Source organism: Streptomyces sp. NPDC050085, from assembly GCF_044460595.1.
In the GTDB taxonomy this organism is placed as follows: Bacteria; Actinomycetota; Actinomycetes; order Streptomycetales; family Streptomycetaceae; genus Streptomyces.
In genome coordinates, this window is the sequence record NZ_JBITJZ010000001.1 from 1,785,897 (window position 1) to 1,843,138 (window position 57,242).

Genomic DNA, 57,242 nt, shown 5'->3' on the forward strand with positions numbered 1-57,242 from the left:
TAAGTGATCCGCAGCGATTTCCTCCAGCCGCTGGTCCGCATTGCGCGATTCGTCATCCCACCGTGCAAGACGTCTCGCAGCGGAACTCCATCTACCGCCGTTGGGCCCTTTCCACCGCGTCGATGTGCCCACGACGCCCCCTTCGCCGACGCGCCCCCGCCGCTTTCAGACATGGCATCAGACGCGCGGAATCCCAGGTAGAGCGGGACTCGGCCAGAGTGGCTCATATGGTCGGCGGAGCACAGGCCGCTACGGTCAGGTCATGCGGCTCACACGTGCCACAGCCTTGACGCCAACGGACGCCGAAGCCGCCAGCACCGCGGCAGAGCCGCCCACAGCTCGCAGATCTCACCAAGGGTCGGTAAAGCCCAGTTCCTTGCAGACCTAATCCGACCCGGCGTCACCTGCACGGAAGGTCACCTGACATCCCATCAGAACGAGCGTCAAATGAGCGTCACGAGCGTCATTCCAGCGTCAAGATATCGCCCGTAACGCCCACACCGCACATAACGCGCACCGGAAAAACAGCAAGTCAGGAGCCCTTAGTGACCGGCTCAAGGATCGCGACGCACTCCACATGATGCGTCATCGGAAAAAGATCGAACGCCCGCAGCATCCGCACCCGGTACCCGCCCTCCCGGAAGTACCCCAAGTCCCGCGCCAGCGCCGCCGGATCGCACGCCACGTACGCGATGCGCCGCGCGCCCAGCGTCGCCAGGTGGGCGACCGTCTTCTTGCCGGCGCCCGCGCGCGGCGGGTCGAGGACGATCAGGTCGACCTCGGTGATGCCGGTGCGCGGCAGGACCGAATCGACCTTGCCCTGTTCGATGCGGACGCGGTCGAAGGAGGCCAGGTTGTGGCGGGCGTCCTCGACGGCGCGCTTGCCGGACTCGATGCCGAGCACCGCGCCCTTCTCGCCGACGCGGTCCGCGAGCGCGCCCGCGAACAGGCCGACGCCGCAGTACAGGTCGAGGGCCGTGTCCCCCTTGCGCGGGAGCAGGCCCTGCATGACGGCGCGCATGAGCGTGTCCGCCGCCTTCGGGTGGACCTGCCAGAAACCGCCGCTGCCGACGCGGTACGTACGGTCGTCGGCGCGCTCGCGCACGAAGGCGCGGCCGTGGACGCGGTGGACGCCGCCGTCCTTCTCGTCGACCCGCATCACCGACACCGGCTTGTCCAGCTCGACGAGGGGCAGGCGGGCGCCGGGCTTGGGCTCCAGGATCACCATGCGGTCCTGGGACCCGCTCGCCGCGATCGCGTCGACGGACGCCATGCCGGACCAGTCGCGCTCCTCGATGCCCAGCTCGGACACGCCCGCGGCGGCGATCATGCAGTGCTCGACCGGCTCGACCTCGTGGGAGCGGTGGCGGCGCAGGCCCGCGTTGCCGTCGGCGTCCACGGCGTACTGGACGCGCGTGCGCCACTGGGGCACCTCGCCCGCCGGCAGCTTGTCGCCCTCGGCCGGTACGACCGTGCCGTCCCAGCCGGCCTCCTCGGGCGTGAGGCCCGCGAGCCGCTGCAACTGCTCGGCGATGACCTCGCCCTTCATGCGGCGCTGCGCGCCCGGCTTCGCGTGCTGCCAGTCGCAGCCGCCGCAGCGGCCGGGGCCGGAGTACGGGCACGGGGCCTCGACGCGGTCCTTGGACGCGTCCAGGACCTGCACGGCGTCGGCGCGCAGGAAGCGCGCGCCTTCCTCGCCCTCCGTGACCCGCGCCAGGACCCGCTCGCCGGGCAGCGTGTGCCGGACGAAGAGGACCTGGCCCTCGGCCGTACGCGCGATGCAGTGACCGCCGTGCGCGACGGGCCCGACCTCGACCTCGTACTCCTCCCCCACCAGTGACTTCTTCGGTTCTGCCTGCATGGCGGGAGCTCCAGTACGTAAGGGGAGGCCGCAAAGGAAAAGCGGCCGGACAACAGCCCACCAGTCTACGTGGCTGTCGTCCGGCCGCTCACCACGAGTCGGCCGTCGAGGACGCGGCTACTTGGAGCTCGGCTCCTTGGACCGCTTCTCCACCGGTCCGCGGCGCACCGCACCCGGCGCGCTCCACTCGGAGCGCCTGCGGGCCCGCTTCTTGGCGGCCTCGGAGGACTCCAGCTGGTAGGGAACGGACGTCACCATGATCCCCGGGGTGAAGAGCAGGCGGCCCTTCAGGCGCAGGGCGCTCTGGTTGTGCAGCAGGTGCTCGTACCAGTGGCCGACCACGTACTCGGGGATGATCACGCTGACGGCGTCGCGCGGCGACTCCCGGCGCAGGTTCTTCACGTACTCGATGATCGGCCGGGTGATCTCCCGGTAGGGAGAGTCGAGGACCTTGAGCGGGACGTCGATGCCCCGACGCTCCCACTCCTCCCTCAATGCCTTCGTCTCGGCCGGATCCACATTGACGCTCAATGCCTCGAGCGTGTCCGTACGCATCAACTTGGCGTACGCCAGCGCCCGCAGCGTCGGGCGGTGGATCTTCGAGACGAGCACGAGCGAGTGGACGCGCGACGGGCGCACGCTGTCGTCGGACGGCGTCTCGGGCGCGGCGATCTCCTCGGCGACCCGGTCGTAGTGCTTACGGATCGCGGTCATCGTCGCGTAGAAGATGCACATGCCGAGCAGCGCGACCCAGGCGCCGTGCGTGAACTTCGTGACCAGGACGACCACGAGGACCAGGCCGGTGAAGAAGGCGCCGAACGCGTTGATCGCGCGGGAGCGGATCATGCGGCGCCGCTTCTCGGCGTCGCGCTCCGCGCGCAGGTGGCGGTTCCAGTGCCGGACCATGCCGGTCTGGCTGAGCGTGAAGGACACGAACACGCCGACGATGTACAGCTGGATCAGGCGGGTCGAGTCCGCGCCGTAGATGACGACGAGCAGCATGGCGGCCCCGGCGAGGAGCACGATGCCGTTGGAGAACGCGAGGCGGTCGCCGCGGGTGTGCAGCTGGCGCGGCAGGTAGCGGTCCTGCGCGAGGATCGAGCCGAGCAGCGGGAAGCCGTTGTACGCCGTGTTCGCGGCGAGGAAGAGGACCAGCGCCGTGGCCGCCGCCAGGATGATGAACAGGAAGCTGCCCTTGCCGAAGACGGCCTCGGCGACCTGCGAGATGACCGGGTTCTGGACGTAGCCGGTGCCGACCGCGATGCCGTTGTGGATCAGGTCGGTCGCCGGGTTCTCGGCCATGCGGACCTTGGTCGCCATGGCGAGGCCGATGATGCCGCAGAACATGGTGACGGCGAGCGCGCCCATGAGGGCGAGCGTGGACGCCGCGTTCTTCGACTTCGGCTTGCGGAACGCCGGTACGCCGTTGGAGATCGCCTCGACACCGGTGAGCGCCGCACAGCCGGAGGAGAAGGCGCGCAGCAGCAGGAAGACGAGCGCGAAGCCCGCGAGGCCCTGGTGCTCGGCCTTGATGTGGTAGTCGGCGGTGGGAGCCTTCATGGTGTCGTCGAGGACGATCCCGCGGAAGGCGCCCCAGGCGATCATGATGAAGACGCCCGCGACGAACACGTACGTCGGAATGGCGAAGAGCTTGCCGGACTCCTTCACGCCGCGCAGGTTCATCAGCGTCAGCAGGACGATGACCACGCACGCGCAGAGCACCTTGTGCTCGACCACGAACGGGACCGCGGAGCCGAGGTTCTCGATGCCGGACGCGATGGAGACGGCGACGGTGAGGACGTAGTCGACGAGCAGGGCGCTGGCGACGGTGAGCCCGGCCTTCGGGCCGAGGTTGGTGTTGGCCACCTCGTAGTCGCCGCCACCGCTCGGGTAGGCGTGCACGTTCTGCCGGTACGAGGCGACGACCGTGAACATCAGCACGACGACCGCGACCGCGATCCAGGGGCTGAAGTGGTACGCCGACACGCCCGCGATGGACAGGACCAGCAGCACCTCGCCGGGCGCGTACGCGACGGAGGAGAGCGGGTCGGAGGCGAAAACGGGGAGTGCGATGCGCTTCGGCAGGAGCGTTTCTCCCAGCCGGTCACTGCGCAGTGCGCGCCCGATCAAGATCCGTTTGGGCACGTCGGTCAGTTTGGACACGCAGAGGATCGTAAGCGTTCGAACGGGGGGCGGCACACCCACCACCCCGAATCTCCACTCAGGCCACCGCCCGGCCGGCCTTCGCCCAGTTCTCGTGCAGCCGGTCGAGATAGGAACGGGCCTGGCTGCCGGGGCTCGCGCCACGGGCGAAGGCCAGCATGTTCCCGGCGCCCGTGTTGTAGCCGAGGGCCAGCAGTTCTTCCCTGTCGAAGGGGCCCGGCCAGTGCGCCGGAAGCTGTGCGTCCAGGTCGTGCAGGTGCCAGGCGGCGGCCTCGATGGCGAGGTCCCGGTCGTCGGGCAGTTCGTCCCAGCGACGGTGGGCGAAGTCACGTCCGCTCCGGGTCTCCTCGAACGCGGCCCGATGCATGTTCGCGATGCCGAAGGCCGCTTCCGGCTTGTATCTCTGCCAGGCCCGCTCGAGCGCGGGGTCGTGCGGTTTGTACGCCTCGTTGTAGAGGATCGCCATCACCAACCGGGCACTGACACCGGCCTGTTGGGCCCGGGCCTTCACCTGGGGCGCGTAGTCGGCGGGGTCGTAGCCGCCGCCCGTGGTGCGGGACGGGGAGGGGGCCGCCTTCGTGGACGGGGGTGACGGGGGTGACGGGGGTGACGGGGGTGACGGGAGTGACGGGGGCGCCGACGAGGCCTTGGCCGAAGGCGCGTGCGAGGGCGTCGTCCGCTCCCCGCCCGCCTGCGAGGGTGACGGGCCCCCGCGGGACAGCACGCCCCACACCACCACCGCCGCCACGACCGCGGCGAGCCACCCCCACCGCGTACGCCGACCGGCCACGCCCGCCCTCCTCGCACCCGCAGGTTCCGTGGCCGCCAGTCTAGGAAGCCCGGGACAGGGGGCGCGGGAGCGATCTAGGGGCCGACGCGAAGGACGAGTTCGAGCACATTGCCGATACGGTGGTCTTGACGCGGGCCATACGGGGCCCGCATCGTGCCCGAGATCGAGCCGCACGGGCTGGACCGAGCCGCGAGAGAGAGACATGAGCAGGACGTTTACGCAGGTCAGTGGGCCTATGAGGAGTGCGGGGTAAGACCGTGCATATCGTGATCATGGGCTGTGGCCGAGTAGGGTCCCAGCTTGCCCAGACCCTGGAGCAGCAGGGTCACACGGTCGCCGTGGTCGACCAGGACCCCACGGCCTTCCGCCGTCTGGGCTCCGGGTTCGGCGGCCGCCGTGTCACCGGGGTCGGCTTCGACCAGGACACCCTGCGCGAGGCCGGCATCGAGGAGGCGGGCGCCTTCGCCGCCGTCTCCAGCGGTGACAACTCGAACATCATCGCCGCCCGCGTGGCCCGCGAGATGTTCGGGATCGAGAACGTGGCGGCGCGGATCTACGACCCCCGCCGCGCCGAGGTCTACCAGCGCCTGGGCATCCCGACGGTCGCCACGGTCCGCTGGACCGCCGACCAGATGCTGCGCCGCCTGCTGCCGTCCGGCGCGGAGCCGCTGTGGCGCGACCCCACCGGGGGCGTCCAGCTGGCCGAGGTGCACGCGTCGGAGGCCTGGGTGGGCCACAAGATCAGCCGCCTGCAGGAGGAGACGGGCGTCCGCGTCGCGTTCCTCACCCGGCTCGGCGAGTCGATGCTGCCGACGTCGCAGACGGTGCTGCAGGAAGGCGACCTGGTCCACGTGATGATGCGGACGGACGAGGTCGAGAAGGTCGAGGCGGCGTTCGCCGAAGGCCCCGAGGAAGGCGGTCACTGATGAGGGTCGCCATTGCCGGAGCCGGAGCGGTCGGCCGCTCGATCGCGGGCGAGCTCCTGGAGAACGGTCACGAGGTCCTGCTCGTCGACAAGGCGCCGACGGCCATCTCGGTCGAGCGCGTCCCGCAGGCGGAGTGGCTGCTCGCCGACGCCTGTGAGATCACGTCCCTGGACGAAGCGGCGCTGCAGCGCTGCAACGTGGTCATCGCGGCCACCGGCGACGACAAGGTCAACCTGGTCGTCTCCCTGCTCGCGAAGACCGAGTACGGGGTCCCGCGGGTCGTCGCCCGCGTCAACAACCCCAAGAACGAATGGCTGTTCAACGAGTCGTGGGGCGTGGACGTCGCCGTCTCGACCCCCCGTCTCATGTCGGCCCTGGTCGAAGAGGCGGTCAGCGTCGGCGACCTGGTGCGCCTGCTCCGCTTCAGCCACGGCGACGCGAACCTGGTCGAGCTGACGCTCCCGCCGGAGTCGGCCCTGGCCGGCACGCGCGTGGGCGACGTCCAGTGGCCGCAGGACACGTCCCTGGTCACGATCATCCGCGGCACCCGCGTCCTGGCCCCCAGCCAGGAGGACTCCCTGGAGGCGGGCGACGAGCTCCTGTTCGTCGCAGCGCAGGCGCGCGAGGAGCAGCTGGAGGACCTGCTGTCGGTCCGGCGCGAGGACGCGTAGAAGAGCAAGAGCAATGGGCGAGGGCCCCACGAGCTTTGCTCGTGGGGCCCTCGCCCATTGCTCTTGGGGGCGCGGGGAACTGCGCGCCCAGCCACACACGACGCGCACCCGCGAACGTCGCTCAATCCTCACGGCGATGCCGCGCAGACCCCCCGGACGAGACCTCCCCGGAAGAAGCCTCCCGCTCCTTGGCGGCAGCGTCCTCCGCCTCCATCTCCGCGAACACGTCGATCGGCGCGGGCGCCTTCGCCAGGAACACCCACGTCAGCCACACCGCCAGCAGGAACGGCGGGATCTTCAACGCGATGAGCACCCAGCCGAACTTGGTGGTGTCGGCCCACCAGTACATCGGAAAGAGGATCGCGCACTTGGCGAGCAGGATGAGCCCCCAGGCCCAACTCGCCTTCGCGTACGCCTTCTTGCGGCCGGGGTTGCGCGTGCGCCATGACAGGTTCTCCTTGAACACCGGCCCGAGAATGAGCCCGATCAAGGGAACGCCGCACAGCGTGGTCACGATGTACGCGAGCGCGAGGCCCAACGTGTAGAGCATGCCCGGGAGATAGAAGTCCTTGGCGTTGCCGGTCATCATCGCGAAGACGACGCCGAACGCGACCCCGAAGACCCCGCTGAAGGCGTGCTTGACCGTGTCCTTCATGACCAGGCGCACGACGACCAGGACCAGGGACACCGCGAGGGCCGCGATGGCCGACATGTGCAGGTCCTTGTTGATCGTGAAGATGGTCACGAAGAGGAGGCCGGGCACGACGGTCTCCACCATGCCCCGCACGCCGCCGAAGGCCTCGAAGAGCGCGGCCTCCGTCACCGCCCTGTCCGCGACTTCCTGGTCTGCGTCTTCGCGGTGGGTCGGCTTGTCGAGGGACGTCACCGGCTACTCCCGTCCGAGCGGTCTGAGTTCGTACTTCGGGTTGAAGAGCACCCTACGGCCCCGGCTCATCGAGACCCGGCCCGAGGCGATCAGCTTGCGTCCCGGCTCGATGCCGACGATCGAGCGCCGACCGAGCCACACCACGTCCAGGGCCGCCGAGCCGTCGAACAACTCGGCCTCCAGGGCCGGGACTCCGGCGCGTGGCCGCAGGGTCACGGTGCGCAACGTACCAGTAACCGTGACTATTTGCCGATCGTGGCAATCACCGATGCGCGTACAGCCCGTGGTCTCCGCGTCCTCGCGCAGCTCCTCCGACTCCAGGTCCTCCTGCGAGGTGGACAGTCGGTCGAGCATGCGCCGGAACCGGCCCGCCGGTTTGCCGGACGCCCTGTCGGCCCTGTCGGAACGAGGAACAGCACTCATACACGAAGCGTACCCGGGGGCGCCGACACGAACGTAGGGCCTACTTCTCGAACCGGTACCCCATCCCCGGCTCCGTGATGAAGTGCCGCGGATGCGACGGGTCCGTCTCCAGCTTGCGGCGCAGCTGCGCCATGTAGACCCGCAGGTAGTTGGTCTCGGTGCCGTACGAAGGCCCCCACACCTCCTGAAGCAGCTGCTTCTGGCTCACCAGGCGTCCCGTGTTGCGCACGAGCACCTCCAGCAGGTGCCACTCGGTGGGCGTCAGACGCACGTCACGGCCGCCCCGGTTGACCTTCTTGGCGGCCATGTCGACGGTGAAGTCGTCGGTCTCGACGATCCCCTCGTCCTCGCCGCCCCCGGTGGGCTCCGCCCGCCGCACGGCCGCGCGCAGCCGCGCGAGGAGTTCGTCCATGCCGAACGGCTTGGTCACGTAGTCGTCGGCGCCCGCGTCGAGCGCCTCGACCTTCTCGTCCGAGGAGTGCCGGGCGGACAGGACGAGGATCGGCACGCGGGTCCAGCCGCGCAGTCCCTTGATCACCTCGACGCCGTCCATGTCGGGCAGGCCCAGGTCGAGGACGACCACGTCGGGGTGGCGGGCGGCGGCGAGCTGCAGCGCCTGCGCGCCGTCGGCGGCGGCGTCCACCTCGTACTTGCGCGCCTTCAGGTTGATGACGAGGGCGCGCACGATCTGCGGCTCGTCGTCGACCACGAGCACCCGGGTCATGCGTGCCTGCCTCTCTGAGTTACTGCGCTCAATGATTGATCGAGTTGATCAAGTTGATCGGGCGTGGGCGTCACTGCCTGCAGGGTGAGCACCATGGTGAGCCCGCCTCCTGGAGTGTCCTCCGCACTGAGTGTGCCGCCCATGGCCTCGACGAAGCCGCGCGCCACCGCGAGTCCGAGCCCGACTCCGGCACCGCGCGGGGCGTCGCCGTAGCGCTGGAACGGGGCGAAGATGCGGTCCTTGGCCTCGTCGGGGACGCCGGGTCCGCGGTCCACGACGCGCAGTTCGACCCGGTCGCCGAGCGTGCTGGCGGCGACCAGGACCGGCTCGTCGGGCGGGCTGTACTTGACGGCGTTCTCGACGATGTTGGCGACGGCCCGCTCCAGGAGTCCCCGGTCGACAAAGACCATGGGCAGCGACTCGGGGATGTCGAGCTCGACGCTCAGCTCCGGATCCGGTACGCCGCCCAGCGCCATCGGCACCACCTCGTCCAGGTCCGTCTCCCTGATGAGTGGCGTGACCGTGCCGGTCTGGAGCCGGGACATGTCGAGCAGGTTCCCGACGAGGTGGTCGAGCCGGTCGGCCCCGGCCTCGATCCCGGCGAGCAGCTCCGCCTGGTCCTCGGGCGACCACTCGACGTCCTCGGAGCGCAGGGAGGACACGGAGGCCTTGATGCCGGCCAGCGGGGTGCGCAGGTCGTGGCTGACGGCGGCGAGCAGGGCGGTGCGGATGCGGTTGCCCTCGGCGAGCGTGCGGGCCTGCTCGGCCTCGGACTGCAGCCGCTGCCGGTCCAGGACGACGGCGGCCTGTGCGGCGAACGCGGCGAGCACCCGGCGGTCCTCCGCGGGCAGCACGCGGCCGGACAGGGCGAGCGCCATGTGGTCGCCGACCGGCATGTCGACGTCGGCGTCCTCGGGCCGTCCGTCGGGCCGCGGTCCGACGCTGCCCGCGCAGGTCCAGGGCGCGGTGTCGCTCTCGCGCTCGAGCAGGGCCACGGACTCCATGGCGAACGTCTCCCGTACGCGCTCGAGGAGCGCCTCCAGGCTCGTCTCACCGCGCAGCACGCTGCCCGCGAGGAACGACAGGACCTCGGACTCGGCACGCAGCCTCGCGGCCTGGTGGGTGCGCCGTGCGGCCAGGTCCACGACGGAGGCCACCGACACGGCCACGCCCACGAAGATCACGATGGCGACGATGTTCTTCGGGTCGGCGATCGTGAACAGGTGCAGGGGCGGCGTGAAGAAGTAGTTCAGGAGCAGGGAGCCGACCGCCGCCGCGGCCAGGGCCGGCAGCAGCCCGCCGACCAGCGCCGCCGCGACGGTGAGCGACAGGAACAGCAGCATGTCGTTGGCGAGACCGAGATCGGAATCGACGTGCGTCAGGATCAGTGCGAGCAGCGCGGGCCCGCCGACGCCGACGAGCCAGCCCCACAGGATGCGGGAGCGGCCGAGCCGGGCGCCGCGCGCGACGGGCAGTCCGCGCCCCTTGGCGGCCTCCTCGTGCGTGACGATGTGGACGTCGAGGTCGGGGCCCGACTCCCGGGCCACCGTCGCGCCGACGCCGGGCCCGAACACGTACTGCCAGGCCTTGCGCCGTGACGAGCCGAGGACGATCTGGGTGGAGTTCACGCCGCGCGCGAACTCCAGAAGGGCGGCGGGGATGTCGTCGCCGATGACGTGATGGAACGTTCCGCCGAGGTCCTCGACCAGGGTGCGCTGGACCGCCAGCTCCTTGGGCGAGGCGGCGGTGAGCCCGTCGCTGCGGGCGATGTAGACGGCGAGGACCTCGCCGCCCGCGCCCTTCTCCGCGAGCCGCGCCGCCCGCCTGATCAACGTACGGCCCTCGGGTCCGCCGGTCAGTCCGACGACGATGCGCTCGCGGGCCTGCCAGGTGGAGCGGATGTTGTGCTCGCCCCGGTACTGCTGGAGGTACTCGTCGGCCCGGTCGGCGACCCAGAGCAGGGCCAGCTCCCGCAGGGCGGTGAGGTTCCCGGGCCGGAAGTAGTTGGACAGGGCCGCGTCGACCTTGTCGGACTTGTAGATGTTCCCGTGGGCCATGCGGCGGCGCAGTGCCTGGGGCGACATGTCGACCAGCTCGATCTGGTCGGCGCGGCGCACGACCTCGTCCGGGACGGTCTCACGTTGACGTACACCGGTGATCGCCTCGACCACGTCACCCAGTGACTCAAGATGTTGAATGTTGACGGTCGAGACGACGTCGATGCCGGCGGCGAGGAGTTCCTCGACGTCCTGCCAGCGCTTGGCGTTGCGCGAGCCCGGCACGTTCGTGTGGGCGAGTTCGTCGACCAGGGCGACGCCGGGTGCCCGGTCCAGGACCGCTGCGACGTCCATCTCGTGGAAGACGGAACCGCGGTACTCGATCTCCTTGCGCGGCACCTGCTCCAGGCCGTGCAGCATGACCTCGGTGCGCGGCCGGCCGTGGTGCTCGACGAACGCGACCACGCAGTCGGTGCCGCGCTCGATGCGCCGGTGCGCCTCGGACAGCATCGCGTACGTCTTGCCGACGCCCGGTGCGCTGCCGAGATAGATCCGAAGCTTGCCGCGTCCCATGGCCCCATTGTCTTCCTGTCGCTGCCGCACGCAGCCCACTGCTCCACGCAGCGTCGACCTTACGGTCAGCAATTCTGGCAAATGGGACAGATGCCTGGTGGGGAGACGTCTTTGACAGAACCCTGATGCGCCCGCGCGGCGTCTCGGGGAAGACGCCGCGCGGGGACCTTCCCGTCAGCTCAGCTGGGGTTCTCCGCGTGGGTGAGGGTCTCCCAGGCGACGAACAGGTTGTTGGAGCCCGCAGGCCGCTGCTGCTCGGTCAGCTTCTGGGTGTTGGTCATGGCGGTGCCCAGGCGGGTGTGCAGCGCGTTGTAGCCGACCTCGGTGACCGGTCCGAGCCCCCGGTTGACGCTGCCGCCGCACAGCCAGCTCGGCGGCGCCTCGCCGAGCTCGTACTTCGACTGGAAGCCGAGCGCCTGCCGCAGCCGCTCGCCGACGTCCGTGCCGTAGAGGTCCTGCCCCTGGATGCGGCTGGTCTCGGCGATGTGCGAGATGGCGGAGATGCCGTATCCGGTGTGCGTGAGGTCCCTGCACGTCTCCTGCGTCAACCCCGTCACGAACGTTGACTGACCTTGCCAATAGTTGACGATCTTCGCCGTCGTATCCAGATTCTGGCTCGGCACGGTCTTGGGCACCGCGCCGTCCGAGGACAGGTAGACGTACGCGGCCGTACGCGTCCGGAACTTGGCCATCGCCTTGTCGTACGAGGCCTTGTCCTCGAGGAAGACGGAGATGCCGACGGCCGCCTCCATCATCGACAGTTCCCAATTGCCGTTGGAGTTCGAGCCGTTGATGACCTTCGGCAGGTAGACGTCGCGCAGCATCGTCTTGAAGCGGCTCTCGTTCGCCCAGCCGCCGGTGTACGTGTACTTGATGATCTCGGCGGCCTTGGGCCAGGAGGAGCCCGCCCAGCCGGTCTGCAGCGGTGCGTTGCTGTTGGTGTGCTCCTTGATCGTGCCGGACCAGGCGTCCATGAGCGCGATCGACTTCTGCGCGTACCGCGCGTCGCGCGTGAAGTACCAGGCGAGCGCGTCGGTGTACGCGGCTATCGCGTCCTCGCGCTCGTCGGTGCAACCGTAGTTGGGGTTGGAGTACGAGCCGCACTCGACGGTGGCGCGGGGCTTGGGCGTGCGGTTCAGATCGGCGTACCTGCTCGCCATCATCTGGTCGAAGGCGCCCTTCCAGGGCTGGGCCCCGGCGTCGACCTTGGCCTTGGCGAAGTCCAACTGCCCCTTGGAGACGGTGACTCCGGGGTGGGCGAACGTGGCGGGCGCGGCCTCGGCGCGGTCGGCGCCTGGCCAGGTGACGACGCCGGCGACCAGGGCGGTGACGGTGGTCGCGAGGGTGGCAAGCAGGGCGGTGCGCGATCTTCTGTGACGAGCCTGCATGGTGGGGGCCATCCGTTCTCGTATATGAACGTGAGGCGCCGATGTGAACTACGGCGCTGGCCGGTGACCCTAGGTACGGACCAGGCCTCCGTCAATACCTGAAGAAAGAACGGCAGTTGAGGCCCGGCACGACAAAGGCCGGGGCCGCGCATCCCGGTGGATGCGCGGCCCCGGCCACGTACGGAAAACCGCGTCAGCGAACCTCGGTGATCTCCGGACCACGGGCCAGCTGCCCCATGCCACCGGAGAAGCGCGAGCCCTCTTCGCCGTCGATCTGGCCACCCTCGGCGACCATCTGCGCGTCGTCCGGGAGCTTGAGGACGATCGGGTCGCGCGGGGCCATCGGACCCTCGCCACGCACCACGACCGTGTCCCGGAAGATCTGCTCGAGCAGACCGGCGGCCTGCGGCTGCACCGCGCCCTGGCCCGAGATCACACCGCGCAGGAACCAGCGAGGTCCGTCCACACCGATGAAGCGCACGACCTGGAACCCGCCCGTGCCGTCCGGCAGCTGCACCGGCACCTGGGCCCGCAGCTCCCAGCCGAGCGGGCCCTCGACCTCGTCGATCACACCACCCTGCTGAGTGATGCCCGTGGCGATCTCCTCGCGGACCTCGCCCCAGATGCCCTCCTTCTTGGGGGCGGCGAAGGCCTGCAGCTGGACCGCGCTGTCCTGGAGGACGACGGTCGCGGCGACGATCGCGTCGCCCGCGACCTCCACGCGCAGCTCCATGCCCTCCACACCGGGGACGAAGAGTCCGCCCAGGTCCACACGGCCCTCGGCCGGCTCACGGACCTCGGTGGAGTCCCAGGGACCGTCGGGACGCGGCTCGGGCTCGAGCCGGACACGCTCCGACTCGCCCTGGTCCTCCGCATCGGTGTCGACACCGTCGACGACCTGCTCGGCCTCGCCCGCCGCGTCCACTGCGTCGTCAGCGGAGCTGTTCTTCTTGCGACGTCCGAACACGTCACTGTCCTTCCCGGTCGGATACGACCGAAGCGTATCGATTCCCACCCTTTTGACCGTCTACGTCCTCGCCGCCACCGGCAGCGACGCCCACAGAGGCATGCCCGCCGGTGGACCCGAAGCCCCCCTCGGCCCGAGCCGAGTCGGGAAGCTCCGCGACCTCATGGAAACGGACCTTCTCGACCTGCTGGACGACCAGTTGGGCAATCCGGTCGAAGCGCTCGAACCGCACACTCTCGCGCGGGTCGAGATTCACCACGATCACCTTGATCTCCCCACGGTACCCGGCATCCACCGTCCCTGGGGCATTCACCAGGGCGACACCGCAGCGTGCGGCGAGACCGGATCGCGGATGCACGAAGGCCGCGTACCCCTCGGGCAGCGCGACAGACACCCCGGTGGGCAGAACGACCCGCTCGCCGGGGGCCAGTTCGCACGCCTCCGTGGTCCGCAGGTCCGCGCCCGCGTCGCCCGGGTGCGCATACGCGGGCAGCGGTACATCGGGGTCGACGCGGCGGACGAGCACATCCAGTGGCTGGTTCACGGGTTCACCTCGAAGGCACGGGCGCGCCGGATCTGGTCCGGGTCGCTCATGGCTGCCCGGATCTCCTGCGGGCGGCCGTTGTCGATGAAGTGGTCGACCTTGACCTCGATGAAGAGGGCGTCGGCGCGGACGGCGACGGGCCCGTCGGGGCCGCCGATCCGGCCGGTGGCGGTCGAGTAGATCTTGCGCCCGGCGACGGCGGTGATCTCGGCCGACAGGTGCAGCACGGTGTCGACCGGCACCGGTCGCACGAAGTCCGTCTCGAGCCGCCCGGTCACGGCGATGGTCTGGATCAGCCAGTTCAGCGAGCCGAGCGTCTCGTCGAGCGCGGTGGCGAGGATGCCGCCGTGCGCGAGCCCGGGTGCGCCCTGGTGGGCGGCCCGCACGGTGAACTCGGCGGTGACACGCACCCCGTCACCGGCCCGCGCCTCCAGGTGCAGCCCGTGCGGCTGCTCGCCGCCGCAGCCGAAACAGTGTCCGTAGTGCGCGCCGAGAAGCTCGCCGGGGGCGGGAGCGTCGGGGTGCCGCACCGGCGCTATGGCGTCGGCCGGGGGCGTCAGAGCTGCTGAAGTACCACTCACAGGCGCAGACCTTACCCGCGAGTCCTATGGGGCCACGCATCGTGCCAAGCTTGTCCGCATGGAGCTCTCGACGACGCCTTACGAAGAACGCCTCACCGCACCCCGTTCGTGGTGGCTCGTCACGTTCCTGGTGGGCGTCGCCTGCGGTCTGATCCTGCTGCCCTTCGGCACGCTCCCACTGCTCGGCGGCTTCGTCGGCGGCCTGCTCGTCGCGGCCGTGGTCACCAGCCAGTACGGCTCGATCCGGATCCGCGTCGTGGCGGGATCGCTGGTGGCGGGGGACGCGAAGATCCCGCTGTCGGCCCTGGGCACCGTGGAGATCCTGGACGCCGAAGAGGCGCGCGCCTGGCGTACGTACAAGGCCGATCCGCGCGCCTTCATGCTGCTGCGCAGCTACGTGCCGACGGCGATCCGCGCGGAGATCACCGATCCCACGGACCCGACCCCGTACGTCTACCTGTCGACGCGCGAACCTGAAGCTTTGGCAAAGGCTCTCGGCGCCTGACTCAGTGCTCGAGCTCCAGGGGGTCCTTGGGCGCGTCCAGCGGCGGCAGATCCGGCAGGGCGTCCCACGGCACCTGGAAGCGGCGCAGGTCCCCCCGCACCCGCTCGGCCAGCTTCTTGGTGTCTCTGCGGTTCATCGCGGCCCCGACCGCCGCGCCCACCAGGAACGGCATCAGCGTCGGCAGGTTGCGCACCATGCGCTTCATGATCTGCTGGCGCAGCTCGCGCTTCATCTGGCCGCCCAGCGCCGCGTTTATCGTCGACGGCTTCGACACGTCGATGCCGCGCTCCTGCGACCACGAGGTCAGATACACGGTGCTGCGGTCCTTGAGGGTGCCCGTGGGCCTGACCCCGTAGACCTCGTGCAGCTCGGCGATCAGCTTCAGCTCGATCGCGGCGACACCGGTGATCTCCGCCGCCAGCTCCGTGGGCATTGCGGGCGGTACGGGCAGCATCGCGGCCGCACCGACTCCGGCGCCCACCGTGGAGGTGGCGGCCGCCGCTCCGGCGACCAGCTTGTCCGCGAGCTGCTCGGGCCCCAGGCCCGGGAACTGCCGCCGCAGGGCCGCGAGGTCCCGTACGGGCACCCGTGGCGCGTTCTCGATGATCCGGTCGGCGAGGTAGCCGACGCCGGCTCTCGCCGCGTTGCCGCTCTTGACCATCCCCGATTTCGCGGCGCTGCCGCTTCTGCGGACGCCGTCCTTGACCGCGGCCACGCGGCGCTTGGCCGGCGGCGCCCCGTCGGCCGTGGTGTCCGGTGTGCCGACCGCGTCGGCGTCGCGCAGATCCACGACGCCGGCCGCCGTCGGCTCGCCCGTCACGTCGTGCTCTCGCGACGCCTCGAGCGAGGCGTCTTCACTGGTGGAAGAGCCTCGCTCGTCGTCGTCACGCACGGCCTTCGACGGGCCTTGCTCCGCCCCCCGTCGCTTGATGCGGGGGCGGCGCTTCCAGGGCGGGGTCGAGCCGGTCATGCCCGACCCTGCCTCAGTCGCAGTCGCGGCAGATCGGCTGGCCGTTCTTCTCCCGCGCGAGCTGGCTGCGGTGGTGCACCAGGAAGCAGCTCATGCAGGTGAACTCGTCCTGCTGCTTGGGCAGGACGCGAACGGCGAGCTCCTCGTTCGAGAGGTCGGCGCCCGGAAGTTCCAGGCCTTCCGCCGCCTCGAACTCGTCCACGTCCACGTTCGACGCGGACTTGTCGTTCCGCCGGGACTTCAGTTCTTCGATGCTGTCCTCATTGAGGTCGTCATCGGTCTTGCGTGGAGTGTCGTAGTCCGTTGCCATGTCGCCTCTCCCCCTCTGGGTGTCTGCGGTGTCTCAGCGCACGTAACGCATGAGAGGCCGGACTTGTGCCCGACCTGAGGCGGAGATTTTGCCTCACATCAAGGTCTGTTACTCAATCGACACCCAACCCGACTCCTCATGAGTGATCGGCTTGGGTGGCGAACGGGACCGTACACGGTCCGATTGCCGCACTGCACGGGCGCCACCCCGTGTACTTCCCGTGATCAAGCTGCCCGAAAACCCGGACTTTCCCGGCTTTCGCACGACTATTGCGATCACGGAGAGTAGATGGCCGGAAATTCGCCCATGTGATCGATCACACACGATCTTCCCGGGCACAGGTCCCGAAAATTCCGCTAAAAGCGAACTCCTCAGCGCGTCGGCGGAAGCATGTCAGATCCGTACGCGCCGTGCACGTCGAACCCGTCTAGATCGGCAGGGTGACCCGCATCACGAGCCCACCCCCCTCACGCGGCTCGGCGGTGATCCGGCCGCCGTGGGCCCGCGCCACCGACCGCGCGATGGACAGGCCGAGACCCACGCCCTTGTCGCTGCCGGTGCGCTCGGTCCGCAGCCGCCGGAACGGCTCGAAGAGGTTGTCGATCTCGTACGCGGGCACCACGGGGCCCGTGTTGGCCACGACCAGGACCGCCTGGCCGTGCTGCGCCTCGGTGTCGACCTCGACCCAGCCGCCCTCCGGCACGTTGTACCGAATCGCGTTCTGTACGAGGTTCAGCGCGATGCGCTCGAGCAGCACGCCGTTGCCCTGGACGACCGCTTCCTTGCGCTCGCCGCGGATCTCGACGCTCTTCTCGTCGGCCTCGGACCTGGCCTGGTCGATCGCCTGGGAGGCGACCTCCGCCAGGTTCACGGGCTTGCGCTCGACGATCTGGTTGTCGCTGCGGGCGAGCAGCAGCAGGCCCTCCACCAGCTGTTCGCTTCGCTCGTTCGTGGCAAGCAGCGTCTTGCCGAGCTGCTGCAACTCGACCGGGGCTCCGGGATCCGAGAGGTGAACCTCCAGGAGTGTGCGGTTGATGGCGAGCGGGGTGCGCAGCTCGTGCGAGGCATTGCCGACGAAGCGCTGCTGTGCCGTGAACGCGCGCTCCAGGCGGTCGAGCATCTCGTCGAAGGTGTCCGACAGCTCCTTGAGCTCGTCGTCGGGGCCGTCCAGCTCGATGCGGCGCGAGAGGTCCGTGCCGGCCACGCGGCGCGCGGTGCGCGTGATGCGGCCGAGCGGGGACAGGACGCGGCCCGCCATCGCGTACCCGAACGCGAAGGCGATGATCGCGAGGCCGAGCAGGGCCATCAGCGAACGGCTCAGCAACACGTCCAGGGCGTGCTGACGCTGGTCGTTGACGCACTTGCTCAGTGCGTCGTTCAGCTCGCCGGCCGACAGCTGCGAACCGTCCGGGATGTTGTTGCAGATGGTGCTGGCGACCTTGCCCTCGACGATCTTGAACGGCAGCTCGCTGCCTACGTTCAGGGCCTGGGCCGCGAGCAGATAGATGATCGACAGCAGCAGGATGCCCGCGATGAGGAACATGCCGCCGTAGAGCAGCGTGAGCCGTATGCGGATGGTGGGGCGCAGCCAGGGGAAGGGCGGTTCGACCGGCCCTCCCGGCTTCCAGGTCGGCTTCGGTGGCGCCTTGGGCGGCGCTGGTGCGGCGGCCATGGAGGGCTCAGATCCGGTAGCCGGAGCCGGGCACCGTCACGATGACCGCGGGCTCGCCGAGCTTGCGGCGCAGGGTCATGACGGTGACGCGCACGACGTTGGTGAACGGGTCCGTGTTCTCGTCCCAGGCCTTCTCCAGGAGCTGCTCCGCGGAGACGACGGCGCCCTCGCTGCGCAGCAGCACCTCCAGGACGGCGAACTCCTTGGGCGCGAGCTGGATCTCCTTGCCGTCGCGGAACACCTCGCGGCGGTTCGGGTCGAGCTTGATGCCGGCGCGCTCCAGGACGGGCGGCAGCGGCACGCTCGTACGACGTCCGAGGGCTCGGACACGGGCCGTCAGCTCGCTGAACGCGAAGGGCTTGGGGAGGTAGTCGTCCGCCCCCAGCTCCAGGCCCTCCACGCGGTCGCTGACGTCGCCCGAGGCGGTCAGCATGAGGATGCGGGTGGACATGCCCAGCTCGACGATCTTGCGGGCGACGTCGTCGCCGTGCACGAGCGGGAGGTCGCGGTCGAGGACGACCACGTCGTAGTCGTTCACGCCGATGCGCTCGAGGGCGGCCGCGCCGTCGTACACGACGTCGACGGCCATGGCCTCCCGGCGCAGTCCGGTGGCCACCGCATCGGCGAGCAGCTGCTCGTCCTCGACGACGAGTACGCGCACGTCGCTTGTCCTTCCTCTGGCCACCCGCGGGCACGTTCGGGCGCGCGGGCAGGTCCGTTCATGGGGTGTGGGCCTCCATCCTGCCCCTTTCGGCCATAAACCGGCTGTAAGGCGGCGAGGCGTCGGGGGAATGCCGCAGTTTTCCCGGGGGTTGAGGTTTCCGTGGAAGGGAGCGGGGGGAGGACGGCTTTACACCCGCGATCACGCTTTGTATGTGGCATGCCACGAGCCGCTGTCGACCCTCAGTCGGCTCGAGACGTGATCGCCCCTTCCACCGGGCACACCCCCGTGCCACCGACCCACGACCCAGGACGAGGGGGCGCAACCATGGACGCATTCACCGCAGGACTGCTCCAGCGCATAAGGGCGGCCGAGACCGACCTCACGCGGGCGCGCGAGAGCGGCGACGACTTCCTTGCCGAGGTCGAGCAGGGCGAGCTGGACGACCTCCACCGCCTGGCCGCCGAGCACGGCGTGGAGGTTCACGCCACGAGCGTCTGACCCGAGCACGAGGAAGGGCCCCGGCGCCTGGTTCGATCCAGGCGGGCGCCGGGGCCCTTTCGTGTGCGCCTTCTTCTGCGCCGGGCTCAGTCGTGCCAGGCGCCGAGCTCTTCCAGCCACTTCTGCAGTGGCTCGAAGAGGCCGGGGGGCGCGGCGATCGTCAGCTCGGGCGAGACGGGCTCGCCGGGGCGGCCGCCGGTCAGGGCGCCCGCTTCGCGCGCGATGAGGTCGCCGGCCGCGAAGTCCCAGGGGTTGAGTCCGCGTTCGTAGTACGCGTCCATGCGGCCGAGGGCCACGTCGCACAGGTCGATGGCGGCCGAGCCGCCGCGCCGGATGTCGCGCACCTTCGGCACCAACTCCCGTACGACTTCGGCCTGATGGGCCCTGCGCGCCTCCAGGTAGCCGAACCCCGTACCGACGAGGGCCTGGGCGAACGGGGGTGCCACGCGCGCGTGGGCAGGGCGCTCGTTCACGTAGGCGCCCTCCCCCAGGACGGCGCGGTACGTCTCGCCGCGCATCGGTGCCGCGACGACGCCGACGACGGTCTCGCCGTCCTTGCGTGCCGCGATGGAGACCGACCAATCGGGCCTGCCGTACAGGTAGTTGACCGTTCCGTCGATGGGGTCGATGACCCACTCGACGCCGCTCGTGCCCTCCCTGGAGGCGCCCTCCTCGCCGAGCACGCCGTCGTCGGGGCGGCGCTCCGACAGGTAGTCCGTGATCAGCTTCTCGGACGCGATGTCCATCTCGGTGACGACGTCGACCGCGCTGGACTTGGTGGCGGCGACGCCGAGGTCGGCGGGGCGCGCGTCGCGCAGGAAGGCACCCGCGCGCGCGGCCGCCTCCAGGGCGACGTCGAGAAGCTCGGCCTTGAGATCGGTCATGTCGGCTTCCTTTACGCGTACGGGCTGTCGGCGCCCGCGGCAGCGGGCTTGAGGGCGCGTGCCGGGCAGCAGCCCACCGGGCACAGGTCGTGGCTCGCACCGAGCGCGCCGAGGGCGCAGGGGGCGGCTCCCTCTGCGGCGCGGCCGCTCTCGCGCGCGGCCCGCTCCAGGACCAACTCCCGTACGGCGGCGGCGAAGCGCGGATCGGCGCCCACGGTGGCGGAGCGGCGCACCGGAAGGCCGATCTCCTCGGCCTTCGCCGTGGCCTCCGTGTCGAGGTCGTACAGGACCTCCATGTGGTCGGAGACGAAACCGATGGGCGCCATGACGACGGCGGGAACCCCGGCGGACTTCTGCTCCTCCAGGTGGTCGCAGATGTCGGGCTCCAGCCACGGGATGTGCGGGGCGCCGGAACGCGACTGGTAGACGAGCTGCCAGGGGTGCTCGACGCCGGTCTCCTCGCGCACGGCGTCGGCGATCAGCCGCGCGACGTCCAGGTGCTGCTTCACGTACGCTCCGCCGTCGCCGTGGTCCTCGACGGGCCCCGAGGCGTCGGCCGCGGCGGTCGGGATGGAGTGCGTGGTGAAGGCGATGTGGGCGCCGGCCCTGGCGTCCTCGGGGAGGTCCGCGAGGGACTCCAGGACGCCGTCCACCATGGGCCGCACGAAGCCCGGGTGGTTGAAGTAGTGGCGCAGCTTGTCGATCGTCGGCGGCTCCAGGCCCTCGGCCTCGAGAGTGGCCAGCGACTCCGCCAGGTTCTCGCGGTACTGGCGGCAGCCCGAGTACGAGGCGTACGCGCTCGTGGCGAGGACCAGGATGCGGCGGTGGCCCTCGGTGACCATCTCGCGCAGCGTGTCCGTCAGGTACGGCGCCCAGTTCCTGTTGCCCCAGTACACCGGCAGGTCGAGACCGTGCTCGGCGAAGTCCTTGCGCAGGGCGTCGAGCAGTGCCCTGTTCTGATCGTTGATGGGGCTGACCCCGCCGAACCGGAAGTAGTGCTGCCCCACTTCCTTGAGGCGCTCCTTGGGGATGCCGCGGCCCCGCGTCACGTTCTCCAGGAACGGGACGACGTCGTCGGGGCCCTCGGGGCCGCCGAAGGAGAGCAGCAGCAGGGCGTCGTAGGGCCGGGCGTCGTGGCCGGCAGCGTGCACGTCGGGCATGTCTTCGATCCTGCCACCCGGCACTGACAGGCGGAAAACCGCCATGCCACCGCGCGCATGACACGCGTAAGCTGTATCGGCCGCGTTCATTCCTTACCGGAGTCGTCGAGTTGCCCAGCCCCTACCGCGCCATTTTCGCCCTGCCCGGCACCAAGAGCTTCTCGGTGGCCGGGTTCCTGGGCCGGATGCCCCTGTCGATGATGGGCATCGGCATCGTCACGATGGTCTCCCAGCTGACGGGGCGCTACGGCCTCGCGGGCGCCCTGTCGGCGACGGTGGCGCTGTCCGCGGCGGTGATCGGGCCGCAGATCTCGCGTCTGGTCGACCAGTACGGCCAGCGCCGCGTGCTGCGCCCGGCCACGCTGGTCTCGCTGGCCGCGGTCACCGGGATGCTGCTGTGCGCGAAGTACGAGGCTGCCGACTGGGCACTGTTCGTGTGCGCCGCGTTCATCGGCTGCGTCCCGAGCGTGGGCTCGATGATCCGCTCGCGGTGGGCGGTCCTGTACCGGGACACCCCGCAGCTGCACACGGCGTACTCCTTCGAGTCCGTCGTCGACGAGATCTGCTTCATCTTCGGGCCGATCATCTCGATCGGCCTGTCCACGGCGTGGTTCCCGGAGGCGGGCCCCCTCCTTGCGGGCTGTTTCCTCGCGGTGGGCGTCTTCTGGCTGACCGCGCAGCGCGCCACGGAACCGCCGCCGCACCCGCGCACCCAGCACGGCGGCGGATCGGCGCTCCGCGCGCGCGGGTTGCAGGTTCTGGTGGCGACCTTCGTGGCGACGGGCACGATCTTCGGTGCGGTCGACGTCGTCACGGTGGCCTTCGCGGAGGACCAGGGGCACAAGTCGTGGGCGAGCGTGGTGCTCGCCGTGTACGCGGCCGGGTCCTGCGTCGCGGGCGCCCTGTTCGGCCTGCTGCACTTCAAGGGCGCACCCGCGCGCAGGTGGCTGGTGGGTGTCGTCGCGATGGCCGTGAGTATGATCCCCCTCCAACTGGTCGGGAACCTGCCGTTCCTGGCCGTGGCGCTCTTCGTTGCGGGCCTGTCCATCGCACCGACGATGATCACGACCATGGCTCTCGTCGAGCAGCACGTACCACGCGCGAAACTGACCGAGGGCATGACCTGGGTGAGCACCGGACTCACGGCCGGTGTCGCGCTCGGTTCCTCCGTGTCCGGCTGGGTCATCGACGCCGCCGGTGCGAAGGCCGGGTACGGGGTACCGGGAGTGGCCGGTGCCGTCGCGGTCGTGATCGCGGTCCTCGGCTACCGCCGGCTGAAGCAGCCGGTTCCGCAGCGGGGAGGAACTACTCATGAGCACGGCGCAGACGGGCAGCACGAAGAGCAGCGAAACATGGCGTAACTGGGCGGGGAACGTCACCTCCCGCCCGGTGCGCGAGGTGACGCCCGCGTCCGTCGAGGAACTGACGGCGGCCGTGCGCAGGGCGGCACAGGACGGCCTGAAGGTGAAGGCCGTCGGCACGGGCCACTCCTTCACTGCGGCCGCCGCGACCGACGGCGTGTTGATACGCCCTCAACTGTTGACCGGCATCCGCACCATTGACCGGGACAACGGCACGGTCACCGTCGAGGCCGGCACCCCGCTCAAGCGACTCAATACGGTCCTGGCCCGCGAGGGCCTGTCGCTCACGAACATGGGCGACATCATGGAGCAGACCGTCTCGGGCGCCACCAGCACCGGCACCCACGGCACGGGCCGCGACTCGGCCTCCATCGCCGCGCAGATCAAGGGACTTGAGCTGGTCACGGCGAGCGGTGAGCTGATCACCTGCTCGGAGAAGGAGAACCCGGAGGTCTTCGCGGCCGCCCGGATCGGCCTGGGCGCGCTCGGCATCGTCACGGCGATCACCTTCGCCGTGGAGCCGATCTTCCTGCTGACCGCGCGCGAGGAGCCGATGACCTTCGGCAAGGTGCTCGCGGACTTCGACGAGCTGTACGCGGAGAACGAGCACTTCGAGTTCTACTGGTTCCCGCACACCGGCAACTGCAACACCAAGCGCAACAACCGCAGCGCGGGCCCCGAGGCCCCGGTGTCGCGGATCAGCGGCTTCGTCGAGGACGAGCTGCTCTCCAACGGCCTGTTCCAGGTGGTCAATTCGATCGGCCGGGCCGTGCCCGCCACGATCCCGGCGATCGCCAAGGTCTCCAGCAAGGCGCTGTCGGCCCGGACGTACACCGACATTCCCTACAAGGTCTTCACATCTCCGCGCCGGGTGCGCTTCGTGGAGATGGAGTACGCGGTTCCGCGTGCGGCCCTGGTGGAGACGCTGCGCGAGCTGAAGTCCATGGTGGACCGCTCGGACCTGCGGATCAGCTTCCCCGTGGAGGTCCGCACCGCCCCCGCCGACGACATCACGCTGTCCACGGCCTCCGGTCGCGACAGTGCCTACATCGCGGTCCACATGTACAAGGGGACGCCGTACCAGCGGTACTTCACAGCCGCGGAGTCGATCTTCACCGCGCACGAGGGCCGCCCGCACTGGGGCAAGGTGCACACGCGCGACGCCGAGTACTTCGCGCAGGCGTACCCGCGCTTCGGCGAGTTCACGGCCCTGCGCGACCGCCTGGACCCGGACCGCCTGTTCGGCAACGCCTACACGCGCCGGGTCCTCGGCGACTGAGCACGCCCGGCCGGACGCGCCTACTCGTCCGGGGTCTGCTGCCCCGCGTCGGCGCCCGCCCCCGAGCCGCCGTCCGCGCCCGATCCCGCGCTCCCCGACGGGGTCGGCGTGGGCGTCGGGCTGGTGGTCGAGCTGCCGTCCCCGGAGTCCGAAGAACCGCTGTCGGAGCCCGAGTCGGAGCCGTCGCCCGACCCCGTACCGGTGCCGGATCCGGTGCTGCTGCTGTCGCTGGGCGTGGGGCTCGGCGAGGTGTTCCCGTCCGTGGACGAGCCGTCGCCGTTCTGCTGCGTACCGCTGTCGGAACCGGTGCTGCCGCTGTCCGAGGGCTGCTGCGACGTACTGGGCGCGGGTTCGCCGTCGCCTCCGGACGAGGAGCTGCGCCCCTTGAAGGCGTCTCCGATGGTCGTGCCGTTGCCGTCGCTGAAGCTGTGCCCCGACACCAGCTCGTACGTCGTGATGCCGCCCATGGTCACGCCGAACACGACGGCGGCGGCGATCAACGGCCGCTTCCAGCTCTTGACGCGGGAGCGGTGCACGGTCCCGGCGGTGAACTCCTCGTCGGCCGGGAGCTCCTGGTGCGGCAGGTCCGTGGCGGGCCGCAGCACCCGCGTGGCCTCGTCGGCGTCGAGCGGCACGCCGGGCTCGATGAGCTGAGTCCTGTCCGGGTCGACCGTGCCGAGCAGTTGCGTCTTGTCGGGCTCGTCCGGCAGCAGGTCGGCCACCGCTCCCGTGTCGAGCAGCTGCGTCATCTCCTCGTCGCCCTGCGGCACTTCGGCCGTCGCCCGCGTCCCCCACGTCGTGGTCGTGGGCAGCGCGCTCGTCGCGGGCCGCGCGGCGGGCGGCCGGGCACCGGTGACCATGGCCCTGGTGGCGTCCATGGAGACGTCCGAGCGGAAGGTGCGCGGTACGGGACGGCCCTCGGCCGTGACGGGAACCTGGCGCCCCTTGGGCTTCGTCTGCACGGCGACGTCACGTATCTGCTCGCCGGTGCGCTTGAAGAAGTGCTGGAAGACGGTGCCGCCGCAGGTCGCGAGCGCGCTGACCATGCCCGCACCCAGGATCGTCCCGTAGACGCCGAAACTGGAGGCGAGCTTCGCGGCCACGACGGCGGCGACCGCGCTGCCCGCCACCTGGGGCACGCTCAGATCCAGCCGCTTCTTCTCCTTGGGCTCTTCCTGACCATCCTTGGAGTTTTCCGGCTTCTCGCCCATCTCCGAACCTTGCCTGCCTTTCTCGACATCCCCGCCTGTTTCACAGCGAAGCTCCCGAGGCTACGTGAACTTCCTGTGTCACACGAGAAAGGGACGTACGGGCGAAGTCCTTAGTTCCGGTTCTGCAGATTCCGTGAAGCACGCCACGTCTCGCCCTGTCTGTCCCCCGCGAATCGGGCACGCCGCCACGGCGCCCCGTACCCAACTCCCGCCCCCTGTGAGAAGTTCAGCGGCGTGCCGATCCACGCGAGTGGCCCGAATGGAGTACTGTTGCGAGCCCTGGGTCCGGTCTCCCGCCAGGGTGCCCGGGGCCTTGCAGGACCGCCGGGAGGGGGCTCGTTGCACAGGGTGACGACTTCGGTCACTTAGCGTTGCGAACAGGTAACCGTGCCATAACGGCGCTCTCGGGTCGATGCCCGACACGCCGGGCAACTCGGCAAGGTTGTGGCAGGCTGCACCCGGGCAGGCCACACTCGACTAGCGGAAGCAGCGACGCACGTGACGTCGGCAGGCACCACCCGGGAGGTCCCCATGCCCGAACTGCGTGTCGTGGCCGTCTCTAACGACGGCACACGGCTGGTGCTGAAGGCTGCGGACAGCACGGAGTACACGCTTCCGATCGACGAGCGCCTCCGCGCCGCCGTGCGCGGCGACCGTCCGCGTCTCGGCCAGATCGAGATCGAGGTGGAGAGCCACCTCCGCCCGCGCGACATTCAGGCGCGCATACGAGCCGGTGCCTCCGCCGAGGAGGTCGCCCAGTTCGCGGGCATCCCGGTCGATCGTGTACGCCGCTTCGAGGGCCCCGTGCTCGCGGAGCGCGCCTTCATGGCCGAGCGGGCCAGGAAGACCCCCGTGCGCCGTCCCGGCGAGAACACCGGCCCCCAGCTCGGCGAGGCGGTGCAGGAGCGACTCCTGCTGCGCGGCGCCGACAAGGAAACCGTCCAGTGGGACTCCTGGCGCCGCGACGACGGCACCTGGGAAGTCCTGCTCGTCTACCGGGTCGCGGGCGAACCGCACTCGGCGAGCTGGACGTACGACCCGCCCCGCAGGCTCGTCCAGGCCGTGGACGACGAGGCGCGCTCGCTCATCGGCGAGTCCGACGACATCGGTGCGCCCGAGCCCACGTTCCCGTTCGTGCCGCGCATCGCACGGCTGCCCAGGGACCGGCCTCTGGACCGCGCCCTGGACCGGCAGTTGGAGCGTCCGACGCCGCCGGAGGTCGCACCCCCGGCCCCCGAGGAGAACCTGCCGGCGATCGCCTCCTCCGCGGAGCGCGACTCGCTGACCAGCCTCCTCGAGGCCGTGCCCAGTTACCGCGGCGATCTCGTGCTGCCCGACCGTCCGACGACGGCTCCCGAGCCGCCGCAGGAGGAGCCGGAGCAGCCCGCGGCCGCCGAGGGCGTGGAGGAGCCGCCGGCCCCCGCCGCGTCGGCCGGTGCCGGATCGGCCTACGCGGACGTGCTCATGCCGCGCAGCGTCGCGGGCCACCGTGACCGCCTCACCGGCACCACCGACCGCCAGGCCGAGGCCGACGGGGTCCGTCCCGGGCGGCGGGCCGCGGTGCCGAGCTGGGACGAGATCGTCTTCGGTACGCGTCGCAAGAAGCAGGACTAGACGCCAGTCGTACGTAGGTGGGGCCCGCGCCGATGATCGGCGCGGGCCCCACCTACGTACAGGAGAACGGCTACTGCGGGTCCGGGCCCGTCGCCACGGGGCGCGACTCGTCCGCGGACCACTGCGACCACGAGCCGACGTAGAGCTGGGCGTCGATGCCCGCCACCGCGAGCGCCAGGACCTCGTGGGCTCCGGAGACGCCCGAGCCGCAGTAGACGCCGACCTGGTCCGGCTCGCCGGTCGCGCCGAGGGACGTGAAGCGGTCCGCGAGTTCGGCGGCCGGGCGGAACCGGCCGTCGGGCCCGACGTTCTCCGTGGTCGGCGCCGAGACCGCGCCCGGGATGTGGCCGCCGACCCGGTCGATCGGCTCCACGTCGCCCCGGTAGCGCTCGGCGGCGCGGGCGTCCAGGAGCAGGCCGGAGCGGGCCAGGGCGGCCGCCGCGTCCGCGTCAAGGAGGCCGGTGGCACGGGGTGCAGGGTCGAAGGTTCCGGGCCGCGGCGACGGGATCCCGGTCTCGAGGGCGCCGTCCCAGGTGGCGAGACCCCCGTCGAGGACCCGCACGGACGGGTGCCCCGTCCAGCGCAGCAGCCACCATGCGCGGGCCGCGGCCCAGCCCTGACCGCCGTCGTACACAACGACGTCCCGGTCCGCCGAGACGCCCGCGGCGCGCATCGCGGCACCGAAGTCCGCCAGCTCGGGCAGGGGGTGCCGGCCCTCGCCCGGACCCGCGTGACCTGCGAGTTCCTTGTCGAGGTCGATGAAGACGGCGCCCGGGAGATGACCTGCCGCATACTCCGCTCGGCCGTCGAACGCGGGTGCCCCCGCGGCCTTCGCGACACTGAGCTGCCAGCGGATGTCGAGCAGGACCGGCGGGTTCTCCCCCGCCAACTCGCTCGCAAGTTCGGATGCGGTGATGATGGCATTCATGAGGGCCATCCTTGCTCATGGTCTGGCCCGCGCGTCCCCGTTCGGATAGCGTGCTCGATCGACTACCGAGCGTCGACCGGCCGGACACGGCCGGGTCATGGCGCGGCAACGCCTGCGAAACACCGATTCGGGCATCCTCTGCGAGGAGCCCGGCGGTTTCGGCGCGGTCAGGCAGCGCCGCGCGGCACGGAGTGCCACCATCAGCACGGGCGCGATGCGACACAGAGATGCGACACATGGGATCCCGAGCGGGGCCCCGAGGGTTCTGGTCTGAGGAGTCCGAGGAGAGAGTGACGATGACCGAGGCAGCAGCCCGGCGCGTACCGGGCACACCCTGCTGGGTGAGCCTGATGGTGCACGACATGGCCGCCACCCAGGAGTTCTACGGGGCGCTGTTCGGCTGGGAGTTCAGGCCCGGACCGCAGCAGCTCGGCCCGTACGCGCGGGCCCTCCTCGACGGCCAGGAGGTGGCGGGCATCGGCCAGCTGCCGCCCGACCACCATCTGCGGATCGCCTGGACCCCGTATCTGGCCTCGGACGACGTGGACGCGACGTCCGAGACCGTGCGGCACTGCGGCGGCACGGTGGGCGTCGGGCCGCTGGACGCGGGCGAGGCCGGCCGGATGGCGATCTGCTCCGACCCCACGGGCGCGGTGTTCGGCATCTGGCAGGCGGCGGAGCACCTCGGCATGGCGGTCACCGGCGTACCGGGCGCGGTGGCGTGGAACGAACTGGTGACGCGGGAGACCGCGAGCGTCGGCAAGTTCTACCAGGCGGTGTTCGGCTACGCGGAAGAGCCCGTCGTATCCGCCGACTTCGACTGTCTGACGCTGCTCCTGGAGGGCCGTCCGGTCGCCTCCGTGCAGGGCGTCGGGCACGCGCTGCCACGCGATCGCGGCCCGCACTGGATGACGTACTTCGAGGTCGCGGACGTCGACGAGGCGGTGGAGCGGGTCGCCGATCTGGGCGGTCACGCGATCAAGCCGGCCCGGGACGGCTCGCACGGCCGGGTGGCGACGGTGGCGGACCCCGAAGGAGCGCAGTTCGCGCTGGTGGCGTCGCACGGCTGACGGTCCGGGTCAGGGCAGGGCAGGTCCGGGCAAGGGGTGCTCGGGGCGCGGGAGTTGATGACGTGTGCCGCCCGTCGGCGGTCATCCGGTCGCGTCCCGATACGTCTCCGCGGGCACCCCGAGTCCCGAGAGGACGGCCGCTGCCTGTTTGCGCAGGACCTTGGCCGCCTCGGGGTCCGTGCCGCGTCGCACCTCGGCGAGGACGGCCAGGGTGCGGGCCTCGCCCAGTCGGTGGCCTGTTGCGCGGTGTGCGGCCAGGGCGGCCTCGCCGAGCGCACGGGCCGCGGCGTCCTGCGCATCGCACCTCGCCACGTCGCTCAGTACGGTCAGGGCCCGCCCTTCCACCACCCGGAATCCGTGCTTGCGGGCCAACTCCAGCGCCTGTTCGGCGACTTGGCGCGCCTCGTCGTGGCGGCCGCGGCACTGGTGCGTGAGCGCCAGGCCCGTCAGGCTGTCCGCTTCGGCCCGGCGGAACCGTGCCTGCCGGGCGAGCGCCAGGGCCTCGGTGTCGGCTCTGAGTGCGGCGTCGAACCGGGACAGGTCGCGGTGGACGGACGCGACCGTGTTGAGCAGGCCGGAGTGGATCCAGGGGCGCCCGGGGTCCCGGAACATGGAGAAGGCCCGTTCCGTCAGGGCCAGTGCCTCCTCGTGGCGGCCGAGATCGACGTTGATCTTCGCGGCGGCGTCGAGCATCATCACGCGGCCGTTGCGGTATCCGCCCTCGGCGTCGGCGGCCACCTTGGGCGCCAGCATCTCCAGGCCGTCGGCGAAGCGGCCGAGCTCCCAGTAGACCCCGCCGAGGACTTGCAGCGACAGGCTGTCGTCCCACCAACTCACCTGCGCGTTCAGGCTGATGACCCGCTCCAGGTGGCCCGCTGCCTCGCGCAGCCGGCCCAGGTCGCGGGAGGCCATCCCGAGACCGAGCAGCCCGAAGGCCGCGAAGTAGTGGTTCCCGATGTCGTCGGTGATCCGCAGACCGGCCGTCAACCGCTCGTGCGCGCGCACCAGGCGGCCCGTGCTCCAGTCCACGTAACCGCTGACGCCCAGGGACATGGCCTCCGCCGCCGGCCAGTGAAGTTCGCGGCTGATGTCCAGCACTCGGGTGCAGTGCTCCATCGCCCTGCCCGGCTGCCCCTGGTCCCACTGGGTGATGGCGAGGATGCTGCGCATGACGCCTTCGCCGCGCAAGTCCCCCTGGGCCGTGGCCACTTCCAGGGACCGGTGCGCCAGGGCCTCCCAGGTCGCCCGCGACAGATGCAGCCAGCAGTAGCCGAGCAGCGGGGACACCAGGTGCGCGGCGACGAGGTGCGGGCCCTGCTGATTCGCGTGGTCGATCACCGCGAGCAGGTTCGCCCGCTCCGCCTCCAGCCACCGGCCGGCGTCGGCCGCGGACGGCAGCCCCTGCTGCTCGCCCCGGTCGAGCGCGTCGGGGAGTTCCGGGAAGTACCAGGTGCCCGCCGCGGCGCGCGTGGCGTGCACGTACCAGATCAGGACCCGTTCCAGCGCGGCCTCACGGTCGCCTGCCGTCTCCTCCGCCCGCGCGCACTCCCAGGCGTACTCGCGCAGGAGGTCGTGGAAGCGGTAGCGGCCCGCGCCCGCCGGATCGAGCAGGTGGGCCGCGGCCAGCACCCCGAGCAGCCGCCGCGCCCGCGTCGGCGGGACCGCGAGCAGGGCGGCCGCGACCTGTGCGGTGAACTCCGGCCCGGGGAACAGCCCGAGCAGCCGGAACAGCCGGCGCGCCTCGGGGGTCAGCACGCGGTACGACACGGAGAAGGCCAGCCGCAGCGGCGAAGGCGCGTCACTCTCGGTCTCCAGCGCCTCGAGCCGTCCACCGGTGGACAGTTCGTCGACGAGATCGGCCACGCCGAGGCCGGGATCGGCCACCAGTCGCGCGGCGGCCACCCGCAGCGCCAGCGGAAGGGCGCCGCACAGCCGGACCAGCTCGTCGGCCACGTGGGTCCGGCCCGCAAGCCGGTCGGCGCCGAGCACTTCACCGAGGAGGTCCCGGGCCTCCGCCGGTGACAGCACGTCGAGTTGCAGCGCCTGCGCCCCGTCCCTGGCCACCAGGTCGGCGAGTCGGTTGCGGCTGGTGACGACGGTGCGGCAGGACGCGGCCCCCGGCAACAGCGGGCGCACCTGCTCGGCCGACGCGGCGTTGTCGAGCAGCACCAGCAGACGCCGGTCGGCGACCAGCGTGCGGTACATGCGGGCCTGCGCCTCCTCGCCCGCGGGGATCTGCGACGCCTCGACGCCGAGGCTGCGCAGCAGCAGCTCAAGGGCTTCGCCGGGCTTGATCGGGGGCCGCTCGTGGTCGAACCCGTGCAGGTTCACGTACACCTGGCCGTCCGGGAAACGGCCCCGCACGCGCTGTGCCCAGCAGACGGCGAGTGCGGTCTTCCCGATGCCGGCGGCACCGCCGATCGCGGAGATGACGACGGTGTTCGACGCCTCGGCGGAGGGCGCGAAGGGGGTCAACATCGCGTCCAGCGAGGCGAGTTCGTGCACCCGGCCGGTGAATCCCGGTGTGGTGTGGGGCAGTTCGGCCGGGGCGATACGGCTGCTGTCGCGCTGCGGAGCCGCCGGTGCCCCCGGAGCCGCGGCAGGGGCCGACGCCTGTCCGAGGCCCGCCTCGTCCTGGTGCAGCACCGCTTCGTGGACGCGGCGCAGTTCCTCGCCCGGATCGACCCCGAGTTCGTCCCGCAGCCGTACGCGCATCTCGTCGTACGCGGTGAGGGCCTCGGCCTGTCGTCCGCAGCCGTACAGCGCCCGCATGCGCAGGGCCAGCAGGGACTCGTCGTACGGATCCGGCGCGGCCGACGCCGCGAGTTCGTCGAGGGCCCCGGCGTACCGGCCGAGCAGCACCAGGCAGTCGATCCGTTCGAGCCGGGCCGTGCGCAGGAGTTGGAGCAGCCGCTGCCGCTCGGTGGCCGCGTACGGTCCCGGCAGCCCGGTCAGCGGTTCGCCGGTGAACAGGCCGAGCGCGTCCACCAGTTGGGCCGTCGCGCCGGTGATGTCGCCCGCCGCCTTGGCACGCCGGGCGGCGGCGGACCGCTCGGCGAACTCGGCCGCGTCGAGCCACAGGCCGTCCCCGACGAACCGGTACCCGCCCCGCTCGCCGCGGATCACGGAGCCGGCGGGGCCGACCCCCGGCACGTCGAGCGACCTGCGCAACCCGTAGACGTAACTGGGCAGCACCTTGTGGCCGGACGCGGGCGGCCTGTCGCCCCAGACCGCGTCGAGCAGGTGCTCGCGGCTGACCAGCAGCCCGGGGCGCAGGGTGAGGGCGGCCAGCACCGCCTGTTGCCGCACCGGCCCGAGGGACAGGGGCGCTTCCTCGCGCCAGGCCCGGACCGGACCGAGTACCGCGAGCCGCAGCCGAGATCCCACGCCCATCCCCGAAGCCCCCGCCTCACCATGCGCATCATCGAAATTTCATGAGTATTGCAGCGCCTCGCGCAAGGGTGTGCAAGTGCGGCGGCCGGCGCCGGGGAACGGCCGCCGCCACCTTCGAGCCCCGGGCTCGAAGGCCGGACGATGCCGGATCTCGGACAAGGACCACCACATGACGACTGTCGTCGACCAGCACCAGCCCCTCGTGGCGCTGCTGAAGCAGCGCGGGCTCCACCTCACCCAAGAGCGCAGCGACGCCGCCGAGATCACGTACGTGTGCGTGCGCGACGGCCTGCCCGGCGGCTACCCGATCGGCTACGTGCTTCCCTCCCGCACGGGAACCTGGTTCGCCTACGCACGCGCCCGCCCCGGCCGGATCTTCGCCTGCGACCAGGTCGACTCGGGCCTGCCCAGCTCCGACGCGGCCGTGCGCGCCGTCGTCGGGCACGCCCGCTACGGCGACGTCCTGCAGGCCATGGAACTGGCCGCGGGCTCCACTGCCACGTACACCGTCGACCTCCCCCGCCGCCACGCCGCCCGGCTCGCCGCACGTGCCGAGACCGACGGCGTCACCCGCATCGGCCCGGGCCGGGTCCGTCTGACGGCCGCAGCGGTCGCGTACCTGCGCGGCCAGCCGGAAAGGCTCGGCCGGCACGTCGACCCCGACAACCGGCTCTGGCTGGAGGGACAGCCCCACCCGCTGATCCGCGAGTACCGAACCTGATACCGGTGTCAGGCCGACGTCACCGGCAGCACGTCGGGCGACAGGGCCGCGGCTCGCGCGGACGCGCTGGTCATCCGCTTGCGGTGGTGCCGTCGGCACAGCACCTCGTAACCGACGATCTCCACGGCCGTGTTGACGTCACCGACCACGACCTGCTCGCCCTCGACGACCATCTCGGCCCCCACGGTGCGGGCGTTGTGCGTGGCCCGCGCCCCGCACCAGCACATCGCCTCGACCTGCAGCGTCTCCACCCGGTCCGCCAACTCGATCAGCCGCTGCGAGCCGGGGAAGAGCTTCGTGCGGAAGTCCGTGGTGATGCCGAAGGCGAAGACGTCGAGGTCCAGGTCGTCCACGATCCGCGCCAACTGGTCGATCTGCTCCGGCAGCAGGAACTGCGCCTCGTCGACGATCACGTAGTCGACCTTGCCACCACGCGTGACGCAGTCCACCACGAACCCGTAGAGGTCGAGCGCGGGCGTCGCCTCCACCGCTTCGGTGACCAGCCCCAGACGCGACGACAACTTGCCCTCGCCGGCCCGGTCGTCCCGCGTGAAGATCACGCTCTGCAGGCCGCGGGCCGACCGGTTGTGGACGATCTGCAGGGCCAGAGTCGACTTTCCACAGTCCATCGTGCCGGAGAAGAAGGCCAGCTCGGGCATGGGGAGTTGAGCACCTTTCGGGTTGCGCGACAGGGGAGTTTCGCGGCGGAGGTTCAGGAACGTACGGCTCAGGAACCTGAGGTCAGGAACGTACTTCGAGAAGCGGTACGAGCTGTTCCGCCGGGGTCATGGAGCCGTGGTTGCCCACCATCAGGGACTCCTTCGGCTCGGTCCGCGAGGCGATGATGACCACGTCGTCGCGGGCGGCGGCGATGACGTCGCCGAGCCGCTCGTACACCCGCTGGTCGACCGTCGGGCCGAACCAGCCGGCCTCGATCGCCTCGTCACGGCTCGCGATCCAGAACTGCTCGCCGAGGACCTCGCGCCACACGGTCAGTACGTCACCCTGGGCGCCCGGCACCGCGTACACGTGTCGCGCACGGCCCTCGCCGCCCAACAGGGCCACTCCCGCGCGCAGTTCCCAGTCCTCGTCGAAGTCGATGCGGGACTGCTCGTCGAAGGGGATGTCGACCATGCCGTGGTCGGCGGTCACGTACAGGGCGCTGCGCGGCGGGAGTTGCTCGGCGAGGCGCTGGGCGAGACGGTCGACGTACATGAGCTGGCCGCGCCAGGCGTCGGAGTCGACACCGAAGCGGTGGCCCTTGCCGTCGACCTCGCTGTAGTACGTGTAGACCAACGACCGGTCCCCCGCTGCCAGTTGCTCAGCGGCCAGGTCCATCCGGTCCTCGCCGGAGAGGCGGCCGTAGAACGTGCCGCCGCTGAGGGCGATCTTGGTGAGCGGTGTCGACTCGAAGGCGGGGGCGGACACCTGGGCGGTGCGGACCCCGGCCTCGTGGGCGCGCTGGAAGATCGTCGGATACGGCTGCCAGGGGCGCGGGCTCGTCCACGGGTTCCAGCGGAGCTGGTTCATCAGCTCGCCGGTGGCCGGGTTGCGCACGGTGTATCCGGGCAGGCCGTGGGCGCCGGGCGGCAGGCCGGTGCCGACCGAGGCGAGGGAGGTCGCGGTGGTCGCCGGGTAGCCCGCGGTGATCGGGCGTCCCGTGCCACCGCGCGAGGAGGCTATGAGGGAACTGAGGAAGGGCGCCTCGTCGGGGTGCGCCTTCAACTGCTCCCAGCCGAGGCCGTCGATCAGGAAGACACAGGCCCGGTCGACGGGGGCGAGCTCCTCGATCGTGGGCGTGCAGTCGGGGACGCCGAGGTGGGCGCCGAGAGTGGGCAGCAGGTCCGCGAGGGATCCGGTGCCGTACGCCGGGACGGGAGCGGAGTGGACGGGCAGCGGCTCTACGTCGTCCCAGGCGGCCTGCGTCATCAGCGCCCTGCGTCCGCGGTGGCTTCGGAAAGGGCCTGCGCGAAGGCGAGGGCCTGGCGCACGGTCTCCGGACCGTCGCCCGCCTCGCTGACACGCAGACTCAGGTCGTCGGCGGTCGAACTGCCCGTGTACCCGTGGTCCGCCTCGCAGTTGGGGTCGCCGCAGGCCGCGGGCTCCAGGTCGATGCGGGAGACGGCGCCCCAGCCGATGGTGAGGACGACCTCGCGCGGCAGCGTGCCCGGAACGTACTTCTCCGGATTGGCGACGACGCGGCTGAGCACGACCGAGGAGATGCGGTCGAGCTTCACGGACTCCGTGGACGTCGTCGCGTACGGCGTCGGGGACGTGGTGTCGGCCGCCTGCTCGTCGGTGTGGCTGACGATGAAGCGGGTGTCGGTCAGGACCAGGACGGTGACATGACGACGGACCTCGTTCGCATCGAACGTGGTCTCCTGGTGCACGAGGTACGACGAGATGGGCTCGCCGCCGACCGCGGCCTCCACCGCCTCGGCCACGAGGGCCGGGTAGTAGCCGCTGCGCTCGATCGCCGCTCGCAGCCCTTGGGTCGTCGTACTGGTCTTGGCCATGGGGTCCATCCTAAGGCCCGGGGAGAGGCGGCCGTTGCCCCTGTGGATAACTCTCCGTGAGGGGCTTTGCGCACTGCTCGGGTCAGTACGCGACGGGCAGGGTGCGCGGGCCGAGGTCGTCCCGGGCGGGTGGTGGCGCGAGCCGGACGGACGCGCCGAGCACGGTCAGGCCGTGGTCGGCGACGACGACCGGTTCCAGGGAGACGCCGACGACCTCGGGGTGGTCGTCGACCAGGCGGGACACGCGCTGCAACAGCTCCTCGAGCGCGGGCGTGTCGACGGGGGCGGCACCGCGCCAGCCGAACAGGAGCGGTGCCGTCTTGATGGAACGGATGATCCCCTGCGCGTCCTGGTCGGTGACCGGGATCAGGCGGTGCGCGGTGTCGCCGAGCAGTTCGGACGCGGCGCCGGCCAGGCCGAAGGAGAGCACCGCGCCCGCGGCCGGGTCGATGACGGCCCGCACGACGGTGTCGACGCCGCGCGGTGCCATCGACTGGACGACGGGGCGCAGCTCGGCGGGCTTGCCGAGCTGCTCGGTCAGCTCTTCGTAGGCACGTCGCAGGTCGGTCTCGTCGGCGAGGTCGAGCCGTACGCCGCCGAGGTCCGCGCGGTGGCGCAGGTGCGGGGCCGTCGTCTTGAGGGCGACGGGGTAGCCGAGGGTGCGCGCGGCCTCGGCGGCCCGGTCGGCGTCGGGTGCGGGCAGCGTCCGGCGTACCTCGATGCCATAGCGGGACAGGAGCGCGAGGGCGTCGTCCGGGGAGAGCTCGATGCCGCGCGGCTCGTCCTGACCGGCGAGGAGTTCGGCGATGAGGGCGGCGGCCCCCGACTCGTCGATCGCCTCGTACTCGGGCACCTTGCCTGGCTCGGCCGCGTCGCGCCGCCACTGGGCGTACTTCACGACTTCGGAGAGCGCGCGGACGGCACGCTCGGCAGCGGGGTAGGCGGGGATGAGGCGCGGGGTGCCTTCGGGGAGCTCGGTCGTCTCGGGAGCCGGGCGGGGTGCCTGCGCGCCCCGCGCGTTGGGCCCGGTGCTGGCCGCCGCGGACAGTGCCTCGGCGAGGCCGCCCAGCTCCACGTGGACGACGAGCACGGGCTTCGTGGGCGCGGTCGCGGCGGCCGCGCTCAGCGCCGCGGCCAGGTCCGCGTCCCGTGCGGTGAACTCGCCCACGGCCGGTATGGCGGTGACCACGACGGAGTCGGTCTTGTCGTCGGCGAGCGCCTCTTCGAGGGCGGCCCGGAACTCCGCCGCGGAGGCGGCCGTGGTGAGGTCCCGGGGCGTCTTGGGCCGCAGCCCTTCGGACAGGCACACGTCGTAGGTGAGCAGGCCGAGGGACTCCGAGTTGCCGAGGATGGCGACGCGGGGGCCCGCGGGGAGCGGCTGGCGGGCCAGCAGGAGTCCGGTGTCGACGAGTTCGGTGATGGTCTCGACCCGGATGACGCCGGCCTGGCGCAGCAGTGCGGACACCGTGGCGTACGGCAGACGCGTGGCGCGGACGGCGTGCCCGGTGGGGGCGATGCCGCTGTGCCGGGCTCCTTGGACGACGACCAGGGGCTTGGCTGCGGCCGTGCGGCGGGCGAGGCGGGTGAACTTGCGCGGGTTGCCGATGGATTCGAGGTACATGAGGGCGACGTCGGTGTCCGGGTCGTCGTACCAGTACTGAAGGACGTCGTTGCCGGAGACGTCCGCGCGGTTGCCCGCGGAGACGAACGTGGAGACGCCGGTGACTCCGGTGACTCCCCCGCCCCTGCGGTGCAGCCGGGACAGGAGGGCGATGCCGATGGCGCCCGATTGGGCGAACAGGCCGATGCGGCCGGGGCGCGGCATCTCGGGGGCGAGCGAGGCGTTGAGCCGTACTTCTGGTGAGGTGTTGACCACCCCGAACGCGTTCGGCCCGACGATGCGCATCCCGTAGGTGCGGGCCTGGCGCACCAGTTCGCGCTGGCGCTCGCGGCCCTCGGACCCGCTCTCGGCGTATCCGGCGGAGACGACGACCAGTCCCTGTACGCCGCGCTCCCCGCACTCGGCGACGACCTCGGGCACCTTCGGCGCGGGCACGGCGACGACGGCCAGGTCGACGGGCTCGGCCGGGTCGATGTCGCGCACGGAGCGGTGCGCCGGGACGCCGTCGAGCTCGGTCAGGTCCTCGGGGAAGGACTGGTTCACGGCATACAGGCGGCCTGTGAAACCCGCGTCCTTCACGTTGTGGAGAACGCTGCGGCCCACCCCGCCGGGCGTACGCCCGGCACCGATCACGGCGACCGAGCCCGGCGCGAGGATGCGGTGCACGGAACGGGCCTCGGCGCGCTGCTCGCGGGCGCGCTGCACCGCGAGGGACGCCTCGGTGGGCTCCAGGTCGAACTCCAGGCGGACCACGCCGTCCTCGAAGCTGCGCTTCTGGGTGTACCCGGCGTCCGTGAACACCTTGATCATCTTGGTGTTGGCGGGCAGTACCTCGGCGGCGAACCGGCGGATGTCGCGCTCCCGGGCGACGGCCGCGATGTGCTCCAGGAGTGCGGATGCGACGCCGCGCCCCTGGTGGGCGTCCTGCACGAGGAAGGCGACCTCGGCCTCGTCGGCGGGCGCGGAGGCGGGCCTGCCTTGGGGGTCGATACGGTCGTAGCGGACGGTCGCGATGAACTCGCCGCCGATGGTGGCGGCGAGCCCGACCCGGTCGACGTAGTCGTGATGGGTGAAGCGGTGGACGTCCTTGTCGGACAGACGCGGGTAGGGCGCGAAGAAGCGGTAGTACTTCGACTCGTCCGAGACCTGCTCGTAGAAGCTGGTCAGGCGCTCGGCGTCCTCGGTGGTGATGGGCCTGATCCGCGCGGTGCCGCCGTCGCGCAGCACCACGTCGGCCTCCCAGTGGGCGGGGTAGGCGTGCCGGTCCGACGGGGTCTCCATGCCGCAAGAGTAGGGCGGGCCTCTGACAAGTGGGGCCAAGCCGGCGCTCGTCGTACGGGTCGCGGCCCGCGCGCGTGGGAGGCAGGCTAAGGAAGGCCGAAGGGCAGTGCGCGCAGGGGACCCGGGTCCGCGTCGAGCACGCTCCCCGGTGTGTGAGAATGGTCTAGACAACCGTGAGTCACCTGAAGGGCAGCATCACATGGCTGAGCGCCGCGTCAACGTCGGCTGGGCCGAGGGCCTCCACGCCCGCCCCGCCTCCATCTTCGTCCGCGCGGCCACGGCGGCCGGCGTCCCGATGACGATCGCCAAGGCTGGCGGCAACCCCGTCAACGCCGCCTCCATGCTCGCCGTGCTCGGTCTCGGCGCCCAGGGCGGCGAGGAGGTCGTCCTGGCCTCCGACGCCGAGGGTGCGGACGCCGCTCTCGACCGTCTGGCGAAGCTGGTCGCCGAGGGGCTCGAGGAGCTTCCCGAGACCGTCTGATCTCCACGGCGATCTCCGCCGGCACGACGGAGCCGCGCGTTTCCCTTCGGGGGCGCGCGGCTCCGTCGTTCTCGCTTTCAAGCACGTTCAGTCGCGTTCGGACGCATTCACGCGCGCCAGGATCACGCGGTACCGAATTCCGGAACCGCGCCCTTCGCATAACTCGATACATAACTCGATCAGGGCAGCGAAAAATATCGCGCGACCTATTCGACAAATATCGCACTTCTTTGTATACGGCGCGCCTGTTAATGCTGAAGTCCCGCCGTGTTTACGACATGTTGCGAAGTCCTCACACGCTCACCCGCGCGCGCGAGGCGCAGTCGATGGGCGCTCGAGGCGCGCTCGGTGTGCAGCGCGGTCAGGGCGCGGGCGCGCTCGGCGTCCCCGCGCGCCACCGCGTCGACGATGGCGCCGTGCTCGGCCCATGACTCGGCCGGCTGCGCCGGGGTCTCCACCGCGTACATCCATGCGATCTTGTGGCGCAGCTGGGTCAGCAGGGTGATCAGGCCGGGGCTGCCGGAGGCCTGGGCGAGCGTCTCGTGGAACCAGGTGCCCAGGGAGCGCAGGTCCTCGCTCTGACCACGCCTGGAGCGCTCCTGGCCCAGCCTGACCAGGCCACGCAGGACCTTGAGATGGGCCTCTGTCCGGCGCTGGGCGGCACGCGCCGCACCCAGCGGCTCGAGCAGCATGCGGATCTCCAGGAGGTCGACGGCCTCCTGCTCGGTGGGCTCGGCCACGCACGCGCCCGCGTGCCTGCGCGTGACGACGAAGCCCTCCGCCTCCAGGGTGCGCAGCGCCTCGCGGACCGGCACGCGCGAGACACCGTAGCGACGCGCGAGCAGTTCCTCGGTGAGCCTGCTGCCGCGCTCGTAGACACCCGCGACGATGTCGTCGCGGATCGCTGTGCATACCGAGTGCGCGGGAATGCGCATGACCCGACCTCCGCCTTAATCCCCGCGAAACGCGGTCGATTGACGCCCGTGCACGCGCGATGAGCACTCGTCCGGCGCGCTTGCCCAATGACTCTATTCCACCGCACTTGAATTTCCGACGGCAGGCCGAAATTCAGGGATATTTTTTGGACAGGGAAGGCCTGCGCGAAGGTCTGTGCGCGCGAAGCACGCGAAAGCCCCGACTCGGATCGAGCCGGGGCTTTCGTGAGGTGCGTGGTGCCGCTGGGGCAGCCGGCGTCAGACGCTCACACCGTGCGAGCGGAGATACGCGATGGGGTCGATGTCCGAGCCGTAGTCGGGGCTCGTGCGGGCCTCGAAGTGGAGGTGCGGGCCCGTCACGTTGCCGGTGGCGCCGGAGAGGGCTATCTGCTGGCCGGGCGTGACGCTCTGGCCGACGGAGACAGCGATGGACGACAGGTGCCCGTACTGGGTGTACGTACCGTCGTTCATCTTGATCACGATGTTGTTGCCGTAGGCGCCGCCCCAGCCGGCCTCGACGACCGTGCCGGACCCGACGGCGTGCACGGAGGTGCCGCTCGCCGCGTGGAAGTCGATGCCGGTGTGGCTGCCGGAGGACCAGAGCGAACCGCCGGTCTTGTAACCGGTCGACACGTACGAGTTGGAGATCGGGGCCACGAACGAGTTGAGGCGCTTGCGCTCGGCCTCGCGGGCGGCGCGCTCCTTGGCCTCGCGCTCCTTCTTGGCCTTCGCCTCGGCCTTGCGCTTGGCCTCCTCGGCCTTCTTCTTGGCCTCGGCCTCGGCCTTCTTCTTGGCAGCGGCCTCGTCGGCGGCCTTCTTCTGCGCGGTGGCCTGCGCGTCGATCTGGTCGGCCAGGGAGTCGCCGATGGCGATGGCCTGCGTCAGGCCGTTCTGCTCGGCGGCCGCGTGGTCGGCGGCGAGAGCGGGGGCGGCGAGGCCTCCGATGACACCGGTCGTGGTGAGCGCTGCGACACCCGCGACCTGCGCGGTGGTACGCGTGAGACGGCTCGGACGACGGTGCTTCCCGGTGGCACGGGTGAACGCCATGAAGGGGTTGATCCTTTCCTTCCCTCTCGCCTACCGGGTTAGCTGACGGGTTCGGAGCAGGAAGGTCTCCTACGGGCCCCCTCCCCTTACGGGAAGAGCGTCCGATTCACCCCAGGGACTGCGGTGGGTCCCCGGCTCCCCTGGCTCGCGCCGTGGGGGACTCGGCGATGACTGTCCGGTGTCGCGGACGCGGCACATAGGTGGCGGACAGCCGGACCGACGCTAAGCGGGACATCTTTCAATCAACAAACGGATCCCGGCTTTTGTTGTGCATGCCACAGAGCAGACAGGCAACCTCCGCCCCAATTCGGACATACGTGATCGATCGCCGATCAGAGACGGACGTGAGCGACGGCACGAGGCCCCGGTGGTCCGTGTGACCAACGGGGCCTCGTGCGGCATACGGACGCGGCGTAGGGATGCGGCCTACGGATGCGGCCTACAGAAGGGCGGTCAGCCCGCGACCACCGTCACCTCTCCGATGCCGAGGGCCTTCACCGGCTCCTCGATCTGCGCGGCGTCGCCCACCAGGATCGTGACCAGCCGGTCCACCGGGAAGGCGCTCACGACGGCCGCGGTGGCCTCCACGGTGCCCGTCTCGGCGAGCCGGCGGTACAGCTCCGCCTGGAAGTCGTCCGGCAGGTGCTGCTCGACCTGGTCGGCGAGAGTGCCCGCGACGTTGCCCGCGGTCTCGAACTTCAGCGGGGCCACACCCACCAAGTTCTGCACCGCCGTGTCCCGTTCGCCGTCCGTGAGGCCCTCCGCGGCCAGGGTGCGCAGGACCTTCCAGAGGTCGTCGAGCGCGGGCCCGGTGTTCGGGGTGTCCACGGAGCCGCTGATGGCGAGCATCGCCGCGCCCGTCCCGTCGGGGGCCGAGCGCAGCACCTGGGCGAAGGAGCGCACACCGTAGGTGTAGCCCTTCTCCTCGCGCAGCACCCGGTCCAGACGCGAGGTGAGAGTGCCGCCGAGGCAGTACGTGCCGAGGATCTGCGCGGCCCACACACGGTCGTGCTTGTCCGGCCCGATCCGGCCGATGAGCAGCTGCGTCTGCACCGCTCCGGGGCGGTCCACGATGACGATGCGGCCGGTGTCGTCGGCGGTGACCGGCGGCACCGGACGGGCCTCGGTCGTGTCCCCGGTCCACTCGCCGAGCGTGTCCGCGAGCAGGGCGTCCAGGTCGACGCCCGTCAGGTCACCCACCACTACAGCCGTAGCGGTGGCAGGGCGTACGTGCTTCTCGTAGAAGGCACGTACGGCCGCCGCGTCGATGGCGGTGACGGTCTCCTCGGTGCCCTGGCGCGGGCGCGACATGCGCGAGGTGGCCGGGAAGAGCTGCTTGGAGAGCTCCTTGGCGGCGCGGCGGGCCGGGTTGGCGCTCTCGTGCGGGATCTCGTCGAGCCGGTTGCGCACGAGCCGCTCGATCTCGCTGTCCGCGAAGGCCGGGGCGCGCAGGGCGTCGGCGAGCAGCGCGAGCGCCTTGGGCAGGCGGGAGACCGGCACCTCGAGGGAGACGCGGACGCCGGGGTGGTCGGCGTGCGCGTCCATCGTGGCGCCGCAGCGCTCCAGTTCGGCCGCGAACTCCTCGGCGGAGTGCTTGTCGGTGCCCTCGTTGAAGGCGCGCGCCATGATCGTGGCGACACCGTCGAGGCCGGCCGGCTCGGCGTCCAGCGGTGCGTCGAGGTTGATCTCGACGGCCACGACCTGCTGACCGGGGCGGTGGCAGCGCAGCACGGTCAGGCCGTTGGCGAGCGCGCCACGCTGCGGGGCGGGGAACGCCCACGGCTTGGCGGCGCCCGCCTGCGGCTGCGGGTGGAAGTCCATGGTCGCGAGCTGCTCGGTCACCGGCCCGCCTCCTCGTCGCTCTCGTCGCTCTCGTCTTCGGTCTCGGCGGGGGCCGTCGGTTCGTACACGAGGACCGCGCGGTTGTCGGGCCGCAGGCGCGCCTTGGCGACCTCCTGGACCTCCTCGGCGGTCACGTCCAGGACCCGCTGCACCGCGGTGAGGGCCAGCTGCGGGTCGCCGAACAGGACGGCGTAGCGGCACAGTTCGTCGGCGCGGCCGGCCACGGTGCCGAGCCGGTCGAGCCACTCGCGCTCCAACTGGGCCTGGGCGCGCTCCATCTCCTCGGGGCTCGGGCCCTCCTCGGCGAACCGGGCGAGCTCCTCGTCGACGGCGGCCTCGATGACCGGCACCTCGACGTCACCGGAGGTCTTCACGTCGAGCCAGCCCAGGGACGGCGCTCCGGACAGGCGCAGCAGCCCGAAACCGGCGGCCACGGCGGTGCGGTCGCGCCGTACGAGACGGTTGTACAGGCGCGAGGACTCGCCGCCGCCGAGCACCGTCAGGGCGAGGTCGGCGGCGTCGCACGCGCGCGTGCCGTCCTCGGGGAGCCGGTAGGCGGCCATCAGGGCGCGCGCCGGAACCTCTTCCTCCACGACCTCGCGCAGCTGCTCGCCGATGACCTCGGGCAGCGCACCGTCGCGCGGTGCCGGCTTGCCGTCGTGGGCCGCGATGGAGCCGAAGTACTTCTCGACCCAGGCGAGCGTCTGCTCGGGGTCGATGTCGCCCACCACGGAGAGCACCGCGTTGTTGGGCGCGTAGTAGGTACGGAAGAAGGAACGCGCGTCCTCAAGAGTGGCCGCGTCCAGGTCGGCCATGGAGCCGATCGGCGTGTGGTGGTACGGGTGGCCCTCCGGGTACATGAGGGCGGTCAGCTTCTCGAACGCGGTGCCGTAGGGGACGTTGTCGTAGCGCTGACGGCGCTCGTTCTTCACGACGTCCCGCTGGTTCTCCATCGACTCGTCGTCGAGGGCCGCGAGCAGGGAGCCCATGCGGTCGGCCTCCAGCCACAGCGCGAGCTCCAGCTGGTGGGCGGGCATGGTCTCGAAGTAGTTCGTGCGCTCGAAGCTCGTCGTCCCGTTGAGCGAGCCGCCCGCGCCCTGCACCAGCTCGAAGTGCCCGTTGCCGTGCACCTGTTTCGATCCCTGGAACATCAGGTGCTCGAAGAGGTGGGCCAGACCGGTACGCCCCTTGACCTCGTGGCGCGAACCGACGTCGTACCAGAGGCAGACCGCCGCGACCGGGGTCAGGTGATCCTCGGAGAGCACCACGCGCAGGCCGTTGGCCAGCCGGTGCTCGGTCGCTGTCAGGCCGCCGGAGCCGGCCTCGGCGGTGGCCGTGTGACCCATGGGCATGTACGTCCCCTCGATCTCGGAAGCTGCAGGAATCGCAGAACTGCTGCCAGTCCTGCCACTGTATGCAAGCGTGCTGACCCCTGGCGAAGTTCCCGCCCCGACTACGCCGTGAGCGAGCGGGCGGACCGTGCGCGCAGCCGCGAACGACCCGCTACGGACGGGTCGCGAGCAGCGTTGTCAGTGGGGCGGTCCACAATGGTCCGCGACAGATCCCGTTCATGTACCCGTTCATGTTGGTGAAGGAGCCGCAGCAGCGATGGCCCGCCGCAGCACGAAGACCCCGCCGCCCGACGATTTCGAGGAGAAGATCCTCGACATCGACGTGGTCGACGAAATGCAGGGCTCCTACCTGGAGTACGCGTACTCGGTCATCTACTCGCGTGCCCTGCCCGACGCCCGCGACGGGATGAAGCCCGTCCACCGTCGGATCGTCTACCAGATGAACGAGATGGGCCTGCGCCCCGAGCGGGGCTACGTGAAGTGCGCCCGCGTCGTCGGTGAGGTCATGGGTAAGTTGCACCCCCATGGCGACGCGTCGATCTATGACGCGCTGGTGCGTCTGGCCCAGCCGTTCTCGATGCGCGTACCGCTGGTCGACGGGCACGGCAACTTCGGTTCGCTGGGCAATGACGACCGCCCGGCCGCCATGCGGTACACCGAGTGCAAGATGGACCCCGCCGCGTCCCTGATGACGGAGTCGATCGACGAGAACACGGTCGACTTCACGCCCAACTACGACGGGCAGGAGCAGGAGCCGCTGGTCCTCCCGGCGGCGTACCCGAACCTGTTGGTGAACGGGGCGTCGGGCATCGCCGTCGGCATGGCGACGAACATGGCGCCGCACAATCTGGGTGAAGTGATCGCCGCCGCACGGCACTTGATCAAGCACCCGGCGGCCGACCTCGAGACCCTGATGAAGTTCGTGCCGGGACCCGACCTGCCCACGGGCGGCCGGATCGTCGGCCTGTCCGGCATCAAGGATGCGTACGAGACGGGCCGCGGCACCTTCAAGATCCGTGCGACGGTCGAGGTGGAGACCGTGACGGCGCGCCGCAAGGGCCTCGTCGTCACCGAACTGCCCTTCGCGGTGGGCCCCGAGAAGGTCATCACGAAGATCAAGGAGCTCGTCGGCTCCAAGAAGCTGCAGGGCATCGCGGACGTCAAGGACCTCACCGACCGCGAGCACGGCCTGCGCCTGGTCATCGAGATCAAGAACGGCTTCGTGCCGGAGGCCGTCCTGGAGCAGCTCTACAAGCTGACGCCGATGGAGGAGTCCTTCGGTATCAACAATGTGGCGCTGGTGGACGGGCAGCCGCTCACCCTCGGCCTCAAGGAGCTGCTCGAGGTCTACCTGGACCACCGCTTCGAAGTGGTGCGCCGCCGCAGCGAGTTCCGCCGCAGCAAGAAGCAGGACCGGCTGCACCTGGTCGAGGGTCTCCTCGTCGCCCTCCTGGACATCGACGAGGTCATCCGCCTCATCCGCTCCAGTGAGAACAGCGCGCAGGCCAAGGAGCGCCTCATGGAGCGCTTCTCGCTGAGCGAGATCCAGACGCAGTACATCCTGGACACGCCGCTGCGCCGCCTCACCAAGTTCGACCGCATCGAGCTGGAGTCGGAGCGCGACAGGCTCAACGGCGAGATCGACGAGCTGACCGGCATCCTCGACTCCGACACGGAGCTGCGCAAGCTCGTCTCGGCCGAACTGGCCGCGGTGGCCAAGAAGTTCGGCTCCGACCGGCGCACGGTGCTCCTGGAGTCGGCCGGCGCCCCGGTGGCCGCGGTGCCGCTGCAGGTGGCGGACGACCCGTGCCGAGTGCTGCTCTCCTCGACGGGCCTGCTGGCCCGCACGGCGAACGGGGAGCCGTTCGCCGCGTCCGAGGACGGCGACGCCGGCAAGCGCACCAAGCACGACGTGATCATCTCCGCCGTGCCGGCGACGACGCGCGGCGAGATCGGCGCGGTCACCTCCGACGGCAGGCTGCTGCGGCTGAACGTGGTGGACCTGCCGCAGCTCCCGGACACGGCGTCCGCGCCGAACCTGTCGGGTGGCGCCCCCATCTCCGAGTTCCTGTCCTCCCTCGAAGGGGACGAGAAGGTCATCTGTCTGACGACGCTCGACGAGTCGTCGCCGGGCATCGCCCTCGGTACGGAACAGGGCGTCGTGAAGCGCGTCGTGCCCGACTACCCGTCCAACAAGGAGGAGTTGGAGGTCATCACCCTCAAGGACGGTGACCGGATCGTGGGCGCGATCGAGCTCCGTACGGGCGAGGAGGACCTGGTCTTCATCACGGACGACGCCCAACTGCTGCGCTACCAGGCCTCCATGGTGCGCCCGCAGGGCCGTCCCGCGGGCGGCATGGCCGGCATCAAGCTGGCGACCGGGGCGAAGGTCATCTCGTTCACGGCGGTCGACCCCGCGGCGGACGCGATGGTGTTCACGGTGGCGGGCTCGCGCGGCACGCTCGACGACTCGGTGCAGACGACGGCGAAGCTCACCCCGTTCGACCAGTACCCGCGCAAGGGCCGCGCGACCGGCGGCGTGCGCTGCCAGCGCTTCCTGAAGGGCGAGGACTGTCTGAGCCTGGCCTGGGCGGGCCCGGTGCCCGCGCGCGCGGCACAGAAGACCGGGATGCCGGCCGAGCTGCCCGAGATCGACCCGCGCCGCGACGGCTCGGGGGTCTCGCTGCCGAAGACGGTGGCGGTAGTGGCGGGCCCCTTCTAGGGGTCTGCCCGGTGACAGTGGTGGCGGGCCCCTTCTAGAGGCCTGCCACCTCGTCCGCTTCCGTCTCCTCCGTCTGCTCTCCCTTGTCCTGTACGTAGCGGAGGACGCCCCACATGCTGCGCTCGTCCGCGGTGTGCGGGGCCTCGCTCCTACAGGCGGCGAGTTCCTTGCCGAGCGCCTCCGTGTCGAGTCCCGCCCCGATGAGGACGAGCTGGGTGAGGCGCGGTTCCGTACCCGGCCCGGCGGGCCACGGCTCCGGGTAGAACCGCAGGAACCGGCCGACGGCGTGCACGGCGTACCTGTTGCGTGGATCGGCGGCGCCGAAGTCCACGTACCCCTTGATGCGGTAGAGCCCCTCGGGCCTGCTGTCGAGGAACGCCATCAACCGCCGTGGATCCATGGGCACTTCCGAGGCGAAGGCGACGCTGTCGTAGGCGTCGTGCAGATGCCCGTGATGTGCCTCCGGGTCGACGGGCCGGTGCAGATCGTCGAACGACAGCTGTCCGATGCGCTCTTCTGTGGGGCGGCAGTCGAAGAGCAGCTCGGGGTCGATGCGGCCGTACGACGCGGAGACTACGGCTGCACGCTCCGCGGCCGCCCGCACGGCGGCGAGCACGCGCTCCCGCTCCCCCGTGTCCACCCGGTCCGCCTTGTTCACGACGACAAGGTCCGCCAGACCCAGGTGACGCGTCACCTCCGGGTGCTTCTCCCGCGTGGCGTCGAACTCGAAGGCATCGACGACCTCGACGAGACCTCCGTACACGATCCGCGGATTCTCGCTGGCGAGCACCATGCGCACCAGTTCCTGCGGTTCCGCGATCCCGCTCGCCTCGATCACGATGACGTCAATGGCATGCAGATCATTGACGGGACGAGTCAACTTGTCGAGATAGACATCGAGTTCACTCGCGTCCACTGCACAGCACAGACAACCGTTGCCCAGAGAGACGGTCGAGTCGCCCAGCTGACCCGCAACGGCCATCGCGTCGATCTCGATCGACCCGAAGTCATTGACGATCGCACCGATGCGGGTGCCCCCGCTGCGGTGCAGCAGATGGTTCAGCAGCGTCGTCTTCCCCGAACCCAGGAATCCCGCGAGGACGACGACGGGGATCTGCTGCGGACTCGCCTTGCTCAACGCGACCTCTCTCGCACCGGAGTGTGCACCGGCCCGGCGGCCGGCTCTCGTACGGACTGTGTGTGCCGCCTCAGGATACGAGCGGGCGGAAAGGGCACCGCGTACACAAGGTCGCCAAGTAAACGATTGCTAACGGCGCTCGCGGGGCACACGTTGAACATGGCGCCGGTTCGCACGACCCGGGCAACCTTCCGTGCGCCTCCTCTCCGCCTCCCTGCCGACCAGAGCCGCTCGGCATCCTGGGAGACGGCAAGCGCGCCGCCCACCGCTCGCCGGTCCCCACATCCGTCGACCCGCACCCGACGACCGGCGGACGGTCGCCTGAATCGGGGGTTGACATGGCCACAAAGAGTTATGGGGTATGGCGGAATGTAGTCGCGGGTGCCGCGGGCGGGCTCGTGGGCGCCGCCGCGATACGCCTGCGGCACCGATGCGAGCCGGATCCGGAGTCGACGGTGGTGGAGCGGCGCCGGCTGGCCCGCGCCCATCAGCAGCGCATGCACTGGGAGTTGCTGAGCAAGGCCATCGACGACCCCGCCCTGGCCGTCGTGATCGACAACTTCGGCATCGACCTCTCGCCGGAGAAGCGGCGACAGCTCCTGTACGCCAACCTCTGGTACGTCAACGCCTTCCACCTGTACGAGTCCGGCCTACTGAGCCGGCCGGAACTCTTCGGGCATCTGCGCGAGCTCTTCCAGAGCGTGTACATCCGCGAGTACTGGGAGATCACCCGGCCCCACCGTGCGGCGCTCGACCCGCTGTCGGCCGAGGCGGAGATCGGGCGGATCGCCGAGGCGCTCTTCCAGGAGCTCGACGAGGCGGAGACGGACGAATGGTGGGTGGTGGGCGAACCGCCGCTTGCCTGAGCGACTCACCTCGCGACCGCGCCGCCATCACTCGTACCGGTGAAGAACTCGCCCAACTCCCTCTGGAATAACAGGCTTCGGTACGCTCCCGCCCCGCCGGGCGCACTACTGTGACGCCGTCGTATCGCCCAACCCTTTCCAGAAGGACCGGTTCCCTTGAAGATCGTACGCCGCATCGGGGTGCCCCCGAGCGCTCGCGGAAGTGCCTCCGGCGCCACCTGCCCCGATGTATTCGAGCTCAGCGACGGGAACTTCGCCGTGATCGGCACGGAGGCCACCGCCGAGCTCAAGCACGAACTCCCCTCGGACGCGGGGGTCGCCGACTACGAGCGCATCGTCATCGTCAGCCGGGAGACGCTGCTGCGCGCCAAGAGCGACATCCCCGACTCCTGAACCCTCCGGTCAAGGCGTCGACCAGCACGATCCCTGCGCCGACAGTCGAAGGGGGTGCACCTTGTTCACCACGGCCATGGCCATGAACGACGTCTCCGGCCTTCTCACCGGAGGCGGCACCTTCCTGGGCGGCCTCGCCGCCCTCATCGCAGTACGCGGACGGAACAGGCCCCGTGACGATTCACCACCGCCCGGCGGCAGCGGGACGTCCGACCGCACGGGCAACCCTGATCCGCCTGGTGAGGGGAGCCCGCCGCCCGCGGCGTGAGAGAGGCCCGGTGCTCATCGGCGCCGGGCCTCCGGCACCACTACGGGAGTGGCACCGCCACCGGCGGCTCCTCGCCCACGTACCGTGCCGCCGGGCGGATGATCTTCGAATCCTGGGCCTGTTCAAGGATGTTGGCACTCCAGCCGACCACCCGCGCTGCGGCGAACGTCGGTGTGAACATCTCCCGCGGAAGTCCGCACAACTCCATGACCACGCCCGCGTAGAACTCCACGTTCGTGTGCAGTTCGCGCCCCGGCTTGAGCTCGGCCAGGATCGCCTCCACCTGCCGCTCGACCTCTACGGCGAACTCCACCAGGGGCCCGCCGAATCCCTCCGCGATGCCACGCAGCATCCGCGAGCGCGGGTCCTCCGTGCGGTAGACGGGGTGCCCGAAGCCCATGATCCGGTCGCCGGCGAGGACGCGTTCACGGATCCAGGGATCGATGCGGTCCGGGGTGCCGATCGCGTCCAGGGTGTCGAGAGCGCGGCTGGGCGCGCCGCCGTGCAGCGGTCCCGACAGGGCGCCCACCGCACCGACCAGACAGGCCGCGACGTCGGCTCCGGTCGAGGTGATGACGCGGGCCGTGAAGGTCGAGGCATTGAAGCCATGATCAATGGTTGAGATGAGGTACTGCTCGACGGCCCGCGCGTGGGCGGGCTCCGGCTCCGAACCCGTCAGCATGTAGAGGTAGTTGGCCGCGTACGAGAGGTCCTCGCGGGGTTCCACCGGGTCGAGCCCCTCCCCCAGCCGGTGCAGCGCGGTGAGCATGGTGGGCACCACGGCCGCGGCGGCGAGAGTGTCCTCCCTGCGCCGGTCGGCGTCGATGTCGTAGACGGGCCGGAATCCGCGCGAGGCGCCGAACAGCGAGAGGGCCGTGCGCACCCCCGCGAGCGGCCCGGAAAGCGATCCGGCGCGGGCGATGGCGGGCAGCGCCGCCCGTACCTCGTCGGGCAGCACACGCAGGTTCGCGGTCTCGCGCGCGAAGGCCACCGACCGTGCCACGTCCGGCAGTTCACCGTGGATCATCAGGTGCCATACGTCCTCGAAGCTGCGGGTCTGCGCGAGCTCGACGGCGGAGTACTGGCGGTAGTGGTAGAAGCCCTCGCGCCCCCTGACGTCCCCGAGTGCGGTGTCGGTGACGACGACGCCCGCAAGTCCGCGCGGTACGTCGATGACGGGCGTGCCCGTGGTCCCGTTGATCGGCATGTTTCCTCCCTGTACTTGATTCGACTGTCCATGCTTGACTCAATCTCTGTCAATATTGATTGAATCAATGCATCGCAATGCGGATACGGTGACGCACATGAGGGATCAAGAGCCGCAGCCGGCACAGCAGAGCCGCCGACTGAGCACGAAGGAGACCGCCGAACTGCTCGGCGTGAAGCCGGAGACCGTGTACGCGTACGTGAGCCGTGGGCAGCTCACGAGCCGACGCGGACAGGGCCGGCGCGGGAGCACCTTCGACGCCGCCGAGGTCGAGGCCCTCGCCCGGCGCAACAAGCGGGAGAGCGCGCCCAGTTCGGGCTCGGACGAGCTGTCCGTGCGCACGCGGATCACCCTCATCGACGAGGACCGGTACTTCTTCCGCGGGGTCGACGCGGCGCAGCTGGCGGCCCACCACTCGTACGAAGAGGTGGCGGAGTGGCTGTGGACCGGGACCCTGCGCCCCGGCGCCCGGTTCCGCGCCCCCAAGGAGTCCCTCGCCGCGGCGCGGCGCGCGGTGGGCGCGTTGCCCGAGCACAGCAGCCCCGTGGACCTGTTGCGGGTGGCCGCCGTCGCCGCCGCCACGGTCGACCCCTTGCGGTACGACCTGTCCGAGGACTCCGTGCTCGGCTCCGCCCGCTCCCTCATCCCGACCCTCGCGGCCGCCCTGCCCCTGCGGCGGGCCACCTTCGTGGACGGCGAACCGATCGCACGCCGCCTCTGGGGCCGCCTGTCCCACAAGGAGCCCGACGAGGCGTCACTGCGCCTCCTGGACATGGCCCTTGCTCTGCTGGTCGACCACGATCTGGCGGCGTCGACCCTGGCCGTCCGGGTCGCCGCGTCGGCGCGCGCGCACGCGTACGCAGCCGTCTCGGCCGGCCTGGGCGTGCTGGAAGGGCCCCTGCACGGAGCGGCCAGCGGCGTGGCGCACCGCATGCTCCTGGAGGTCCTCGACCGGGGCAGCGCCGGTCCCGTGGTCGCCGACGAACTGCGTGCAGGGCGCCGCGTCCCCGGGCTCGGCCATCGCCTCTACAAGGGCGAGGATCCGCGCGCGCAGGCGCTGTTCGCCGCTCTGGAGGACCTTCCCGCGGCCCGGCCCGCATTGGCCGCGGCCCGTGACGTCGTGACGACGACCGCCCGTCACACGGACCTGCACGCCAACGTGGACCTGGCGCTGGCCGTGTTCACCGCCTCCCACGGCATGGCGGCCGAGGCGGGCGAGACGATCTTCGCGGTCGCGCGCACCGCGGGCTGGATCGCCCACGCCCTGGAGGAGTACGGGGAACGTCCGCTCCGTATGCGCCCCACAGGCCACTACGTAGGCGTGCGCCCACCGCAGCCCCTGCCGTAGCGCGTGCGGCAGACCCTGCTCTCGTCACCCCGTGAGGAGGGGCCGTCGACGCAGGTTAGGCTCGCCTGCGTGAGTACGTGCGCGACCGCCTCGCGGGATCTTGACGAACCCCTCGCGGGGACCGCGGCCACCGCCCGCACCTGGCTGCTGATCGAGCAGCCGGGACCGTGGGGAGCGAAGGCCCTGACCTCCAGCCACCTCGATCCCGAGGTGGGCCGTGCCCTCGAGGCGGCCGCCGAGGGAACCGGGGTGCGCGTCGCCCTCGTACGACGCCCCGGACGGCACGCCGACTGCCACTCGCCCTCCCGCCATCAGGTGTACGTGGCCCACACCGCTCCGGGAAACGCATGGCTGCGCAGCACCACGACCGAGGCTCCCGAAGAGCTACTGCGCCTCGACTTCGCCGCGCTCGGAGCGGGCGATCACGGCGGCTTCGGTGAGCCGCATACAGGCGCACCGCTGGCGCTCGTCTGCACCAATGGCAAGCGCGACCGCTGCTGCGCGCTTCTGGGGCGGCCGCTGGCTTCCGAGCTCGCCCTCTCCGGGGAGGAGGGCGTCTGGGAAGTGACCCATCTCGGTGGTCACCGCTTCTCGCCCACCCTGCTCGTGCTGCCGTACGGATACGCCTACGGAAGGGCCTCGGCGGCAGACGTCAAGGAGGTCCTCGATGCGGTGCGCGCCGAGCGGATCCTGACGCAGGGCTGCCGCGGCCGCTCCGCCTGGGACCGGCCCGGCCAGGCCGCGGAGCTCGCGGTGCGCGAGGCGGCCCACGAAGTCGGCGCCGGTGCCCTGGACGTCGTGGCGACCGAGGCGGTGGCGGGTGACGTTCCCCGCTGGGACGTGACCGTCGCGCACACCGACGGGCGCCACTGGCAGGTGACGGTCGCCCAGGCCGCCTCGCTGCCGCCGCGCCCGGAGAGCTGCGGCGCCGCCCTCGGGGCACCGGCCCGCATGGATGTCGTTGCGGTGCGCGAGGTTCCCGCGGCGCGCGGCTGACCTGTCCCGCGAACCGGCCGGCGCACCACTGCCCCGGCCGGAGACCGCGCAACGAGATCCGCGCCACAAGGGCTTCGATCAGGGGCGGAACGGCCCGTACCGTTCGTAACCATGAGCCCGACTTCTCCCACCCGCCGGCTGCGCTTCGGCCTGCCGAGGCGTGTGTTCGCGCAGGTCCTGCTGATGCAGGTGGCGATCGCCGCCGGGGTGGCCGTGCTCGCGACCGGGCTGTTCCTCGCTCCGCTCAGCGATCAGCTGGACGATCAGGCGATGCGGCGCGCGCTCGCCATCGCGCAGACCACGGCGGCGCAGCCGCAGATCGCCGCGGACCTCCAGTCCTCGCGGCCGGTCACCGGCGGTCCCGTGCAGGCCGAGGCGGAGCGGATCCGGCGGGCCAGCGGCGCCGAGTACGTCGTGATCATGAACAAGGACGGGGTGCGCTGGTCGCACACCGACCGCCGCCAGATCGGCAAGGTCGTCTCGACGGACCCCAGCGACGCACTGGCGGGCCGCGAGGTGATGGAGATCGACGACGGTACCCTCGGGCGCTCCGCGCGCGGGAAAGTGCCGCTGAGGGGCGCCGACGGGGCCATCGTGGGCGCGGTGTCGGTCGGCATCGAGTACGACAGCGTCCGCGCCCGCCTCGTCCACGCGATCCCGGGTCTGTTCGCCTACGCGGGCGGGGCGTTGGCAGTGGGTGCGCTCGCCGCGTATCTGATCGCGCGACGGGTGCAGCGGCAAACGCGCGACCTCGCGTTCTCCGACATCTCCGCGCTGCTGGCCGAGCGCGAGGCGATGCTCCACGGCATCCGTGAGGGCGTCGTGGCTCTCGACCGGAGCGGGCGCATACGCCTGCTGAACGACGAGGCACAGCGGTTGCTCGGCCTCGACGCGGAGGCGATCGGGCAGCCCTTGGACGCCACGCTCGGCCCGGGCCGGACCACGGACGTGCTCGCGGGCCACGTCACGGGCACCGACCTGCTCACGGTGCGCGGTCAGCGCGTCCTGGTGGCCAACCGGATGCCCACCGACGACGGAGGCGCCGTCGCGACGCTGCGCGACCGTACGGAGCTGGAACAGCTCGGCCGCGAACTCGACTCCACGCGCGGACTCATCGACGCCCTGCGCGCCCAGGACCACGAGCACGCCAACCGGATGCACACGCTGCTCGGGCTGCTCGAACTGGAGATGTACGAGGAGGCCGCGGAGTTCGTCGGCGAGGTGGCCGGCGCGCACCGGGTCACCGCCGAGCAGATCACCGAGAAGATCCAGGATCCGCTGCTGGCGGCCCTGTTGGTGGGCAAGGCGACGGTCGCCGCGGAGCGCGGTGTGGCGCTGGGGATCTCCCGGGACACCGCACTGCCGGACCGGCTCGTCGATCCGCGCGGTCTCGTCACGGTCGTCGGGAACCTCGTGGACAACGCCCTGGACGCGGCGGCCGGTTCGGGTCCGCACGCGCGCGTGGAGGTGCTCGTGCGGGCGGAGGGCCGCACCGCTGTCCTTCGGGTGCGCGATACGGGGCCCGGGGTCCCCGCCGATCACCGGGAGAACGTGTTCGTGGAAGGCTGGTCCACGAAGGAGCCGCCGGCGCACGGCAAGCGCGGCATCGGGCTCGCGCTGGTCCGCCGGCTCGCCGAGCGGCAGGGTGGTACGGCCGAGGTGACGGCGTCCCCCTCCGGGGGAGCCGAGTTCGTCGTCGTGCTGCCGGAAGCCTTCACCGAAACCGTTCCGAGCGCGGCCGAGGAGGTCCGATGATCGAGGTCCTGGTCGTGGACGACGACACGCGCGTCGCCGACGTGAACGCCGCCTATGTGGCGAAGGTGCCCGGCTTCCGGGTGGCCGCCACGGCGCACAGCGCGGCCGAGGCCCTGGAACGGGTCGAGGACCTCGAGGTCGATCTGATCCTGCTCGACCACTACCTGCCCGACGAGACCGGCCTCGACGTCGCCCGCACGGTGCGTGAACGCGGCCACCAGATCGACGTGATCATGGTGACCGCGGCGCGCGACGTGGCAACCGTACAGGCGGCGATGCGGAACGGAGCACTGCAGTACCTCGTCAAACCGTTCTCGTTCGCGGGTCTGCGCGGCAAGCTCGAGGCGTACGCGGCACTGCGGCGCACGCTCGACGGCGGGGGCGAGGCCGAGCAGGCGGAGGTCGACCGGATCTTCGGCGCGCTGTCCGCGACGCCCGCGCCCGAGCTGCCCAAGGGGCACTCCCCGACCACGGCCGAACTCGTACGCCGGGCCATGATCGACGCCGAAGGCCCGCTCTCTGCACAGGAGTTGGCGGATCGGACCCGGCTCAGCCGCCAGACCGCCCAGCGCTATCTGAAACTCCTCGAGCGCACCGGGCGGGTGCGGCTGAGCCTGAAGTACGGCGACACGGGGCGGCCCGAGCACCGGTACGAGTGGGCCGCCCGTCTCTGAAGCCGCCTCTGAAGCCGCTCCGAGGCCGTCGGTCAGACCGCTCCCGCACCGGTGAGCGCCCGCACTTCGGTCTCCGCGTGCTTGGCCTCGTCCGGCTGCTCCGTGGACGTCACAGTGCCGAGCCAGCCGGCCAGGAAGCCGAGCGGGATCGAGACCAGACCCGGGTTCTCCAACGGGAAGAACTGGAAGTCCACGCCCGGGAACAGGGATGTGGGACTCCCGGACACCACCGGCGACAGCATGACGAGCACGAGCGCCGGCACGAGGCCGCCGTAGACCGACCAGACGGCTCCGCGCGTGGTGAAGTTCCGCCAGAACAGCGAGTACAGCAGCACGGGCAGGTTGGCGGACGCCGCGACGGCGAAGGCGAGCCCCACCAGGAACGCGACGTTCAGATCGCGCGCGAGGAGCCCGAGCGCGATCGCGAGCACACCGATCCCGGCCGCGGCGACCCGCGCCACCGCGACCTCGCTGTGCTGCTTGCGTCCGTGCTTCCCGTGCCGGTCACGGCGGCGCAGCGTGGCGTACAGATCGTGTGCCACGGACGCCGAGGAGGCGAGGGTGATCCCGGCGACGACCGCGAGGATCGTGGCGAAGGCGACCGCGGCGACGATCGCGAACAGCACGGTCCCTCCAGTGGAGTCCGCGCCGCCTCCCAGGTCGAGGGCGAGCAGGGGAACCGCCGTGTTCCCCGCGGCATTTGATCCCCGTACGGCGTCGGTGCCCACGATGGCGGCCGCGCCGAAGCCGAGCACGATCGTCATCAGGTAGAAGCTGCCGATGAGCCCGATGGACCACACGACCGAACGGCGAGCGGCCCGCGCGGTCGGCACGGTGTAGAAGCGCGACAGGATGTGCGGAAGGCCCGCCGTGCCGAGCACCAGCGCGAGGCCCAGGCTGATGAAGTCGAAGCGCGCGGTCCAGCTCCCGCCGTACTTCAGACCGGGCACCAGGAAGTCGGAGCCGTGCCCGCTGCGTGAAGCGGCCGTACGCAGCAGTTGGTCGAAGTCACCGTGGAAGCGCGCCAGGACGAGCACCGTCAGGGCGATCGCCCCGCCCATGAGCAGCACGGCCTTCACGATCTGGATCCACGTGGTGGCCCGCATCCCTCCCATCGACACATAGATGACCATGAGCGCGCCCACGCCGACGACGGTCCATGCCTGCGCAGCCCCGCTCTTTCCGCCAAGGAGCAGCGCGACCAGGCTGCCCGCCCCCACCATCTGCGCCACCAGATAGAGAACGGACACGGTGACCGAGGAAGTTCCCGCCGCGATGCGTACGGGACGCTCCCGCATCCGGGAGGCCACGACGTCGGCCAGGGTGAACCGGCCGCAGTTGCGCACGAGTTCGGCGACCAGGAACAGCACGACTAGCCAGGCCACGAGGAAGCCCACGGAGTAGAGCAGCCCGTCGTAGCCGAAGAGTGCGATCAGCCCGGAGATGCCGAGGAAGGAGGCCGCCGACATGTAGTCACCGGCGATGGCGAATCCGTTCTCCATGGGCGAGAACAGCCGGCCGCCCGCGTAGAACTCCTCTGCGGAACCGTGCCGGTTGCGCCCCACCCACGTGGTGATGGCCAGCGTGACCGCCACGAACGCGCAGAACAGGATCAGGGCCAGAGTCTGATGCGTCACCGCTGACCGCCCTCGCCTCGTGCCGAACCGTCCTCGGGGCCGGTCTCCGGCGCGCGGGCCGTCCCGTTCACCCGCGCCGAACCGTTCATGCGTGCGGAACCGTTCATGCGTGACGGGGACTCGATGCCGCGCGTCATCTCCTGGGTGTCCCACCGCAGTTCGAGCGCCGGCCGGTCACGGTGCAGCCGGGCGTGACGCACGTACAGCCAGGTCAGCAGGAAGGTGCTGGCGAACTGGCCGAGACCCGCGACCATCGCCACGTTCACCGCGCCCACGACCTGCTGGGCCATCAGCGAGGGCGCGGTCGTGGCGGCCACGATGTACGCGACGTACCAGGCGAAGAAGATCGCGACCGCGGGGACGACGAACCTCCGGTAGCGCCCGCGCACTTCCTGGAACGCGGCACTGCGCTGCACCTCCAGGTAGACC

At 70.8% G+C, this 57,242-nt stretch carries 49 protein-coding genes, 1 pseudogene and 1 riboswitch (2 of these 51 cut by a window edge); of the genes and pseudogenes, 17 read left to right on the plus strand and 33 right to left on the minus strand.

Annotation, left to right across the window (positions count from 1 at the left end; genetic code table 11):
* The 4 genes from ACIBUY_RS07680 to ACIBUY_RS07695 form a co-directional block, all read right to left on the minus strand.
* Positions 1-132, minus strand: the start of a protein-coding gene (locus ACIBUY_RS07680; RefSeq protein WP_399152087.1) for a hypothetical protein. It extends 657 nt beyond the left edge of the window; the window shows 132 of its 789 coding nt (coding positions 1-132); its start codon is at positions 130-132; its stop codon lies off the left edge, out of view.
* A gap of 400 nt (positions 133-532) precedes the next feature.
* Complete coding sequence (locus ACIBUY_RS07685) at positions 533-1,861, minus strand: class I SAM-dependent RNA methyltransferase (protein WP_399152088.1); 1,329 nt, start codon at positions 1,859-1,861, stop codon at positions 533-535.
* A 117-nt stretch (positions 1,862-1,978) separates the two neighbouring features.
* Positions 1,979-4,024, minus strand: a complete 2,046-nt coding sequence (locus ACIBUY_RS07690) for an APC family permease (RefSeq protein WP_365566532.1) — start codon at positions 4,022-4,024, stop codon at positions 1,979-1,981.
* Positions 4,025-4,082: 58 nt separating this feature from the next.
* The gene (locus ACIBUY_RS07695; RefSeq protein WP_399152089.1) at positions 4,083-4,814 is read right to left on the minus strand and encodes a lytic transglycosylase domain-containing protein; all 732 of its coding nucleotides are present in this window, start codon (positions 4,812-4,814) and stop codon (positions 4,083-4,085) included.
* Positions 4,815-5,071: 257 nt separating this feature from the next.
* On the opposite strand from ACIBUY_RS07695, the gene ACIBUY_RS07700 reads away from it, so the two are divergent.
* Positions 5,072-5,740, plus strand: a complete 669-nt coding sequence (locus ACIBUY_RS07700) for a TrkA family potassium uptake protein (protein ID WP_365566534.1) — start codon at positions 5,072-5,074, stop codon at positions 5,738-5,740.
* Positions 5,740-6,411: a TrkA family potassium uptake protein gene (locus ACIBUY_RS07705; RefSeq protein WP_164558793.1), complete on the plus strand. Its 672-nt coding sequence runs from the start codon at positions 5,740-5,742 to the stop codon at positions 6,409-6,411. The genes ACIBUY_RS07700 and ACIBUY_RS07705 overlap by 1 nt, the downstream gene beginning before the upstream one ends.
* 121 nt (positions 6,412-6,532) lie before the next feature.
* On the opposite strand, the gene ACIBUY_RS07710 is transcribed toward ACIBUY_RS07705, so the two are convergent.
* From ACIBUY_RS07710 to ACIBUY_RS07745, 8 genes are all read right to left on the minus strand, one after another.
* Positions 6,533-7,297: a DUF3159 domain-containing protein gene (locus ACIBUY_RS07710; protein ID WP_365566535.1), complete on the minus strand. Its 765-nt coding sequence runs from the start codon at positions 7,295-7,297 to the stop codon at positions 6,533-6,535.
* Positions 7,298-7,300: 3 nt separating this feature from the next.
* Positions 7,301-7,720, minus strand: a complete 420-nt coding sequence (locus tag ACIBUY_RS07715; RefSeq protein ID WP_399152090.1) for an OB-fold nucleic acid binding domain-containing protein — start codon at positions 7,718-7,720, stop codon at positions 7,301-7,303.
* Positions 7,721-7,760: 40 nt separating this feature from the next.
* On the minus strand, positions 7,761-8,444 hold the full coding sequence (locus ACIBUY_RS07720) for a response regulator (protein WP_365566536.1): 684 nt from the start codon (positions 8,442-8,444) through the stop codon (positions 7,761-7,763).
* The gene (locus ACIBUY_RS07725; RefSeq protein ID WP_399152091.1) at positions 8,441-11,014 is read right to left on the minus strand and encodes an ATP-binding protein; all 2,574 of its coding nucleotides are present in this window, start codon (positions 11,012-11,014) and stop codon (positions 8,441-8,443) included. Before ACIBUY_RS07725 ends, ACIBUY_RS07720 begins: the two co-directional genes overlap by 4 nt.
* 179 nt (positions 11,015-11,193) lie before the next feature.
* On the minus strand, positions 11,194-12,414 hold the full coding sequence (locus ACIBUY_RS07730; protein ID WP_365566538.1) for an alginate lyase family protein: 1,221 nt from the start codon (positions 12,412-12,414) through the stop codon (positions 11,194-11,196).
* Positions 12,415-12,595: 181 nt separating this feature from the next.
* The gene (locus tag ACIBUY_RS07735) at positions 12,596-13,369 is read right to left on the minus strand and encodes a DUF3710 domain-containing protein (protein ID WP_365566539.1); all 774 of its coding nucleotides are present in this window, start codon (positions 13,367-13,369) and stop codon (positions 12,596-12,598) included.
* A 1-nt stretch (position 13,370) separates the two neighbouring features.
* Entirely contained in the window at positions 13,371-13,913 is a 543-nt protein-coding gene (dut, locus tag ACIBUY_RS07740; RefSeq protein WP_365566540.1) for a dUTP diphosphatase, read from the minus strand.
* A complete protein-coding gene (locus tag ACIBUY_RS07745; protein ID WP_365566541.1) occupies positions 13,910-14,494 on the minus strand; it encodes a PaaI family thioesterase in 585 nt (194 codons plus the stop codon). Before ACIBUY_RS07745 ends, dut begins: the two co-directional genes overlap by 4 nt.
* 58 nt (positions 14,495-14,552) lie before the next feature.
* On the opposite strand from ACIBUY_RS07745, the gene ACIBUY_RS07750 reads away from it, so the two are divergent.
* Positions 14,553-14,999 carry a DUF3093 domain-containing protein gene (locus ACIBUY_RS07750; protein ID WP_399152092.1) on the plus strand — a complete coding sequence of 149 codons (447 nt, stop codon included), beginning with the start codon at positions 14,553-14,555 and terminating at the stop codon, positions 14,997-14,999.
* A 1-nt stretch (position 15,000) separates the two neighbouring features.
* Here ACIBUY_RS07750 and ACIBUY_RS07755 read toward each other — a convergent pair whose 3' ends face one another.
* The 4 genes from ACIBUY_RS07755 to ACIBUY_RS07770 form a co-directional block, all read right to left on the minus strand.
* Positions 15,001-15,969, minus strand: a complete 969-nt coding sequence (locus ACIBUY_RS07755; protein WP_399152093.1) for a hypothetical protein — start codon at positions 15,967-15,969, stop codon at positions 15,001-15,003.
* 13 nt (positions 15,970-15,982) lie between these two features.
* Positions 15,983-16,279, minus strand: a complete 297-nt coding sequence (locus ACIBUY_RS07760) for a DUF4193 domain-containing protein (RefSeq protein WP_018535993.1) — start codon at positions 16,277-16,279, stop codon at positions 15,983-15,985.
* Between the two features lie 427 nt (positions 16,280-16,706).
* Positions 16,707-17,951: a HAMP domain-containing sensor histidine kinase gene (locus ACIBUY_RS07765; protein ID WP_365566544.1), complete on the minus strand. Its 1,245-nt coding sequence runs from the start codon at positions 17,949-17,951 to the stop codon at positions 16,707-16,709.
* Between the two features lie 7 nt (positions 17,952-17,958).
* The gene (locus ACIBUY_RS07770; RefSeq protein WP_111662538.1) at positions 17,959-18,612 is read right to left on the minus strand and encodes a response regulator transcription factor; all 654 of its coding nucleotides are present in this window, start codon (positions 18,610-18,612) and stop codon (positions 17,959-17,961) included.
* A 327-nt stretch (positions 18,613-18,939) separates the two neighbouring features.
* On the opposite strand from ACIBUY_RS07770, the gene ACIBUY_RS07775 reads away from it, so the two are divergent.
* Positions 18,940-19,113, plus strand: a complete 174-nt coding sequence (locus tag ACIBUY_RS07775) for a hypothetical protein (RefSeq protein WP_365566545.1) — start codon at positions 18,940-18,942, stop codon at positions 19,111-19,113.
* A gap of 86 nt (positions 19,114-19,199) precedes the next feature.
* Here the strand turns inward: ACIBUY_RS07775 and ACIBUY_RS07780 are convergent, their stop codons facing one another.
* The gene (locus ACIBUY_RS07780) at positions 19,200-19,997 is read right to left on the minus strand and encodes an inositol monophosphatase family protein (protein ID WP_365566546.1); all 798 of its coding nucleotides are present in this window, start codon (positions 19,995-19,997) and stop codon (positions 19,200-19,202) included.
* An 11-nt stretch (positions 19,998-20,008) separates the two neighbouring features.
* On the minus strand, positions 20,009-21,157 hold the full coding sequence (locus ACIBUY_RS07785) for a ferrochelatase (protein WP_399152094.1): 1,149 nt from the start codon (positions 21,155-21,157) through the stop codon (positions 20,009-20,011).
* Between the two features lie 110 nt (positions 21,158-21,267).
* Between ACIBUY_RS07785 and ACIBUY_RS07790 the strand changes: the two genes are divergently transcribed.
* Positions 21,268-22,518, plus strand: coding sequence for an MFS transporter (locus tag ACIBUY_RS07790; RefSeq protein ID WP_365566548.1), 1,251 nt, complete (start codon positions 21,268-21,270; stop codon positions 22,516-22,518).
* Positions 22,469-23,797 (plus strand): D-arabinono-1,4-lactone oxidase, encoded by a 1,329-nt coding sequence (locus ACIBUY_RS07795; protein WP_365566549.1) that lies wholly within the window; start codon positions 22,469-22,471, stop codon positions 23,795-23,797. The genes ACIBUY_RS07790 and ACIBUY_RS07795 overlap by 50 nt, the downstream gene beginning before the upstream one ends.
* Before the next feature lie 20 nt (positions 23,798-23,817).
* On the opposite strand, the gene ACIBUY_RS07800 is transcribed toward ACIBUY_RS07795, so the two are convergent.
* Positions 23,818-25,008 (minus strand): hypothetical protein, encoded by a 1,191-nt coding sequence (locus ACIBUY_RS07800; RefSeq protein WP_399152095.1) that lies wholly within the window; start codon positions 25,006-25,008, stop codon positions 23,818-23,820.
* 531 nt (positions 25,009-25,539) lie between these two features.
* Here ACIBUY_RS07800 and sepH point away from each other — a divergent pair.
* Positions 25,540-26,622: a septation protein SepH gene (gene sepH, locus ACIBUY_RS07805; RefSeq protein WP_365566551.1), complete on the plus strand. Its 1,083-nt coding sequence runs from the start codon at positions 25,540-25,542 to the stop codon at positions 26,620-26,622.
* A gap of 70 nt (positions 26,623-26,692) precedes the next feature.
* On the opposite strand, the gene ACIBUY_RS07810 is transcribed toward sepH, so the two are convergent.
* The gene (locus ACIBUY_RS07810; protein WP_399152096.1) at positions 26,693-27,559 is read right to left on the minus strand and encodes a sulfurtransferase; all 867 of its coding nucleotides are present in this window, start codon (positions 27,557-27,559) and stop codon (positions 26,693-26,695) included.
* A 287-nt stretch (positions 27,560-27,846) separates the two neighbouring features.
* Here ACIBUY_RS07810 and ACIBUY_RS07815 point away from each other — a divergent pair, with 287 nt between their 5' ends.
* Positions 27,847-28,620 carry a VOC family protein gene (locus ACIBUY_RS07815; RefSeq protein ID WP_365566553.1) on the plus strand — a complete coding sequence of 258 codons (774 nt, stop codon included), beginning with the start codon at positions 27,847-27,849 and terminating at the stop codon, positions 28,618-28,620.
* Between the two features lie 81 nt (positions 28,621-28,701).
* Here ACIBUY_RS07815 and ACIBUY_RS07820 read toward each other — a convergent pair whose 3' ends face one another.
* Positions 28,702-32,013 carry an AfsR/SARP family transcriptional regulator gene (locus tag ACIBUY_RS07820; protein WP_399152097.1) on the minus strand — a complete coding sequence of 1,104 codons (3,312 nt, stop codon included), beginning with the start codon at positions 32,011-32,013 and terminating at the stop codon, positions 28,702-28,704.
* Positions 32,014-32,182: 169 nt separating this feature from the next.
* Here ACIBUY_RS07820 and ACIBUY_RS07825 point away from each other — a divergent pair, with 169 nt between their 5' ends.
* A complete protein-coding gene (locus ACIBUY_RS07825; protein ID WP_365566555.1) occupies positions 32,183-32,734 on the plus strand; it encodes a hypothetical protein in 552 nt (183 codons plus the stop codon).
* Between the two features lie 8 nt (positions 32,735-32,742).
* Here the strand turns inward: ACIBUY_RS07825 and ACIBUY_RS07830 are convergent, their stop codons facing one another.
* From ACIBUY_RS07830 to ACIBUY_RS07845, 4 genes are all read right to left on the minus strand, one after another.
* Entirely contained in the window at positions 32,743-33,393 is a 651-nt protein-coding gene (locus ACIBUY_RS07830) for a thymidine kinase (protein WP_399152098.1), read from the minus strand.
* 82 nt (positions 33,394-33,475) lie between these two features.
* Entirely contained in the window at positions 33,476-34,663 is a 1,188-nt protein-coding gene (locus ACIBUY_RS07835) for a nucleotide pyrophosphatase/phosphodiesterase family protein (protein WP_365576948.1), read from the minus strand.
* Complete coding sequence (locus tag ACIBUY_RS07840; protein ID WP_365576950.1) at positions 34,663-35,259, minus strand: DUF5998 family protein; 597 nt, start codon at positions 35,257-35,259, stop codon at positions 34,663-34,665. Before ACIBUY_RS07840 ends, ACIBUY_RS07835 begins: the two co-directional genes overlap by 1 nt.
* Before the next feature lie 73 nt (positions 35,260-35,332).
* Positions 35,333-38,152, minus strand: a complete 2,820-nt coding sequence (locus tag ACIBUY_RS07845; RefSeq protein WP_365576952.1) for a GNAT family N-acetyltransferase — start codon at positions 38,150-38,152, stop codon at positions 35,333-35,335.
* A gap of 199 nt (positions 38,153-38,351) precedes the next feature.
* Between ACIBUY_RS07845 and ACIBUY_RS07850 the strand changes: the two genes are divergently transcribed.
* Positions 38,352-38,633: an HPr family phosphocarrier protein gene (locus tag ACIBUY_RS07850; RefSeq protein WP_365576954.1), complete on the plus strand. Its 282-nt coding sequence runs from the start codon at positions 38,352-38,354 to the stop codon at positions 38,631-38,633.
* A 248-nt stretch (positions 38,634-38,881) separates the two neighbouring features.
* On the opposite strand, the gene ACIBUY_RS07855 is transcribed toward ACIBUY_RS07850, so the two are convergent.
* From ACIBUY_RS07855 to ACIBUY_RS07870, 4 genes are all read right to left on the minus strand, one after another.
* The gene (locus ACIBUY_RS07855; protein WP_365576956.1) at positions 38,882-39,568 is read right to left on the minus strand and encodes a GntR family transcriptional regulator; all 687 of its coding nucleotides are present in this window, start codon (positions 39,566-39,568) and stop codon (positions 38,882-38,884) included.
* Between the two features lie 258 nt (positions 39,569-39,826).
* Positions 39,827-40,615, minus strand: a complete 789-nt coding sequence (locus ACIBUY_RS07860) for a M23 family metallopeptidase (protein WP_365576958.1) — start codon at positions 40,613-40,615, stop codon at positions 39,827-39,829.
* A gap of 12 nt (positions 40,616-40,627) precedes the next feature.
* Positions 40,628-40,792: riboswitch (cyclic di-AMP (ydaO/yuaA leader) on the minus strand.
* A 276-nt stretch (positions 40,793-41,068) separates the two neighbouring features.
* Entirely contained in the window at positions 41,069-42,436 is a 1,368-nt protein-coding gene (locus tag ACIBUY_RS07865; protein WP_365577019.1) for a pitrilysin family protein, read from the minus strand.
* Between the two features lie 17 nt (positions 42,437-42,453).
* Entirely contained in the window at positions 42,454-43,809 is a 1,356-nt protein-coding gene (locus tag ACIBUY_RS07870) for a pitrilysin family protein (RefSeq protein ID WP_365576959.1), read from the minus strand.
* Between the two features lie 256 nt (positions 43,810-44,065).
* Between ACIBUY_RS07870 and ACIBUY_RS07875 the strand changes: the two genes are divergently transcribed.
* Positions 44,066-46,531: a DNA topoisomerase IV subunit A gene (locus ACIBUY_RS07875; protein ID WP_365576961.1), complete on the plus strand. Its 2,466-nt coding sequence runs from the start codon at positions 44,066-44,068 to the stop codon at positions 46,529-46,531.
* A 34-nt stretch (positions 46,532-46,565) separates the two neighbouring features.
* On the opposite strand, the gene ACIBUY_RS07880 is transcribed toward ACIBUY_RS07875, so the two are convergent.
* Positions 46,566-47,669: a CobW family GTP-binding protein gene (locus ACIBUY_RS07880; RefSeq protein ID WP_399152099.1), complete on the minus strand. Its 1,104-nt coding sequence runs from the start codon at positions 47,667-47,669 to the stop codon at positions 46,566-46,568.
* Positions 47,670-48,007: 338 nt separating this feature from the next.
* Between ACIBUY_RS07880 and ACIBUY_RS07885 the strand changes: the two genes are divergently transcribed.
* Positions 48,008-48,535 (plus strand): DUF6082 family protein, encoded by a 528-nt coding sequence (locus ACIBUY_RS07885; RefSeq protein ID WP_365576967.1) that lies wholly within the window; start codon positions 48,008-48,010, stop codon positions 48,533-48,535.
* Positions 48,536-48,691: 156 nt separating this feature from the next.
* The gene (locus tag ACIBUY_RS07890; RefSeq protein WP_365576969.1) at positions 48,692-48,928 is read left to right on the plus strand and encodes a hypothetical protein; all 237 of its coding nucleotides are present in this window, start codon (positions 48,692-48,694) and stop codon (positions 48,926-48,928) included.
* Positions 48,929-49,236: 308 nt separating this feature from the next.
* On the opposite strand, the gene ACIBUY_RS07895 is transcribed toward ACIBUY_RS07890, so the two are convergent.
* The gene (locus tag ACIBUY_RS07895; RefSeq protein WP_365576971.1) at positions 49,237-50,403 is read right to left on the minus strand and encodes a citrate synthase/methylcitrate synthase; all 1,167 of its coding nucleotides are present in this window, start codon (positions 50,401-50,403) and stop codon (positions 49,237-49,239) included.
* Between the two features lie 97 nt (positions 50,404-50,500).
* Between ACIBUY_RS07895 and ACIBUY_RS07900 the strand changes: the two genes are divergently transcribed.
* The 4 genes from ACIBUY_RS07900 (at position 50,501) to ACIBUY_RS07915 (ending at position 55,176) form a co-directional block, all read left to right on the plus strand.
* Entirely contained in the window at positions 50,501-51,751 is a 1,251-nt protein-coding gene (locus ACIBUY_RS07900; protein WP_399152100.1) for a citrate synthase, read from the plus strand.
* Between the two features lie 69 nt (positions 51,752-51,820).
* Positions 51,821-52,747 carry a sucrase ferredoxin gene (locus ACIBUY_RS07905; RefSeq protein WP_365576975.1) on the plus strand — a complete coding sequence of 309 codons (927 nt, stop codon included), beginning with the start codon at positions 51,821-51,823 and terminating at the stop codon, positions 52,745-52,747.
* Between the two features lie 111 nt (positions 52,748-52,858).
* Positions 52,859-54,502, plus strand: coding sequence for a sensor histidine kinase (locus tag ACIBUY_RS07910; RefSeq protein WP_365576977.1), 1,644 nt, complete (start codon positions 52,859-52,861; stop codon positions 54,500-54,502).
* Entirely contained in the window at positions 54,499-55,176 is a 678-nt protein-coding gene (locus ACIBUY_RS07915) for a response regulator (protein ID WP_365576979.1), read from the plus strand. Before ACIBUY_RS07910 ends, ACIBUY_RS07915 begins: the two co-directional genes overlap by 4 nt.
* Before the next feature lie 32 nt (positions 55,177-55,208).
* Here the strand turns inward: ACIBUY_RS07915 and ACIBUY_RS07920 are convergent, their stop codons facing one another.
* Positions 55,209-56,813 carry a cation acetate symporter gene (locus ACIBUY_RS07920; protein ID WP_365576980.1) on the minus strand — a complete coding sequence of 535 codons (1,605 nt, stop codon included), beginning with the start codon at positions 56,811-56,813 and terminating at the stop codon, positions 55,209-55,211.
* A gap of 122 nt (positions 56,814-56,935) precedes the next feature.
* A pseudogene (locus ACIBUY_RS07925) lies at positions 56,936-57,242 on the minus strand (DUF485 domain-containing protein); its annotated part runs 215 nt beyond the window's last position; the annotation flags it as partial.

Coding starts and splice junctions, on each gene's coding strand:
- ACIBUY_RS07685 (WP_399152088.1), bottom strand. CDS start 1,861: ATGCAGGCAGAACCGAAGAAGTCACTGGTGGGGGAGGAGTACGAGGTC.
- ACIBUY_RS07705 (WP_164558793.1), top strand. CDS start 5,740: ATGAGGGTCGCCATTGCCGGAGCCGGAGCGGTCGGCCGCTCGATCGCG.
- ACIBUY_RS07715 (WP_399152090.1), bottom strand. CDS start 7,720: ATGAGTGCTGTTCCTCGTTCCGACAGGGCCGACAGGGCGTCCGGCAAA.
- ACIBUY_RS07720 (WP_365566536.1), bottom strand. CDS start 8,444: ATGACCCGGGTGCTCGTGGTCGACGACGAGCCGCAGATCGTGCGCGCC.
- ACIBUY_RS07725 (WP_399152091.1), bottom strand. CDS start 11,014: ATGGGACGCGGCAAGCTTCGGATCTATCTCGGCAGCGCACCGGGCGTC.
- ACIBUY_RS07730 (WP_365566538.1), bottom strand. CDS start 12,414: ATGGCCCCCACCATGCAGGCTCGTCACAGAAGATCGCGCACCGCCCTG.
- ACIBUY_RS07750 (WP_399152092.1), top strand. CDS start 14,553: ATGGAGCTCTCGACGACGCCTTACGAAGAACGCCTCACCGCACCCCGT.
- ACIBUY_RS07755 (WP_399152093.1), bottom strand. CDS start 15,969: ATGACCGGCTCGACCCCGCCCTGGAAGCGCCGCCCCCGCATCAAGCGA.
- ACIBUY_RS07760 (WP_018535993.1), bottom strand. CDS start 16,279: ATGGCAACGGACTACGACACTCCACGCAAGACCGATGACGACCTCAAT.
- ACIBUY_RS07765 (WP_365566544.1), bottom strand. CDS start 17,951: ATGGCCGCCGCACCAGCGCCGCCCAAGGCGCCACCGAAGCCGACCTGG.
- ACIBUY_RS07775 (WP_365566545.1), top strand. CDS start 18,940: ATGGACGCATTCACCGCAGGACTGCTCCAGCGCATAAGGGCGGCCGAG.
- ACIBUY_RS07780 (WP_365566546.1), bottom strand. CDS start 19,997: ATGACCGATCTCAAGGCCGAGCTTCTCGACGTCGCCCTGGAGGCGGCC.
- ACIBUY_RS07785 (WP_399152094.1), bottom strand. CDS start 21,157: ATGCCCGACGTGCACGCTGCCGGCCACGACGCCCGGCCCTACGACGCC.
- ACIBUY_RS07795 (WP_365566549.1), top strand. CDS start 22,469: ATGAGCACGGCGCAGACGGGCAGCACGAAGAGCAGCGAAACATGGCGT.
- ACIBUY_RS07800 (WP_399152095.1), bottom strand. CDS start 25,008: ATGGGCGAGAAGCCGGAAAACTCCAAGGATGGTCAGGAAGAGCCCAAG.
- sepH (WP_365566551.1), top strand. CDS start 25,540: ATGCCCGAACTGCGTGTCGTGGCCGTCTCTAACGACGGCACACGGCTG.
- ACIBUY_RS07810 (WP_399152096.1), bottom strand. CDS start 27,559: ATGGCCCTCATGAATGCCATCATCACCGCATCCGAACTTGCGAGCGAG.
- ACIBUY_RS07815 (WP_365566553.1), top strand. CDS start 27,847: ATGACCGAGGCAGCAGCCCGGCGCGTACCGGGCACACCCTGCTGGGTG.
- ACIBUY_RS07820 (WP_399152097.1), bottom strand. CDS start 32,013: ATGGGCGTGGGATCTCGGCTGCGGCTCGCGGTACTCGGTCCGGTCCGG.
- ACIBUY_RS07825 (WP_365566555.1), top strand. CDS start 32,183: ATGACGACTGTCGTCGACCAGCACCAGCCCCTCGTGGCGCTGCTGAAG.
- ACIBUY_RS07830 (WP_399152098.1), bottom strand. CDS start 33,393: ATGCCCGAGCTGGCCTTCTTCTCCGGCACGATGGACTGTGGAAAGTCG.
- ACIBUY_RS07835 (WP_365576948.1), bottom strand. CDS start 34,663: ATGACGCAGGCCGCCTGGGACGACGTAGAGCCGCTGCCCGTCCACTCC.
- ACIBUY_RS07840 (WP_365576950.1), bottom strand. CDS start 35,259: ATGGACCCCATGGCCAAGACCAGTACGACGACCCAAGGGCTGCGAGCG.
- ACIBUY_RS07845 (WP_365576952.1), bottom strand. CDS start 38,152: ATGGAGACCCCGTCGGACCGGCACGCCTACCCCGCCCACTGGGAGGCC.
- ACIBUY_RS07850 (WP_365576954.1), top strand. CDS start 38,352: ATGGCTGAGCGCCGCGTCAACGTCGGCTGGGCCGAGGGCCTCCACGCC.
- ACIBUY_RS07855 (WP_365576956.1), bottom strand. CDS start 39,568: ATGCGCATTCCCGCGCACTCGGTATGCACAGCGATCCGCGACGACATC.
- ACIBUY_RS07860 (WP_365576958.1), bottom strand. CDS start 40,615: ATGGCGTTCACCCGTGCCACCGGGAAGCACCGTCGTCCGAGCCGTCTC.
- ACIBUY_RS07865 (WP_365577019.1), bottom strand. CDS start 42,436: ATGGACTTCCACCCGCAGCCGCAGGCGGGCGCCGCCAAGCCGTGGGCG.
- ACIBUY_RS07870 (WP_365576959.1), bottom strand. CDS start 43,809: ATGCCCATGGGTCACACGGCCACCGCCGAGGCCGGCTCCGGCGGCCTG.
- ACIBUY_RS07875 (WP_365576961.1), top strand. CDS start 44,066: ATGGCCCGCCGCAGCACGAAGACCCCGCCGCCCGACGATTTCGAGGAG.
- ACIBUY_RS07885 (WP_365576967.1), top strand. CDS start 48,008: ATGGCCACAAAGAGTTATGGGGTATGGCGGAATGTAGTCGCGGGTGCC.
- ACIBUY_RS07895 (WP_365576971.1), bottom strand. CDS start 50,403: ATGCCGATCAACGGGACCACGGGCACGCCCGTCATCGACGTACCGCGC.
- ACIBUY_RS07900 (WP_399152100.1), top strand. CDS start 50,501: ATGAGGGATCAAGAGCCGCAGCCGGCACAGCAGAGCCGCCGACTGAGC.
- ACIBUY_RS07910 (WP_365576977.1), top strand. CDS start 52,859: ATGAGCCCGACTTCTCCCACCCGCCGGCTGCGCTTCGGCCTGCCGAGG.
- ACIBUY_RS07915 (WP_365576979.1), top strand. CDS start 54,499: ATGATCGAGGTCCTGGTCGTGGACGACGACACGCGCGTCGCCGACGTG.